Here is a 57,206-nt window from a genome sequence, read left to right on the forward strand (position 1 = left end):
GTCCGCCGGGGCATACTGGTCGGAGACATCGATCTCGGTGATCATGATCTTGAGACCGAGCGCTGCGACATCGTTGCAGAAGCGAGAGAGCACGTTCGGGTCGAAGTTCCGGATCGGCGCCTCGATATGCCCCTGCAGGCCCAGCGCATGCACCGGCACGCCCCGGGACACCAGCCGCTCCAGCATGCGCAGGGTCGCTGCGCGCTTCATGTCGCCACCGCCGGACGCATAGATCAGGCCGTAGTCATTATAGACCAGCATCGCGCCGGGATCGGCCGCAGCCGCGGCCTCGAAGGCGATCTGGATGTAATCGGGCCCGACGTTCTGCAACCAGGTCGTGTTGCGCAGGCCGCCCACGCCGGCCGGCGAGATGTCGATCGCCTCGTTCACCACGTCCCAGGAGTGGAGCTTGCCCTTGTAGCGCCCCGCGACGGCGTTGATGTGCCGCGTCAGCAGTTGCCGCCCGTTCCCTGGGTTGATCGCGTTCGGCAGCCAGTCCGGCAGGGACTGGTGCCAGACCAGGGTGTGCCCGCGGAACGCCATGCCGTTCTGCTGCGCGAACGCCAGGCGGCGGTCGACCGCCGAGAAGTCATAGACGCCCTGGGTCTTCTCGATGAAGCGCCACTTCATCTCATACTCGGGCACGACCAGCCCGGCATCCGCGACCACCACTTCCCGATAGGACTGACTGGTCGCGACCAGCGGGCCGATGGCGGTTCCGAACAGGATCCCCCGCTGCTTTGCCAGGGTCGACAAGGAGGGCACCTGCATGGCGGCGCCGCGAGCGGAGGCTGGTGCCAGCGACGTGGCCAGCAACGCGCCCCCGCCTGCCAGCCCGGCCTCGATCAGATGTCTGCGGTCGACCATGACATGCTCCAATCGGCTGGGTCGGCAGCGGGCTTGCTTCCGCCACAGCAGCGCCGCCATGCACAAGGAAATTCTTCCAGACTCTTGAAAAGTTACTCCGATAGGTGCCAGATTTTCTCCCTGGGCCATGGAGTTTTTTGTCAGATTCCGGAAAGGGCGAGAATGAAGAGGCGTAAGGTTGAGAAATATCGCGGCGCGAATGTACTTATACCGCGCCGAGCGGGATATTTTCTTTGGATCGGAATCGCCCTTCTCGCAGCTTCGTCCACCGTGTCGGCGCAGGACGCTTCCACCGTAAACGCGCCACGACCTTCAGTCCATCGGGAAAACTGGCCTCAAGTCGACCCCCCTGTTCTGGACGACCCGCATCTTACATCGCGCGTCATGGAATTGGTCAGCCGCCTGACTGTTGAAGAAAAAGTCGGACAGATTATTCAGGCCGACATCGCGAGCATCACGCCGGAGGATCTGCACCGCTATCCGCTGGGCGCGATCCTGAGCGGCGGGACGTCAGCGCCGAACCACAACGACTATTCCCCTGCCAAGGACTGGCTGGCCCTGGCCGACGCCTTCTACGACGCGAACCGGGCGCGCGGCGGCACCTATGTCCCCCTGCTGTGGGGAACGGATGCGGTCCATGGCCACAACAACATCATCGGCGCCACCATCTTCCCGCACAACATCGGGCTCGGTGCTGCCCACAATCCCGAGCTGATGCGCCGGATCGGCGAAGTCACGGCGACAGAGGTGCAGGTCACCGGCGAGGATTGGACTTTCGCACCGGCGGTCTCGGTGGCGCGCGATGACCATTGGGGGCGGACCTACGAGAGCTATTCCGAAGATCCGGAACTGGTTGCGCTCTATGGGGGCGCCATCGTCGAGGGGCTGCAGGGCCGTCCGGGCACGCCGGACTTCCTGGGCAGCGACCGCGTGCTGGCGACCGCCAAGCATTTCCTCGGCGACGGCGGCACCTTTAGCGGCAAGGACCAGGGGGACGCGCGGATCTCCGAGGAGGAACTGCGCGACCTGCATGGCCCGGGCTACGTGACCGCTCTCCAGGCCGGCGCACAGACGGTGATGGCCTCCTATTCGAGCTGGCAGGGCATCAAGATGCACGGCAACCCTGCCCTGCTCACCGACGTCCTGAAGGGACGCATGAGCTTCCAGGGCTTCGTGGTCGGCGACTGGAACGGGCACGCCCAGGTCCCGGGCTGCTCCAAGGAAAGCTGCCCGCAGGCGATCATCGCCGGGCTGGACATGTTCATGGCGCCGGACAAGTGGAAGGAACTCTACGCCAACACCCTGGCCCAGGTGCAGGCCGGCGAGATCCCGATGGCCAGGCTGGACGATGCGGTCGGCCGCATCCTCCGGGTCAAGATGCGCGCCGGCATGTTCGAGCGCCCGCGCCCTTCCGAGCGGCCGCTGGCCGGCCGGTACGAACTCCTGGGCGCCCCGGAGCACCTGGAGGTGGCCCGCCAGGCGGTGCGTGAATCGCTGGTGCTGCTGAAGAACGACCGGAAGGTCCTGCCGCTCGCGCCGAACCAGCGGGTCCTGGTGGCCGGGAACGGCGCCGACAGCATCCCGAAGCTGGCCGGCGGATGGTCGGTCACCTGGCAGGGCACCAACATCGCGAACCACAACTTCCCGAACGGACAGTCGATCTTCGCGGGCATCAGCGAAGCGGTCGGCGCCGGTGGCGGCTCAGTCGAGCTGAGCGTGGATGGAAGCTTCACGACCAGGCCGGACGTGGCCGTGGTGGTGTTCGGCGAAGAGCCCTACGCCGAGACCAAGGGTGATCGGGAGACCACCGCCTACCACGCGATGCATGGCGCCGATCTCGAACTGCTGCAGCGCCTGAAGGAGCAGGACGTGAAAATCGTCTCGATCTTCCTGTCCGGGCGCCCGCTCTACACCACGCCGGAGATCAACGTTTCGGATGCCTTCGTTGCCGCCTGGCTGCCGGGCACGCAGGGCGGCGGGGTCGCCGACCTGCTGTTCGCCCGGCCGGACGGATCGATCGCCCACGACTTCCGCGGCCGGCTGTCCTTCTCCTGGCCGAAATATCCGGACCAGATCGTCAACCGGAACGACGCGGACTACGACCCCCTGTTCCCCTATGGCTACGGCCTCACCTATGCCGAGGCCCGCGAGCTCGGCCAGTTGCCGGAGAGCTGACCTGTCCCGCCTGATGATGAAGCGTCGCGGCCTCGCCATGGGCATCGGCGGGACGGCGGCCATGGCGGCCCTGCCGGCCGAAGCCGCGCCCGGACTGGACCTGCAGGCCCACATGCCGGGTCCGCTCTCGACCGACACGCCGCCGGTGGAGACCCGCTCCGGCAAGGTCCGGGGCTATCGCCGCAACGGCATCCATGTCTTCAAGGGCATCCCCTACGCCGCGCCGACCTCGGGCCAAGCGCGCTTCGGGCCTCCTGGCCGACATCCCGGCTGGAGCGGGACGCGCAGCGCGCTGGCTTATGGTCCGGTCTGCCCGCAGGCGCCGCGCTGGCGCAACGACTACCTGGCCTTCCTGTTCGACTGGAACGAAGGCTATCCGGGCGAGGACTGCCTGTTCGTCAATGTCTGGACGCCGTCGGTCACGGAAGGGCGGCGCCCGGTGATGGTCTGGCTGCACGGCGGCGGGTTCTATGCCGGGTCGAGCTATGAGCTGCCGTCCTATGACGGGGAGCATCTCAGCCGGCGCGGCGACGTGGTGGTGGTCTCGGTCAACCACCGGGTCGGGCTGCTGGGCTATCTCAACCTCGGCGCCCTGGCAGGCGACGCCTATCCGCATGCCGCCAATGCCGGAATGCTCGATCTGGTCGCCGCGCTCGACTGGGTGAAAAGCAACATCGGGCAGTTCGGCGGCGATCCGGGCAACGTCACCCTGTTCGGGCAGTCGGCGGGAGGCTGGAAGATCAATGCGCTGACGGTGATGCCCGCCGCGGAAGGCCTGTTCCAGAAGGCGATCGTGCAGAGCGGTTCCAGGCTCCGGCTGGGCGAGCCCGAGCAGACCGCGGCGCTGGCCAGGGCGACCGTGGCGGAACTCGGACTCGAGGGGGCGGATCTCGCAAGGCTCCAGGAGCTGCCGGCCTCAGCTCTGGTCGATGCCGGCATCGCAGGCCGCAAGCGCCTTGCGGACGAGCAGGACGTCCCGCTCTCCGCGGTCCAGTGGCAGCCGACCGTGGACGGCGACGTCATCCCTACCCACCCCTACGATCCGGAGACGCCAGGCTGGGCTGGCCGCCTGCCGATGATCATCGGCACGACCAAGCACGAGCGCAGCCCGAGCCTGGCCGATCCCAGCCTCGAAGCCATCGACCTGGCCGCGGTGGCCGAGCGGCTGAGGCCGGAACTCGGCGAGCAAACCGACCAGGTCCTCCATGCCTACCGGCTGGCCCATCCGCAGGCCGCGCCCGTGGAACTCCTGGCCCTGATCAACAGCCCCAGGACCGATGCAATCACCCAGGCCGGGCGACAGGCGCAGGACGCGCCGGTCTATCTCTACTGGTTCGCCTGGGAGACGCCGGTGCTGGACGGGCGGCCGCGTGCCTTCCACGGCCTCGACCTGCCGTTCATGTTCGACAACACCGACCGCTGCGCCGGCATGACCGGCGCCACGGAGGAAGCGCGCATCCTCGCGGCCCGGATGAGCGCGGCCTGGATCGCCTTCGCGCATCGAGGCGATCCCAACCATCCGGACCTGCCGCCCTGGCCCCGCTTCGAGCCCGGCACCGGCAGCACGATGGTCCTTGCAGAACGCTGCGCGGTCGCGGAGGACCCTGATCGCGAGGAGCGCAAGGTCCTGGAGGCTGCGCTGGAATCAGACGGGTAAAGCGGTGGACACGGAGTCAGCCCGGCCCCTCGGCGCGTCGGCTCCTTAGGCGGTCGAGCACGGCCTGGCTGGGCTGCCCGGTGACCGGGAGGTCGTGGCCGCCCTCGAACGCCCGGATCGCCGCCTGGGTTCGCGGTCCCATCTGGCCGTCGATCGGCCCCGGGTCGTAGCCCGCCTCCTGCAGAAGCTCCTGCAGCGACAGCAGCAGATCCTTGCCGCTCGGCCCGGCTGGCGCGGGCTCTGGCGAAGCAGAGGCCGGTGCCGTGGACGCTGCCGGCGCCGCGCTGTTGGCCTTCTGGTAGGCGCTGACGAAGCGCTCGATATAGTAGATGAAGGTATCCAGCTCCGGCCCGTTCGCGCTGTCGCTCGGCCGCGCGACGCCACCGTCGCCCCAGGTGCCGGTCAGGAGATGGATCGAGCTGTCCCGCACCAGCGCGACCTCCTGGCGCAGGCTGATCCAGACCCGGAAGACGCATCCTTTGTTGGCATCTCCCGGAGTCAGATAGAACTCGAGCTGCGGCCGGCCGGGCGTGTCCTGGACTTCCTCCTTCGACAGCAAGCGGATGCCCGCCGCGTCGAACCGCGAGCGGATCGCTTCCAGCACGCCGCTGCGCAACTTGCCCTTCGCCGACGGAGGCTCGACCAGATAGTCCACGATCACAAAGACGCCCGGCAGGCCTCGCAGCGAGTCGATCGGCTCCTGGATATCTCCCGGCGCTATCCGGATAGGCTCGCACGCCGCGCGCGAGATGGTGTCCGCCGGAGAGGCGGCCGGCGTTGATTGCGCGGTGGCGGCGGAAGCCTTGGGGGCTGCGGCGGACTTCGGAGCGGCGGCGGACGCTTTGGGAGCGGCGGACGCTTTGGGAGCGGCGGACGCTTTGGGAGCGGCGGCAGCAGCTTTGGGAGCGCCAGCGGCAGCCTTGGGGGCGCTGCCGGAAGCCTTGGCCGGCGCCGGCTGGGCCGGAGCGGCAGCCGGCTCCTGCGGGGGCGGCCGAACCGGCGATGCTGCGGCAGCCGGCGGCGGTGGCGCGGCTGGTTCAATGGATGCCGCTCCAGCCACCTGGAGCGCGATCTGACCCGCCGGGACAGTCGGCCCGGTCTCCTGGGGCGGCACCTGCTCGGCCGCCAGCGCTGCCGTAGGTCCGCGCATGGAGCCGGTCGGGGGCACCGATGGCGTCGCGCCGTCATTGGCCTGCGCAGCAGCGGCCGCGGGGCCGGCAGTTCCTTCCTGCAAGGGTGCGGACGATGCGCTTCCTGATGCCGTGCTGGTGGACGACGTCTGGCTGGGTGCGGCAGGAGCAGGCTTTGCGCCTGCCGCGGCCTTGGGAGGATTGGCGAAGGGTCGCCGCGGGGCCGCGTCGAAGGCGAGGTCCGCTGCCTGCCCGTTTTCAACCCAGCGGATGAAGGCGGCCACCGTCGCCAGGCCGTCGATGGGCAGGATGTCTCCATCCTCCAGCGGCGTCAGGCTCGACGCCGCCAGCAGTTCAACCGTCCTATCCGGCGCGGATAGGGCTGGAAGGGTGGCGGCATCCTCCGCGTCGCCGGTGAGGCTGAAGCGCTCGGCGGAGGCGACCCCGTCGAGGCTGATGGATGGGCGGCCATCCTCGCCGACGCTCAGCCGTACCGGCCCGCGCCTTGCGGAACAGTCGACCGGCCTGGGCGTGCACTCGACCTCCCAATATTCTGCGTCGAGCCGCTCACCCTGGCCAAACCGGGCGAAGCCATCCGGGTTGAAGCGAAAGAACAGGTCGCCGGCCCTGCCCTCCTGGAACGTCGGCCAGCCTACCGGGCCACGCAGATATTGCTCGATCTCCTGTGCCCCGGCAGCGAACGGCTTGGCGGTGTCGACAATCGCCTCCTGCGCGGCGGCCGGCGTGGCAACCGCGGCGGCGACGGCTGCCGAGGCCAGCCAGAGCCGGTGCTTCATGGGTTCTTCGCACCAGCGGGTGACGCTGTGACGGTGGCAGGATCTGCCTGAGCAGGCTGAGCGGTGGGTGGCGACGCCGCGCTCGCCGCGCCTGGCATGGGTTGCTGCGAAGACTGCAACGCATCTGGCGCAGACGCCGCCTGAGCCTGGGCCGCGGCTTGGTCTCGGGCCGCAGCTTGCGCCTGGGCAGCCAGCCAGTCGGGCTGGTCCGGCAGGTTGCGCCGCTCCCGGATGTCGCCGTCCTGCATCGCGGTGAACCACACCTCGGCACCAGGCTCGCGGGGTGGCGTCAGGATCTTGCCCTGGGCCTTGTAGAGCAGGGCAGCCAGCAGGATGCCGTTGTTGTTGGCGGTGAACACCTCGATCGGACCACTGCCGTTCTCGAGCAGGCCCTCGTAGTAGCCGCGCTCCTCGTCGTAGAGATCGGAAACCGCCTCGAAGAGGATGTCGGTGTAGTGGGTATCCCAGAGCACCCACATGCCGAACGCCGCCTTGGTGGAGACGGCCGCATAGTCAGGCGAGTAGTCGCCCCGGGGACTCAGCGTGTTCCAGGCATAGCCCGACGAGAAGATCGTGTCGTAGACGAAGAACGGTCCGCCCTGGACGTTGTGCTCGCTGCGCGCGGTCATCATGCCGGTGGTCTGGTAGCGGCACTCCTGCACCCGGTAGATCCGGTCGGCGAACTCGGCGCGCCAGCCATCCGTGTGCACCGTCTCGTCCGAACTCATGTCGCTCGGCAGATCCCAGTTCAGTTCCATGCCGTCGAGGATGTAGCCCTCCGTCACGACATAGTTCTGGGTGTGGTAGAATCGCGGATCGCGCGCGTCGTAGGGGACATGCTCCTTGCAGATCTGGACCGTCGCCAGCGGCTTGGCCTGCCGGGCAGCCGCCGGCTTGAAGCCCCACAGCATGAAGCCCTTGGCGGCATACTCTTCGTAGCCGAGCCTTCCCTCCTGCACGTAGTCCGTCTCGCCATCCTTGCCGACGCGGCTGCCGTACAGAACACCCTTCTCGTCGATGACGTTGCTGTAGTTCCAGCGCAGCAGGACCCCATCGACCGAGTTGCCCAGATACGGATAGCGGTGCTTCAGGATGCGCATCCAGACCAGGAAACGGCCGATGTCCAGCGCCGAGAACCCGATCTCGTCCGGCTTGTTGGCGTAGTTCACCATGGCGCCGGTCTCGGTGTGGTACACCTTGTTCGGCAACTCGCCCCGGAACAGCTTCAGGTTCCGGAACGTCCCCAACAGCTTGTACATCCGCCGATCGAAATCGTTCTTGGTGATGATCCCGAGTTCGTAGGCCGCGACCGCGCCGCTGATATAGGAGGCCGTGTCCCACAGCGTGGTCGAAGGGAAGCGGCCCACCGCGTTGGCCAGGCCGGTCTTTTCCTGGGTGAAGGTCTCGAAATACTTCCAGGCCTGCCTGGCGATCTGCATCTCGCGCTCGGAGAGGTCACCCTGACGCGCCTTGAACGGCCGGAGAAATGGGCCGGGCCCACCTTCACCGATGGGCAGGGAATCCCCTTCACCCGTCTCGTCGCCGCCGGCCACCGGCGCGCGCTCCTGCGCAAGGGCGCGTCGCGGATCGGCCATCGCGCCACCCAGCAACACCACGCCGAAGCCTGCAGCCAACAACAGGAAGCGGTTCACGTGCACGTCGAGCAGCCTTTTCATGATCTGGCGCGCCCCGGGAAAGTCAGCAGGGGGCCGAAGGCCCTGAAGTGCAGGCTTTCCAGGATGATGGCGTTGGTGTTGGCGGTGATGGTGCCGTTGGTCGCCCCGTCGGCTTCGAACCGCCCGGTGAACCAGCCGCGTTCCGGGTCGTTCAGAGGGAAGATCTGCGACAGCAGGCCGGATGTGTACTCGTTGGGCATCAGCGCCGACCAGCCGAACACGCTCTTGGTGTCCAGGAAGCGCAGCTGGTCGAATCGCTCGCCCTGCGGCGAGAGCACCGCCCAGGGAACGCCGTTGCCGACGACGCAGCCGTAGACGAAATAGGGAGCGCCCGGCACGTGACCCTCGCTGAGCGCGGTCGGGAGGCCGGTAGCCCGGGCACGCGCCTGCTGCGCACGCAAGACCGCCCAGGCCGAGGCGCGCGAGCGTGCGTCGAAGCCCATCTCCAGCCCCTCGAGCACGTAGGGTTCGCTGGTGGTGCATACTTCGGCGTCGAACTGTTCCGCGTGGCGGTCGTCCACCGGGACCAGCACGCCCATGGCATCCACGAAGTGAACCGTGTCGGCTACCTCGAGCGCCCGGTACGCGTCGAGACCCAGGCGGACGAGTCCCTTGGCCGCATACTCTTCATAGCCCAGCCGGCCCTCCTGGACAGGCTCGGGGTTCGTCGGCAGCCGGCCCACCATCACCCCGTTCAGGAGCATCGCGTCGATCCGCCAGCCCTTCTCGATGGCCGCGATCTTCTCGGCATGCTCGGGGTAGCCGGCCTCGACGATCTCCATGGCGATCAGCAGGCGCGCGAGATCCAGGGCCGACCAGCCGATCCCGTCCTCGGTCGGCTCACCGTTATAGTCGGTCATCTTCAGGCTGCGGACGTCGTAGGACTTGTTCGGCAGGCTGCCGGCGTAGAGTGGGAGCTTTCCGATCGAATCGAGCGCCCTGACCATGTAGTCGTCGAAGGCGCCGGGGGTGATCAGGCCCAGCCTCTGGGCGGAAACCAGGGCATTCAGGTAGGAACCGATCTCCCAGGCCGTGACGCCGAAGAACCGGTCCACCGACCCCGGCAGCCCCGTTTCAGGATGGACGTTCTGCTCGAAGTAGCGCCAGGCCAATTGCGCCCAGGCCACCTGGTCCGGGGAGAGCGGCAATGGCTGCGCAACCGGCGCCTGGCCGGCCGCCTCGAGCATGGCCTGCATCTGCGTGGGCTCGGGGCGGCCCGCGGCGGATCGAGCCTGCTCCGCCTCGACTCCTTCCAGCGCCAGGATGATGGAAAAGCTCACGAGCAGGCCGAGCAGGAAGATGAGGTGGCCGCGCGCGCGGTAGATTCCACTGCGGAAGTTCATGGGCTCGGCACCCCACTCATCAGGCCGATGGCGGCAGGCTCCGGCTCGTCCTCAAGCGGCTCCTCCTGGTAGAAGGCGGCCGTCACGATCGGCAACATCGCGAGCACGTTGTTCAGTCCCCAGAACAGGTTCGCCAGGAGTGCCCCCAGCTTGTAGTCACGCAGGTCCAGCGACCAGCAAATGAACGCGAAGGCCAAGCTCCAGAGCGTCAGCAGAATGATCGCGAGCTGTGGCCATACGAGGTAAAGGAAGTTGCCTTCCTGACGCACCTTCGGAGTCACCTTGAACTTGATTTCCTTGCGCAGGAGGGTCGTCCAGATCGCCCGCAGGTTGATCGGGAAGAAGTTCAGATAGGCCGCCTTCGGCTTGTAGCCCGCGATGTTCCAGGTCCCCACCATGGTCGCCAGTTCATTGGCGATCAGGAACGGGATGAGGTGCATGAAGAACTCATCAGAATAGGCGGCGACTGGCGCAACATTGAACAAAAGATAGATGATCGGCGCCAGCAGGAAGACCGTGTTCCAGATGGCGCCCAGATAAGAATAAAAGGTCGACCCGTACATGATCTTCTGCGGCAGGGTCAGCCCTTTACGGAAGAGCGGGTTCTCGTGGAACAGGATATCCAGGCTGCCGCCGGCGTAGCGAAAGCGCTGCATCGCCCAGGTCAGCAGGTCCTGCGGCGAGAGCATCTTCGATTCCACGAACGGGTGCTGCACCGACTTCCAGCCGCGCTCGCGGTCGCTGTGCAGGACGATGGAGGTGAAGATGTCCTCGGAGGCATGGAACTTGTATGGCGTCACCTCGGTGTTGAGCGCCGCCTCCTGCCGGATCAGTTCCTCGACCACCGGATCCAGCGTCGTCTCGTTCAGCATCCGCAGCGTGCTGGAGATGGTGCCTTCCGCATCCCGGTCGCTGGCAAGAACATAGGAACGAAGGGCGGCCTCCATCACCGCCTCCCGGCGATGGATCGAAGCCGCGCCGCAGCAGAACCCCGCATTCGCCCAGTTCCGGCGGCGCAGGATGATATCGTAGAAGAGCTGCGGGTCGTTCACGAACGGATCGTGCCCGACCTCGACCGGGCCGATCACCCGCTCCACGGCCCGCCCGATGAAGCGGCCGAAACGGCCGAACCGGCGCTCCAGAACCTTGGGGAGCGGCTTGCCCGCCGGCAGGTCGTAGAACCATTGCGGGGTCTGCACCCAAGCCATCTTCGGATCGCGGAAATAGCCGAGCGTCCGCTCCAGGATGGTCGCGAACGGCCGGGTATCGGCGTCGCAGATCAGGATGAAGTCGCCGCTGGTGTGCTCGATGGCGTTGCGCAGGTTGCCGGCCTTGAAGCCGATATTGGAGGGCCGGGTGATGTAGTTGACCCCCTCCTCGGCGGCCACGGCGGCCATGGCCGGCCGCTTGCCGTCGTCCAGGACGTGGATGCGCAGGTCCAGGGGGTGCGGATAGCGGATGTTCCTGGCATCGCGCAGGCCCAGCCGGACCAGTTCCGGATCCTCGTTATAGGTCGCGAAGAACACGTCGACGGCGATCGGGCGCCCAGGTTCGTCGGCATCGATGTCGCAGTCCTGGGCGTTTTCCGGCGGCGGGAGGATCGGCGGATCGCTGGTCTTCCAGAGATTGACCGTGAACAGGATCAGGCCGAAATATGCCAGGGTCTCCGCAAGCGCCACCGGCAGCGCGAACCAGAGCGCGTCGTAGTTGAGCGAGTAGAGCCAGCGCCAGCCGATGTACCAGCCGCCCAGGACCAGCGACACCGTGGCCAGGAACTGCCAGAGCGATTCACGCTGGTCCGAGTGGGGAACGGGTGGCGGCGGCTTCCTGCCTTCGTACCTTGTAAAATAAAACGGCATGTTCCGCCACTGAGGCTATTTTTATGCGATATTCAATAGGGTAGTTTTTATGTCAAGCTTTAGCTAGACATTTCCGGATATTTCATTCTTCCTGCGCGGCGGCTCAACAACGCCATTCTGCCCACGGTGAGATCGTCATGGCTTCAAGGGCTTCCGAGGCATCGCGCTTTGCCTGGCTGGACACGCTGAGGCTCCTTGCAGGCATCTGCATCGTCGCCGTTCATTCCACGTCCAACCCTGCGGGAAACCCTTTCCCCAACTTCCCCGAGGGGGAGCGAATCGCCCCGATCCTGTTCCGCTCGATCGTCTATATCGCGCGCACCGAGCTGTTCCTGATCATCTCCGTGTTTCTCCTCATGATGGCGCTGGATCGACGGCCGCGCTCCTATGGCACCGTGATCCGCGAGCAGGCCCGTCGCCTGCTGGTGCCGTTCGCCTTCTGGGTCGTGGTCTATGCCTTCTACCGCCTGATCAAGGCCGCGCGTTTCGGCTATGCGGCGAGCATCCTGACCGATCTTGCCGATCCGTGGAGTTGGGCCGGTTACCTCCTCCTGGGCAACGTCCAGTATCACATGCATTTCCTGCCGACCTTGTTCGGCATGATCCTGCTGTTCCCTGCCTACCGTCTCGCAGTGCGCCTGCCGATCCTGGGCGTGTCCGTCCTGATCTTCCTGTCGGCCAAGCTGGTGCTCGACCAATGGGTCTACGGGACCCTGAGCGGTTCGCCGTGGCTCGAATACGTCGTGCGGCTCGTGAAGATCTTGACCTATGGAGGCTACGGCATCCTGGCAGCCAGCTTCTATGGCATTCTGAAGCGTGACTTCGACACCGAGACCGGGCGGCAGATCTTCGGTGTCGTTCTTCTGCTGGGCGCCGCCTTGTTCATGGTGAAACTCGTCCATGCCTACCAGATCATCAAGACAGGGACCTGGGTCTTCACCTTCACGCCCGGGTACTGGGCGGACTATCTCATGCCGCCACTCCTGTTCCTCGGCATCATGTCGATGCGGCACCTCAATTGGCCTCCGATCTTTTCCCGCCTGGCGCCGTTCAGCTTCGGCATCTACCTCATGCATCCGCTCCTGATGGACCTGGTCGAGATCATGATCGCGCCCTGGAACCTGGTCCCCTGGCAGATGGTGAGCCTGAAGTTTCCGCTGGTCCTGGTCAGCACCGTGATCCTGGTGATGCTGGTCGCACGCCTGCCATTCCTGTCCTGGACCATCGGCCTCAGCGCCAAGCCGGCGCGCCAGGCGCCCCCGATGCAGACACCACCCGCAGCCATGGCCCTGCCCCGTTCCTGATGGGAAGCGAGGCGGCTCAGGGCTCGGCGAACCAGTCGATCACCTCTTCCAGCGGAACCCGGTAGGTCAGGCTGACGGCGCCATCGAGAAAGCGGCTGCCCCCGTCGCGCCAGGGCCAACGGTTCCCGGAAGAATTGCTGTACTCCAGGGAGAAGGTGCCCGGCCGCCAGTTCGACCAGCCGAAGGAGTAGCTGTAGTCCGGGTCCCAGTCCTGCTGCTGGTCGGGGTCCGGATAGAGAAAGGCGGTGCCTCCGACGAACAGGCTTCGCCAGATATAGTAGCGGCATCCGAAGGAGAGCGACGTCTTGAAGCTCTTGTCGCTGTTGCTGGCCTGATCAAAGTAGCGGGGTGTCGTCGAGATCGCCGGCTGGCAGGCGAAGATCCGGCTTTCTTCGGTATAGAGCGGCGCAAAGACACGGTCCTCGATGGCCAGCTTGTAGGCAGCCCGGATCGATCCCTCCTCCAGCCTGGTGAAGGCCTCCTCCCCGTCGGGATCGAAGCGGTTGCCGCCATAGTTCCCGTAGGTCAGCGAGAAAGTGCCGGGGCGGTAGTCGTCATAGCCGAAGGCATAGGCGAAGTCCGGGTTCCAGGGCTGCTGGTGGGAGGGCTCCAGGTACTGGTAGAGCGTCAGCCGCCCGAACCAGCCGGTGTCCGGCCAGTTGAGACTGAGGGTCGTGCTGAAGGTCGGCGTCGACGGAGGTTCGCGGTCCGGCCCGATGATGTTCGGATCCTGAACGACGTCATTCTCCCCGGCGCGAAGCGGAAGGCCCACGCCCAGCGTGATGCCGAGGGCGCGGTCGAGCCACTGCCCCCAGGTCAGTTCCGGCGTGGTCCGTCTGGCGACCGCCTTCTTGCGCGGGGCGCTGCTGTTGGCGGTGCGCCAGTCGGCGATGAAGCTCTCAAGGTAGTAGGTGATGGATTCGACTTCCGCCCCCTCGTCGAACCCCAGGCGGGACGGACCGCTCTTGCTCCACGTCCCGCCATAGAGCGCGGTCCCGGTGGCGCGTCCGAGCACCACCTGCTGCCGGAGGCTGATGGATACGCGGAACGGGCAGCCGGTCTCCGGGTCCCCGGTGGAAAGGTAGAACTCCAGGCGCGGCTGGCCGGGCAGTTCCGCCAGGTCCTTGGCGCTCACCACCCGCAGGCCTGCCTCTTCCAGCCGCCTTTCCACCCGCTGGCGGACTTCCGCGCGCAGCTTGCCCTTCAGCGGCGCCGGTTCGGTGAGATAGTCGGTGAGCACGGCCACGGCTTCGAGGCCGCGCAGGCCGTCAATCGAATCGCCGAGCGGCGCCTCCGGATCCAGCGGCTCGATCGGGCAGGTCGCGCCGGGCGCCAGGCCGGCCGCAGGCGAGCCTGTCGGGCGCTCGGCCGGCACCCGCGGCGCTGGCGAGGAGATCAGCTCCATCCCGTTCCGGAGATGAAGCGGCTTCGGGTCGGGTGGTCGGGGCGCCGCGGCCGAAGAAACGGACAGAGATGAAGACGGCGTCTCGGCTGAAGGAGAGAGTTCCAGGCCGGGCTCCGGGGCTGGCGGCCCAGCGGCAGGCTGGACCGGTACCGCTTCGGGCAGCGCAGAAGCGGGGACCTGCGCGGGCGGTGCCGCTGGAGCGACAGCCGGAGGGGTGCTGGCAGGTGGATCCGGGACGGGCGCGGGCTGGGTGGCTACTGACGACGGGACTGTGGCTGGTGGCCGCAACGCGGGCGCCGAAGCGATGGCCGCACGATCGTCTGCCGGCGGCGCAATTGGGAGGAGAGCCTCGGGTGGTGCAGGAGGTTCGGGTGGAAGGTGACCGGATGGAGGCGGCCGTTCATCCTGGCCCGCAACAGCATGACCCGCTGCCGGCTCCCCGCCATTCTCGGCCCATCGCAGATAGCGGATGACCACCGCCAGCCCGTCCACCGGCAGGGCCGGCCTGCCATGCTCCGGCACGAGGGCGGTTGTTCCCTCCAGACCGCCGGCCGAAGCAATTTTGGACAACTGGCCGAGGGTTGCCGGCGCCATGTCCGGGTTATCGCCTTGTCGGAGCCGGAGTTCGGTCGGGGCGTCCTCGATGGAAAGGATGACCTGACCTTCTGCCCCCAGTTCCACGTGCAGACTCTCGCGGCTCGCCCGGCAATCGATCGACGGCCAGGAGATGCACAACACTTCCCAGACGGTCTCCGGATCCCGCTCGTCCACCGCGAACCGCGCATAGCCGTCGGGGTCGAACCGGTAGGTGATCCCGTCCGCCACACCCTGCTGGTAGGTGGGCCAGCCAATGGCACCCCGGATGTCCTGATCCCGCTCGACCGCGCCCGGTGCGAAGGCCCGGCTGGTATCAAGGAACGCCTCTTGGGCAGCGGCTGTTCCAGCGGCATGGGTCAGGACCAGCGCCAGTGCCAGCCGCCCGGCACTCCATCGCCCTGCAGGAGGATATTCGCAGCGCCTCTTCACCAGGCAGGCCATGCTCCGTAGATCAAGGGCGCGCGGCCTACATAATCCTGGCCCGTGCACCTTCCAAGAGGTGCGACAACCAGGAACGCTACAACGTCGATTTAATGATCGTTCTCAGGGCAAATCCCGTATGAGGACCGCTCCGACAATTGTATTTCCGATATGACATGCGGCGAATTTCTCACTTGTTTCCGGCGATAGTCGTAGCTCTGCTGGCGGCGGGCTGCGGCCCCAGGCTCGACAGCTGTGGCGGCCCCCCTGGCGGCTGGGGCTTCGACGGCTCGGGCCAGCTGCTTCCCGTACTGGAAACGGTTCCTCCTGCGCTGACGATCGTCGCGCTTGGTTCCTCCAGCACCGAGGGCATCGGGGCGTCCACGCCGGCATACACCTATCCCGCGCAACTGCAGCGCATCCTCGACAACCGCTATCCGGATGCTGACATCAAGGTGTTCAACAAGGGTGTCGCCCAGGAGATCGTGGCGAGCAACCTGGTCCGCCTGGACCGGGATGTGCTTTCCCTTTCGCCCGACCTCGTCATCTGGCAGGTCGGCACCAACGACGCGATCTACCTGGACGACCTGACGACGATCCTGGAGCAGGTTCAGACCGGCATCGACCGGATCAAGAAGTCCGGGACGCGACTGGCCATCCTGTCCCCCCAGTCGTTTCCCGACGAGGCGCGCGACGGGCGCATCCGACGGATGAACGACGCCCTGCGCGACATGGCGCTCGCCAACGACGTGTCGTTCCTGGACCGGCACGGGCTGATGACGTGGTGGCTGGACTCCCGCACCCTGTTCCCCGACGAACTGCTCGGCGGGGACGCCCTGCACATGAGTGACCGAAGCTACGAATGTCTTGCCATCCGTATCGCAGATCTCGTACCGGCGCTCGCCCAGACTCAGAGTGACAAACATCTGGCATCATCGCCGCAGGTGCCACTCACCGTCTTGCCAAGATAGCCGCATCCCCTTTTTGCATTGGTGCAGGGTAGGTCGATCTGGCCCAAGGTTCACGTGGGGACCTGAGGGATCCGGGGCCGCGACTTCGCCGGGGCTGCCTTTCAATATTCCAACCGACTCTCAGGAGACAGAGATGCCGGCGGCTCCCATACCCGAGGACGAGGACGAACGCCTAGCCTCCCTCCTGGCCTGCAACATTCTTGATACGCCGTCTGATCCACGCTTCGATTCCATGACCCGCCTTGCGGCGCGGCTCTACGGCGTCCCGATCGCGCTGGTGTCGCTGATCGATGACCGGCGACAGTGGTTCAAGTCGTCGGTCGGCGTGTCGCTCACCGAAACCTCCCGCGATCTCGCCTTCTGCGCGCATGCGCTTCTCCATCCGGATCAGCCGCTGGTGGTGGAAGATGCGACGTTGGATCCGCGCTTCGCCGACAACCACCTCGTGACCGGCCCGCTCGGGGTGCGCTTCTATGCCGGTGTCCCGCTGCGCGATCGGGAGGGACGAGCACTCGGCACGCTCTGCATCCTCGACCAGCGGCCGCGCCAAATGCAGCTCGTCGAGTTGCACACCCTGATCGACCTGGCTGCGGGCGTGGGCTCGGTGATCGAGCTGTACCGGAGCCTCGCGACGCTCCAGGACGGAGAAGAGGTCGCCCGAACGCGTGCCGAGGAGTTGGACGCGGCGCGGCGGAAGGCCGAGGAGGCGGACAAGGCCAAGTCGATGTTCCTGGCGGCGATGAGCCACGAGATCCGCACCCCGCTCACCGGCGTGCTCGGCATGGCCGACCTGCTCAGCCACGAGGCGCTCACCGTCAGGCAGCGCGGCTATGTCGACGTGATCCGCACCTCCGGCCGCCACTTGCTGACCGTCATCAACGACATCCTGGATTTCTCCCGGCTCGAAGCTGGCGGCCTGATCCTCGAGCAGATCGACTTCGCGATTGCCGATGTCCTGGAGCAGACCCGCTCGATCCTGTCGCCTCATGCGCATGAGCGCGGGCTGCAACTGGCGTTCGACATCGCCCAGCCGTCGCCCCCGGCCGTGAAAGGCGATCCCACCAGGCTGCGACAGGTCCTGGTCAACCTGATCGGCAACGGCCTGAAATTCACGAGCGAGGGCGGTGTCTGGGTGAGCATTCGGTGCCGGCCCCTGCCGGACGACCGGGTCAGCTGTCGTTTCGAGGTGCGTGACACCGGCATCGGGATTGCCGAGGAGCGCCAGGCGGAACTCTTCGAGGCGTTCACCCAGGCCGACCTGTCCACCAGCCGCCGCTATGGCGGCAGCGGCCTCGGCCTTGCGATCTGCCGCCAGCTCGTGACGGCCATGGGCGGCACGATCGGTGTCGAGGGCCGGCCCGGGCAGGGCAGCACCTTCTGGTTCGAGATACCGTTCGAGCGGGGCAGCCTGGTCGCCGCACAGGAGAAGGCTGCGCTCGATCCGGCCTCGATGCCGAGCCTGCGCGTCCTGGTGGTCGAGGACGTGGCCGTCAATCGCGACCTGCTGGAAGCCACCCTCGCCCGCTATGGCCACGTGGTGGCGTTCGCCGAAAACGGTGCCGAGGCGGTCGCCAAGGTCGCAGCCCAGTCCTTCGACCTGGTGCTCATGGACATGCAGATGCCGGTCATGGACGGGGTCGAAGCGACCCGGCGCATACGTGCGCTGCCTCCGCCGGCCTCCACGGTCCCGATCGTCGCGCTGACCGCCAACGTGCTGGAGACCGAGCGACAGCGCTGCTTGGCGGCCGGCATGAACCAGGTGCTCATCAAGCCGGTCGTCTGGACCGACCTGTTCGGCGTCCTGGCCTCGGTCGGCCAGCGCAGTCCCGCAGTCCATCGTCCCTCCCCCACCGCAGTCCCCCGCGATCGCCAGGAGACGCCGGATGCCGAGGGACTGGTGGACCGGCAGCGGATCGACGCTCTCCGGTCGCTTCTGGGCGCTACCAAGCTCGAGAAGATCCTGCGGGATGTCATCCTGTCGACAGAAACGTCGGCGAAGGAGATGACGGATCTGGGAGAGGACGCGGCGGCCGTGGCGAGCATTGCGCACCGCCTGTGCGGCACCACGGCGAGCCTGGGATTGGCGCGCATCGGCGCGGCAAGCCGGGAGATCGAGGACCTCGCCCGCGAGGGGAAGCCCCTGCAGGCCGCCATCGCGGAACTGCACCAACTTGCCCGAAAGACCCGGGATCTGTTGGACTTGCAGGAAAGCTGACCGCCCCGCCCTTGATCCAGAGCGAGGCGGTTAGGAAGTGGACCCGGTCCCTCTGACCAGCCTGCCGCAAACCTGCCCGAGGCTCTTCGTCGGGCGCGAAGGCAAACGGGCGCATATGGTCGCCCTTCAGGAGCTCACAGGGTTCTCGAGGACTCTTGTTCAGCCACCATTCCTGCCGTTCCCATTCGATGCCACGATCCTCCCATGGCCACGCGATCTCCGGTGGATGGATCTTCGCTGAACCTAGTTCGGACGTATCTGGTAGCGTCCGTGGACGTGGTGGAAATTTGGCGCCCGCGCGGGTGTAGGGCGAGGTGCCCATCGGACCGGCGGTTTAGGGTGGAGTTGCAAGGCACTGACCCGGACCGGCAAGGAGAGCCGATGATCGAGGACAGAATGCCACCGGCGGAACTGCTGCAGAGGACTGGAGTTGGTGACCTCCTGCTCGGCCTGGGTGGCAACGACATTCTCAAGGGTGGAAGGCACAACGACCTGATCGTCGGTGGGGCCGGCCAGGTCCGCTACGTCGAGGGGGACGGCAAGACGACCGTCGCGATCAAAAACGATGGCAGCCAGGCAGCCGAGATGCAGTTCGCCATGAGCGGCACACTCGACCCGCGCGCGCCCGACTTCATCCACTGAGCCGGATCCGGGCAGGCGCGGCACTTGTTACACCCTGTCCGGCCGCCGTGACCCAGATCCGGCGGTTCGCGGACAAGCTGACGTCAAACGTCCTGATCACCAGATCGCTCGCCCTGGACGAAGCCCTTTTTGCCCAGTTCATCGATCCCCTTGCCGGCCTGGTCATGGTCGTCGCGACTGCATGATGGGCGGTGCTGACGATCCTGCTCACGCTGCACGACCTCGCCTACACCGTCGGAACGGTTCCGCCGTCGATCACATGCTCGGTGCCCGTGATGGACGCGGCGCGGTCGGAGGCAAGGAACGCAACCAGGCTGGCGACCTCGGCCGGTTTGCTTGGCCGGCCGATCGGGATGCCGCCCAGGGTGTCCATGATCATCTTCCTGCCGCCCTCGATGTCTGTCCCCGCCTTCTCCGCAAGACGGCGCGCAAGCTCGGTCGAGGCTTCCGTCTCGATCCAGCCGGGCGAGACCCGCACCACCCGCACGCCCTTCGGCGAGACCTCCTTGGAGAGGCTCTTGCTGTAGGTCGAGAGCGCGGCCTTGGCCGCGGCATAGGCTGTCGTGGCTTCGGGAAGGGGAAGGACCCGCTGGATGGACGACACATGGATCACCACCCCGCCGCCTTGAGCGATCATGCCCGGCAGGAGCCGTCGGTCGAGGCGGACGGCAGGAAAGAGGTTGAGATCGAGCTCTTTCCGCCATTGGTCCTCCGTCAGCGCGGCAAAGCCTCCGGCCGGGGCGGACGAGCCGCCGAGCATGTGGACGATGATGTCGACCCCGCCCAGGTGGCGATGCACCGTCTCCGCCAGGGCCGCGCAACCTTCGTCAGTCATCAGATCGACCGCCACGAAGTCGTCATCCGACAGGCCCGCTGGTCGCGAACGCGCACATGTCAGGACACGCGCCCCGAGATCGCGGAACAGTTCCACCGTAGCTGCCCCCGCGCCGCGCGTGCCCGAGGTGATCAGCGCGCGCTTGCCCGCCAGGGTAACGAACCCGCTCATGCGCCGATCTCCAGGCCTGCGATCCGGCCGTCAGCAAGGTGGAACGCGAAGGTGAGCGTCGTGGGACTGCCGGGGAACCGGCCGGTCACCCGGGCGCGGACCCTGGTCACGCCGTCCTGTTCGTCCATCTCGAACGGCTCCGCGACGTGCTGGTACTTTGCCTTCGCCATCTGCCACCACGCCCGAATGGCCTCCTGGCCGACATGGCTCCGCCCCTCGTCCTTGACGATGCCGCCCGGCATGAAGGCGCTGGCCAGAGCCCCGCCTTCGTTGCTCCTGTCCGCATCGAAATAGGCCTGGATTGGAACAGGCAGGTTCATCAAACCGCTCCTTGTCTCTGCATGGCTTGGGCTGCACCACCAGATACGGCTGGACGTCCGTTCCGATAAGCCGGACAAATCCGGCTGAGGCATTGCGGAATCCAGGACAATGTATCGGGCTGGGCTGAACGATCTCGATGCGGTGATGGCCATTGCGCGACGGGCCTCGTTCCGGTCGGCGGCCCGCGATCTGGCCATGTCGACGACCGCGCTCAGCAACGCGATCGCGAAACTCGAGGCGGATCTGGGGGTCCGTTTGTTCAACCGCACCACGCGCAGCGTTTCGCTCACCGATGCTGGGCGGCGGTTCGTCGAGCAGGTCGGCCCGGCCTTGCAGGACATCCATGCCGCCATGGAAGCCGCGCGCTCGCAGCAGGCGACCCCGTCGGGCACGCTTCGCATCAACACCTTTCCGACGGCGGCGCGCGAGATCCTTTTACCCCTCGTGCTCGAGTTCCTGCGTCGCTATCCGCAGGTGCATCTCGACCTCGTCACCGAGGGAGAGCTCGTCGATATCGTGGCGGAAGGCTTTGATCTGGGCGTGCGTGGCGCCGCCCAGGTACCCAGCGACATGATCGCCGTGTCCCTGGGGCAGCCGCAGCGTTTCGCGGTCGCAGGCTCGCCAAGCTATTTCAGCAAGCGCGACCGGCCGCGCATCCCCTCCGATCTCCTGGATCACCCGTGCGTTCGCGTCCGCCTGCCGAACGGCGCCCTTTACCGGTGGCAGTTCGAGAAAGGCGGACAGACGGCCCAGATCGAGGTCCACGGACCGCTCACACTCGACGAGGCCAGTCTTGCACGAGCCGCCGTGCTGGAAGGCACCGGGATCGGCTTCTTCATGGAGCCGGACGTGCGCGCCGATCTCCAGGCGGGGCGCCTTGTCCGGGTGCTGGAGGACTGGACGCCGCCGTTCGGGGGCCTCTGCCTGTACTACCCGGGACGACGCAACCCCTCGGCGGCCCTCAAGGCGTTCATCGGCCTGGCACGGGAGCTTGCCCGGCCATCCGCCCGATGACCGGCCGTGACAGCTTATCTGACCAGGGAGAGATCAGCCCGAAGCGGCCAGCGCAACGGCGTCCGCGCCAGCCGGCAGGCGCATCGGGGATGTGGGGTCGGTCGCGGCACGCCAGATGGCCTCCGCCACGTCACGGGAGTGGGTGACGTCCGAGGAGGACTGGGCCCAGTTGGCGAAGACGTCCTGCACCAAGCCGGCATAGGCTTCCGGAAAGCCGTCCCGCATCCGAGCCCGCGCGTTGTCGCCGAACCGGGTCTCCGGGGCCCGTCCCGGCAGCACCAGGCTTACCCGGATGCCGAACTGCCGGAGTTCCAGGGCCAGCACCTCGGTGAACGCGTTCACCGCCGCCTTGCTGGCCGTATAGGTCGAAAGCAGAGGGAGCGGCTTCATGGTCACGCTCGAGGTGACGTTCACGATAATCCCGGCCCGCCGTGCCCGGAACTGAGGCAGCACCGCCTGGGTCACCGCCATCGTGCCGAACGTGTTGGTCTCGAAGATCTCCCGCGCCATCTCCATGGGCGTGCCTTCGAGAGCATTGAGCCAGCCGATCCCGGCATTGTTGACCAGGACATCGACCGGCCCGGCTATTTCCACGGCCTGGCGGATGCTGTCCCGGTCAGTGACGTCGAGGCCCAGGATGCGCAGGCGGTCGGAGGCTGGAAGCACGTCCTCCCTTGGCGCGCGCATCGTGGCGACAACCGTCCAGCCACGATCGAGAAAGAGACGGGCGGTATCGAGGCCGAATCCGGACGAACATCCGGTGATCAGAACGGTCTGCATGGCGAGGTTCCCGAACCTGGTCTGTACTGACGCGACGATAGACCAGGACGAACGGACGCCCTATCATAGGAAGTCCGGGGTTTCTTCGCCAAAGTCCGAAAATGGTTGATCCTCTCGCTGAGTTCGTCACGCTGCTCCAGCCGGGCGCCCCGTTCTCCAAGATGGTCAGCGCGGCCGGATCCTGGCGGGTCCGCCGGGCGGAGGCCGGCCGGCCCTTCTATGCGTTGATCCTTGATGGTTCCTGCCGGCTCGACGTGACTGGCCACGCGCCGATCACCCTGGAGAAGGACGACTTCGTCCTGATCCCTGCAGCCTATGACTTCACGATGACGAGCCGCGAGCCTCCGGCGCCGGACGTCGCCGACACTGTCCCTGTTCCCTTATCCGATGGGGTGTTCCGCGTCGGCGATCCGGGCGAGGAAGCGGACTTGCGCGTGCTGGTCGGCTACTGCGTCTTCGCTTCTCCGGACGCGGCCCTGCTGGTTTCGCTCCTCCCCAGGCTCGTGTTCGTCCGCGGCGAGAAAAGGCTCAGCAACCTCGTGCAGATGGTTGGAGAGGAAACCCGGGAGCGGCGGCCGGCACGGGAGGTCGTGCTGGCGCGCCTGCTCGAGGTGCTGCTGATCGAGGCGCTGCGTTCCGCCGCCGGCACCGCCGCCTCGCCCGGTCTCGTGCGCGGCCTCGCGGACATCAGGCTCGCGATCGCGCTGCGGCGGATGCATGAAGACCCGGCCCGGCCCTGGACGGTCGCAGAGCTGGCGAACGAGGCTGCCCTCTCCCGCTCCATGTTCTTCGAGCGGTTCACCCGCACCGTGGGCATCACCCCGATGGCGTACCTGCTCGCCTGGCGCATGGCTCTGGCCAAGGATCTGCTTCGGCAGAACGGGCTGGCCGTTTCCGAGGTCGCGGAACGGGTCGGCTATGGCTCCGCCAGCGCGTTCAGCGTGGCGTTCACCCGTCATGTCGGGCTCGCGCCGATGCGCTACGGACGGGAGCGGCCGGAAGGAGAGGTGCTTGCGACCGCAGCGCCCAGGGCTGCTCCCGCCAGCGCTCCGGCCGGCTGACCCGATCCAGGTGCGTCAGGAAATGGGCGGGTCCAGGTGCACCCGGCGGCCGCCGGCGGCTTCCATGTCGGCCGGATCGTGGGTCACCAGCAGGGTCGGCAGGCGCAGTTCCCGGGCATGATCGAACACGAAGGCCCGGAACTCCGCGCGCAGCGCGCTGTCCAGCTTGCTGAACGGCTCGTCGAGCAGCAGGGCATGCGGGGCAGCCAGCAGCGTGCGCAGGAGGGCGACCCGGGCGCGCTGGCCGCCGGAGAGGGTTGCCGGATCGCGATGCTCGAAGCCGGCAAGTCCCGCCTCGGCCAGCGCCTGCGCCACGGCGGCACACCGTTCGTCGCGCGACCGATGCAGCGTGCGCGGCAGGCCGAACATCAGGTTGCCGCCGACCGAAAGATGCGGAAACAGGACAGCATCCTGGAACAGGAGGCCCAGCCGGCGCTGCTCGGGTGGGAGCGTGTCGATGCGACGACCAGCGAGCACGACCCGGCCGGTGGCCTCGAAGGCGCGGCGGTCGATGAAGCCCGCGACATAGGCCAGCAAGGTCGACTTGCCGACGCCGCTGGCGCCCATGACGCTCACCACCTCGCCCGGCTGGATCGCGAGCGAGAAGTCGGCCAGGAGCGGCTCTGCCTCGTCGCGGGCGCGGATGGTGATCCCGTGCAGGGAAAGCCCGGCGGCTGGTTCCACGGGGTCGCTCATCGGGCCAGGTCACGGCGGTTGCGGTAGAGGAGGGCCGGTGCCGCCAGCGCCAGACCGTAGCCGGCGAGCGGCAGGCTCGCCTGCAGGACCGCCAGCATGCCGACCAAACGGCGGTCGGCGCCGCCGGCCAGGGTGACGGCCTCGGTGGTAAGGGTGACGATGCGGCCGGCCCCGGCGAACAGAGTCGGCAGATACTGGCCCACGCTCACCGCAAAGCCCACCGCCGCCGCAATCAGGATCGGGCGAAGCAGGATCGGCAGCTTGACCGCCAGGAAGATCCGGCAGGGTCCGGCACCCAGTGCGGCAGCGGCCGCGATCTGCCGGCGGTCGAGTGCGCGGAACGGGTCGGCCAGCGAGAGAAACACATAAGGGACCACGAAGATCGCGTGCACCCAGACCACCGCGACCAGGGTGCCGTCCAGGTCCAGCCGGATCAGGGCGACCTGGACGCCGAACAGGAAGCCGATCTGCGGCACCAGGAGCGGCAGGTAGAGCAGCCACAGCGAGCGCGTCGCCGGACGGCCGCCGCCCCTGGCCTCGTTCTCCAGGCAGGCCAGCGCCAGGACCAGAGCCAGGGCAGCCGAGGCGATGCCGATGATCGCGGTGGTGCCGGCGGTGGCCAGGACCGGGCCGCCCTCCCTCAGCCACAGCCCGAACCGCCACTCTGCCGGCAGGAGGTCGGGGAACCGCCAGATGCCGGCGATCGACCAGACTCCCATCGCCGCCAGCGCCAGGAGGCCCAGGCCGACCAGGAGTGCGGCAAGGTCGGCGGCACGCCGGACGACGAATGCCGCCACCGGCGAGGTCCCGCCCCGCTCGATCCAGCGGCGGCCGAGCCAGCCCAACGGGATCTCCGCCAGCCGCCAGACGAGGATCGCGCCCAGCACGATCACGAGTTGCAGCACGGCGGCGGCCGCCGCAGGAAAATAGCGCTGCAGGTCGGCATCGGCGAACCAGCGGGTGGCGATCACGGCCAGCGGCGGCGGCTGGCCCGGGGCAAGGATCATCGCCACGTCCACCGCCGAGAGGGAGAAGGCCATCACCGCGAATACCGGCAGGCGGATCTGCGGGTAGATCTGCGGGAAGACCGTCTTGACCCAAGCCAGGGCTGGCGGCTGCCCGAGGGCGCAGGCGGCGGCCATGGTACGCGCGACCGGCACCTGCGCGGAGGCTGCCATCGTCATCAGGACGAGGTAGGGCACCTCCTTGAGCAGCAGCCCGGCCACGAAGCTCAGGCCCAGCGGATCCTGCACGGTTGCCAGCCCCACCGGCGGCCGGTCCCAGCCGGTCAGCCAGGGCGAGACCAGGCGGACCAGCCAGCCGCTCGGCATCACCAGGAAGGCGAAGCCCAGCGCCATCGTGCTGGGCGGGCTGGCCAGCAGCAGCGCCAGCGCCGAACGCAGCCGAGGAAAGGCCGGCCGCTCCGCCATGGCTGCGCAGAACCCGGCCGCCAGCAACAGGGAGAGCAGCGTGGCGAGCAGGCCGGAGGCGAGCGTCAGCCAGACGGCGCGCTCGATCCCGGGTGCTGCGAACAGCACCCGCCAGCCATCCAGGCCCAACGCGGTCCCGCCGATCGCCTCCAGATAGCCGAAGGCGGGCAGGATCGTCCCGATCAGGCCCGCGAGAAGCGGGATGAGGAGGAGCGACAGGGTGATCGCGGGCGCGAGGCGCAGCATCGGCCCGGGCTCAAGGCAGGTAGCGCTGCTCCCAGGCCTCGACGATCCGGGTCATCCAGCTCGGGTGCGGCTCCAGCAGCATGCTGCCCATCTCCTGGTTGGTGGGCACGGCCACGGCATCGGCCGGGCGTTCGAACAGCGCCTGCTGCGCCGGGTCGAGTTTCGCCAGGTCCAGCACGGTGAAGTTGCCGAGCTGCTCCGGGTCCTGGGCGCGGGCCTGGACCTCGGGCGAGAGCAGGAAGTCGGCGACCACCATCGCCGCTTCCTTGTGGGCGGCGTTGTAGGGGATCGCCACGAAGCTGGTATTGCCGATGGTGCCGCCGTCCGGGACATAGACCCGCGCAGTCCTGGGCAGCGTGCCCAGCCGAATCGCAACTGCGGCCTCGGCTGGGTTGAACGCGGCGTACAGTTCGATCTCGCCGTCGCTCATCAGCTGCCGCTGGGCGGGCCCATTCGCCGGAAACTCGCGCCCGCCTCGCCAAAGATGGGGGCGCAGCGCGTCGTACCAGGCCCAGAGCGGTTCGACGGTGGCGGCGAAGGTCGCGTCGGTCGCCGGCTCCTGCAGGACGGCCGGATCGGGGGCCAACTCGTAGAGGGCCTGCTTGAGGAAGGTGGCGCCCAGGAAGTCGCGCACGGTCGGATGGGTCAGCCGGCCGGGGTTCTCCTTCACCCATTCCAGCATGGCCGGCATTGAGCGCGGCAGATCATAGGCCGCGATGCGCGCGCTGTCGTAGACATAGACGATCTGTGCCATGTGCCAGGGCGATTCATATCCCTCGGTCGGCACGGTGAAGTCGATCACGTTGGAGGGCTTGTTGGTGGTGTCGACATAGCGCCAGTTCGGCAGATCCTGGGCGAACGGGCCGAACAGCAGGTCCTGCTGCCGCATCGCCAGGAAGTTGGCGCCGTTGATCCAGACCAGGTCCACCGAGCCGCCCTGGTCGCGGCCGGCCGACTTCTCGGCCAGCACCCGCGCCACCGCCTCGGCGGTGTCGGTCAGCTTGACGTGCTCCACCTCGACCCCGAAGCGCTCTTCCGCCTCCTCGCCGACCCAGGCGATGAACGCATTGGTCTGGGGATCGCCCGCCCAGGCGTTGAAGTAGACGGTCTGGCCGCGTGCCTCGGCCAGGACCTCGTTCCACTCCCGCGCCTGGCTGCCGGACGGGCTGCCGATCAGGGCGGCAAGCGCGACGGCCAGACCCAGGGCGTGGCGGACGATCGGGCTTCGGCGAGATGTCATGCGGTCCTTCCAAACTGGCTTGCGGCGAGCACCCGAGCATCGACCAACCCCGGGCTTACGGCGAGGCGGGCCTGCCAGAACGCCGGAGCATGGAAGTGGTTCGCTCCCAGCTGGAGAAAAGTTTCATGATTGCCAGCCTTTTCCATGGGCATGGTCGCCGTCGGTGGCTGCTGACCTAGTTCAGCTTCTCCTTCTCACCAGGCCGGGCCAGGGTTGCCAGGGCGGAGCGGGCGATACCTTCAAGCAGGTCGCGATCGGCGGTCGCCCGGGCCAGGACCCGGATCGACACCACGGCCGACAGCAGGAGCCGGGCGGCTTCTGCGGCCGGCAGTGCCCCATCCACCCTGTTCGCCGCCTGCGCCCGCTCGACCGTCTGCCGAAATCCGCCTTCAATCTCGGCAAGCCCGGCACAGATCCGCTCGCGCAGCTCCGAATCGAACGGCGCCACCTCCATGGCGCTGTTGACCAGCATGCAGCCGCGCCGGTCGGCCAGCGAGACGGCGACCAGATCGACAAAGAAGGCTTTCAGCCCGGCCATGGGATCGGCGGCTTGGTCGAGCGCGCCGATCCGGCGGCGCATCGACTGGTCGAGATAGCGCTCCAGCGCGCGGACGAACAAAACGCGCTTGTCGCCGAAGGCGTTGTACAGGCTTGCGCTGGTCATCCCCATGGCTGCCGCGAGATCACGGATAGACGTCCCCGTGTATCCGCTCACCCAGAACTGGCCAATTGCCGCATCGAGAACCACGTTTTCATCGAACAAGCGTGGCCTTCCCACCTGAACATTCTCCTTTATCGCCATGCCACATGGTTCGGCCGCGATACGCATTCCCGATATCCAACTTGACCGTTTTAGAACAAACGATCTAAAAAGGCAACCAAGCCGGCCGGTCTCCTACCGCGCCGGGACGATCCCACCATCTCATCGAGGACCACATGACCGATCTCACCCCGCTGTTCCCCCGTCAGAAGGTCCCCGGCCTGTCCGTGCCGCTGGCCGGTGGCGGGACCTTCGACCTCGCTGACGAGAAGCCGGGCAACTTCACGCTGGTCGTGTTCTACCGCGGCCTGCACTGCCCGATCTGCAAGGCGCAGTTGCTCGACCTCCAGTCCAAGATCGAAGCGTTCGAGAGCAGGGGCGTCTCGGTCATCGCCATCTCCTCGGACGATGCCGAACGGGCCGAGCGAACCCAGGAAGCCTGGCACCTCGACAAGCTGCGGGTCGGCTATGGGCTGGACCTGAAGAAAGCCCGGGAATGGGGCCTGTTCATCTCGTCGGGCCGCGGCAAGACATCCGCGGGCATCGAGGAGCCGGCGCGCTTCAGCGAGCCCGGCCTGTTCCTGGTCCGCCCCGACGGCACGCTCTACTTCAGCAGCGTGCAGACCATGCCGTTCGCGCGGCCGGCGCTGGCCGACATCCTGGGGGCGGTGGATTTCGTGCTGAAGGCCGACTACCCGGCCCGCGGCGAGATCGAAAGCCTCTGAGCAGGCGCGGACGGGGTGGGGCCGGATCCCACCCCGGTGCCTCCGGTAACCTTTTCCCCGTCCGCGGCGCAGTAGAAGGTGAAGAACGGAAGCGCAGCCACCCCGGCAGCGGGTTTGCCATCCAGGGAAACGACATGAATTCCGGCACCGTCAGCTCGCGCTTCCTCTGGGCCTCCCTGCTCGTCCTGGTCGTCGGCGCAGCGATCTTCGTCTTCGCCGATGGCGCCCGGTTGTTCGACATCGGCAGCATCGCCCAGCATCGCGACCGCTATGTCGACTGGATCAGCGCCAACCCGCTCCTTGGCGCGGGCGCCTTCTTCCTGGCCTATGTGGCGGTCACCGCAGTGTCGATCCCCGGTGCCGCCGCCATGACCGTCTTGGCCGGCAGCCTGTTCGGCCTGGTCACCGGGACGATCCTGGTGTCGTTCGCCAGCGTGGCGGGCGCAACGCTGGCGATGCTGGCGGCGCGCTACCTGCTGCGCGGCTTCGTCGAGCGCCGGTTCGGCAACGCCATGGCCAAGCTCAACCGAGGCGTAGAGCGCGACGGCGCCAGCTACCTGTTCGGCCTGCGCCTGGTCCCGGTGATCCCGTTCGTGGCGATCAACCTGGGCATGGGCCTCACCCGGATGAACCCCCTCACCTTCGCCTGGGTCAGCCAGCTCGGCATGCTGCCGGCGACCCTCGTCTACGTGAACGCCGGCAGCCAGCTCATGTCGGTCGAGCGGGCCAGCGACCTGTTGAGCGCGCGGCTCCTGCTGGCCTTCCTGGCGCTGGCGATCTTTCCGTTCGCGGCCAAGCGAGGGGTCGCGTGGTGGCAGCGGCGCGGCGCCGAGGCGACATGGCAGCGCCCCGCGCGGTTCGACTATAATCTGGTGGTGATCGGCGCCGGGTCGGCAGGCCTGGTCAGCGCCTATGTCGCCGCCGCCGCCAAGGCCAGGGTGGCGCTGATCGAACAGAACCAGATGGGCGGCGACTGCCTGAACACCGGCTGCGTGCCGTCCAAGGCGCTGATCCGTTCGGCCAAGCTTGCCAAGGAGGCGCGGCAGCCCGAGCGCCTGGGCCTGGATGGTGACCTGAGCGTGAACTTTCCCGCGGTCATGGCACGCATCCGCCGGGTGATCGCCAGGATCGAGCCCCACGATTCAGCGGAGCGCTACCGGGGTCTTGGGGTCGAGGTGATCTCTGGTCGCGCCACGATCGTCGATCCCTGGACGGTACGGGTCGACGGACGCAGCCTGTCGACCCGCAAGATCGTGGTCGCCACCGGCGCCGAGCCGAGCCTGCCCCCGATCCCCGGGCTGGAGGCGGTCGAGCCGCTGACCTCGGAAAGCCTGTGGTCGCTGACCGAGCAGCCTGTCCACCTGCTGGTGGTGGGCGGCGGCGCCATTGGCTGTGAGTTGGCCCAAAGCTTCGCCAGGCTTGGCAGCAAGGTCGTGATGGTCGAGGCCGCGCCCCGGATCCTGGGGCAGGAGGACGACGACGTCGCCGCCGCCATGGTCGCGACGTTGGAGCAGGACGGCGTGGAGATCCTGGCTGGCGCCGGGATCGCCCGCTTCGAGCAGACCGGCCTTGGCGGCAGAGCTCACATGGAGGATGGCCGGGCGATCGAGTTCACCCGCGTGCTGGTGGCGACCGGCCGCCGCCCCCGCGTCACCGGCTTCGGCCTGGAGGAACTCGGCCTGCTGGACGATGGCAAGCTGGTCGTCGACGAGCGCCTGCAAACCCGCCTGCCCAGCATCCACGCCGCCGGTGACGTGATCGGGCAGCTCCAGTTCACCCATGCCGCCAGCCACCATGCATGGCACGCGGCGGTGAACTCCCTGTTCGGCCGCATCTGGAGCTTCAACGTGGACGTCAGCGTGTTCCCGATCGTGATCTATACCGACCCCGAGATGGCCCGGGTCGGGATCACCGAGGCCGAGGCCAGGGCCAGGAACATCCCGGTTGAGGTCACCCGGTTCGACCTGGCGGATCTCGACCGCGCCATCACCGATGGGGCCGATGACGGCTTCATCAAGGTGCTGACCGTGCCGGGCAAGGACCGGATCCTGGGCGCGACGGTGGTCGGCGCCCGTGCCGGCGACCTCTTGGCCGAGTTCACCCTCGCAATGCGGCATGGGCTGGGCCTGAAAGCGATCCTGAAGACTATTCATCCCTACCCGGGCTGGATGGAGGCCAACAAAGCGGTGGCCGGCGCCTGGCAGCGCGACCATGTTCCCGACTGGGCGATGTCCCTGTCCGAGCGCTGGATGCGGTGGCAGCGCGGATGACCCACGGCAGCCGAGGCTGAACCGGCCATGCTCGACCGACACATCGTCGACGTGCAAAGCCGCTTCCTGCGCCGGCCGGCTGGATGGCTGGCTGCCCGCGGCGTCGGCGCCGATGTCCTATCGCTGGCGGGTTTCCTTGCAGGTCTGGCCGCTGCCCTGCTGATCGTCCTGGAGGCGTTCGGGCCGGCGCTGGTCCTGATCATGGCCAATCGCCTGCTGGATGGGCTGGACGGCGCGGTGGCCCGGCAGGCCGGGCCCACCGATCGCGGCGCCTTCCTGGACATCGCGTTCGACTTCTTCTTCTACGCCACCATCCCGGCAGCGTTCGCCCTGGCCGATCCCGCTGCCAACGCGCTGGCTGCCGTCGTGCTCCTGGTGTCGTTCGTCGGGACCGGCAGCAGCTTCCTGGCCTTCTCGGCGCTTGCCGCCAAGCGCGGCATCAGCTCAGCCGCCTTCCCAGCCAAGGGCATCTACTACCTGGGCGGGCTCACCGAGGGGACCGAGACAATTCTCGCCTTCGCCGCCATGTGCCTGTGGCCGGCCGCCTTTCCCTTCATCGCCGGTTTGTTCGCCGCGGCCGCCTTCATGACCACCATCCTACGCTGGTGGTGGGGCTGGCGGCTGCTTTCGGGGAGTCCCTCATGACCCGGATCCTGGCAGCACTGCTGCTGCCCTGCCTCGCCAGCCCGATTTCCGCCGATGCCAGGCAGGTCGTCCCGGTGGGACGCTTCTCCGAAGGAAGCCTGGATGACTGGAGCACGCGCAGCTTCTCCGGCGAGACCCGCTATCGCCTTGTCCAGGATCCGGAGCGGAATATCGAGGTGCTGGAAGCCAGTGCCAGCGGCGGCGCATCGGGACGCTTCACCGAGGTCGAGATCGACCTGGAGGAGACGCCCTTTTTGAACTGGTCGTGGAAGGTGACGCGGATCTTCCCTGGCCTGGACGAGCTTCAGAAGAATGGCGACGACTTTCCGGCGAGGATCTACGTGGTGGTCAAGCGCGGTTTTCTCGACCTGACCTCGATCTCGCTGAACTATGTCTGGGCCAGCAGCCATGCGGCCGCCAGCGTCTGGACGAGTCCCTACACGGATCAGGTGCGCCTGATGGCAGTCGATTCCGGAACCGAGGAACTCGGCGAGTGGGTCGTCCACAAGCGCGACCTACGCGCCGACCTGCGCCGGGTCTTCGGCGAGGACATCGACAGGATCGACACGGTCGCGCTGATGACCGACGCGGACGACCATGGCGGCGAGGCACGAAGCTTCTACGGCGACATCTGGTTCAGCGCGAACTGACCTCTCAACCCAGGACGTAGAGATCCTGGGGGTCGTCGATTCCGGCCACGTGGCGTCCGCGCAGGACATGGCCTGCCCGGGCCGGCCGGTAGCCCTGCTGCAGCGCCTGCTCGTAAGTGGCGAGCGTCGTCAGGCCGTGGACCTGTTCCTGCCGGGTGTGCTTCTCGAGCTTGGAGGCAAGATTCACCGGCTCGCCCATCACCGTGTATTCCAGGCGCGAACGATGGCCGAGCGGCCCGGACAGCACCGGCCCGCAGGCTGCCGCGAGCATGATGTCGAGCGAATCCTGGCCCGCCTCGTTGCGGCGCGCGCACCAATCCTGGCCGGTGGCGCAGATCTCTTCGGCCGCCCGCATTGCGTCGGCGGCAAAGGATTCGGCCGGCACCACCGCGCCGAAGCTCGCCAGGATCCCGTCGCCCAAATACTTGTCGATGCTGCCGCCATGGCGCTGGATGACCGGAACGATCGCGTCGTGATAGTCGGCGATCAGCGAAATCGTGTCGTTCGGGCTGAGCCTGGCCGTGGTCGCGGTGAAGCCGCGCAGGTCGATCATCAGCACGACCGCGTCCCGCACCATGCCGCCGCCGCCCATGCCGGTCCGCCCATGCGCCCGGATCCGCCGCGCGATCTCCGGCGCAAAATAGCGCGACAGCTCGCTGGCTTCCTGCTCCTCGACCACCGCGGCGATCAGCAGGCGGCGCGCCCGGGCCAGCCCGATCGCGAGGATCCCGGCGACCACCAGGATCGACACGATCTTGTCGAACTCCGCCCCCAGCAGCAAAGCGTCGGTGTTGGCGTACTCGACGAAGTTGTGGGTGATCTGCCCGGCCCCCATCCAGTAGGCATAGGCCAGCAGGACGAGCCAGGCGAATGCTCCCGCCACGCCGGTGAACAGCACCAGCTCCGCCTCCAGCCGGAGCGCCCGCAGGGCGATCAGGATGAAGACATACATGAGGGTCGGCGCCTTCAGATAGGTCGCCGGCGAGACCTGGTACTGCAGGTGGAAGCTCCAGATGGTCGACATCAGGACCAGCAGGTCGATCACCACCGACAGGTAGAGGAACCCCCGGGAAAGCCGGTCCTGCAGGGCCAGCCGCAGGCGGATGCCGGTGAAGATCGCGTAGAGCAGCAGCGCCCAGGGCACCGGCTCGAACGGCACCATTTCCGGGAAGGCCTTGGGCGTCAGGGTGTAGAGGAAGGCGAACACGGCGATCGCGGCGAACTGGACATAGCAGACCAGCACCTCGCTGCGCGCGTCCTGGGCGCGGATCGCCTGGAGGATGCGGTCGGGCGGCGCCTGGGGTGGTCGCGGGCCGATGAAGCGGTCGATCACCTCCTTCACCATCGCGCCCAGCCGCCCGGCCTGCCGCCTCGCATGGATTCGCAGGTTGGTCGCAGGCATCGGCACCCTCGGCCTCTTGGATGATCGGGCCCAGCAGCCCGGCGGCGGATAAGGTGATGCCAGTATGGCAGATCAGGCCGGCCGGGTCCCTTGGGGATGGTCGAACCGGGCGGCGATCAGGTGGTCGAGCGAGAGCCAGCCTGGCCCGCGCGCGATCAGGTAGACCAGCACGGTCGCCCAGACGCCGTGAAGCGGATAGGCGCTGGGATCGACGAACAGCTGGATCACCAGGGTCATGCCCAGGAGCGCCAGAGCCGAGAACCGGGTGGCGAGACCCAGCAGGAGCAGCACCGGCAGCACATGCTCGGCCAGGGCGGTCACCGGTGCCGCAATTTCAGGCGGGATGAGCGGCAGGCCGTACTCGTCGCGGAACAGGTCGATGGTGAAGTCACCCAGCCGCGGCATGCCGAACACGAAGGTCCCGTCGACGATATCGAGCCGGAAGCTCTCGATCTTGGTGGAGTGCACCCTGTTTGACCGGACAGGTTCTGGGTTGGATCAGGCACTGAGTTTGCGGAACTCAGCAGGTGATTGGAAGCGCAACGCCGAGTGTGGGTGGATGGTGTTGTAGTCGTCCATCCAAGCCGGCAGCAGACGGAGGATGGTGTTGGGGTCTGGCAGGATCGAGAGCCGCAGATAGTCGCGGCGGAAGGTCTTCACGAAGGCCTCGGCGATGCCGTTGCTTTGTAGGGAGCGGACGGGCGTGAAGCACAAGCGCAGGCCGAGGGCAGTGGCCGTGTTACGGGTCTCCCTGGCGATGTAGGCGCTGCCGTTGTCCGACAGCCATTCCACCGGATGCGATGCCTTCGGACTGCCAAAGCGCTTTTCCACGCAGGCGACCATGAGATCCTGAACCATCTCTCCCGAGATGCCGGCTGTCGTGGCCGACCAGGCGATGATCTCCCGATCGCAGGCGTCGATCGCGAACAGGATGCGGACGATCTCGCCATTGCGGCAGGTGAGTTCAAAGTGGTCGGAGCACCAGCGGATGTTGGAGGTCACGGCGATGACCATCCCGTCGTGGGTCCGACCGAGCTGCTGGCCGGTGTGACGCTGCAGGGTGAGGCTGTGGTTCTGCAGGATACGCAGCACCCGCTTGGTATTCACCCTTGGCAGATCCTGACCGTGCAGGCGGCGGTTCAAGAGCGCGGTGATGCGGCGATAGCCGTACGATGGCCGCTCGTCGACCAATTGGCGGATCAAGGGCAGGAGGCAGCTGTCCTCGGCCTTGTGGTAGCGCCCGCGGGGCCTGGACGAGCCCGCCCGGCGCTCGGCCAGGTTGGAGCGGGCTACACCGAGGGTGGTGGCGATGGCCGTCATCGCGAACCGTCCCTGCGACTGCTCCACGACGGCAGCAGCGACATCGGTTTTTTTGCCCGTACCGCATCCAAGGCTTCCTTGAGGATCTCCACCTCGAGAGTCTTCCGTCCCAGCAGGCGCTCCAGTTCACGGACCCGCTTCTCCAGGTCACGCACCTGGGTCTGGCCGACCACCGGCTCATCGGCCTGAACGGCTTCGAAGCCACCCTCCAGCATGCGCCGCCGCCAGTTGAACAGCATGCTGGGCGCAATGCCGGCTTGGCGGGCGACCAGGGAGACACTCATGCCGGGCTGCATGCTTTCCTCGACCAGCCTTACCTTCTCGGCGGTCGAGAACCGGCGCCGGCGCTGCACCGAAGAGATCACCTCGACGCGCGGCGGAGGGCCGTTCGGATCAGAAGCCATCGTCTTATCCATAGGCGTATGCCTATGCCTTATCGGCTGACGACCCTGTCCGGTTCAAACGGGGTGCAGTTCACTTGGTTTGGCCGGGCTTCCAGACCACCGCGGCGATCGAGAAGCGCCCGAGAAGGGCGATCAGGCCGTGCGGGATCCCGGCAAACAGCCGGATGCTGCTCCGCACCAGGCGTTCCACCGTGCCCCTGCCGGCGACACCCCGTCGTTCTTGGACAGGCTGGCACTCATGGCAGGTCTCCGTCGACGTCGATCCGGGACACGATCCGCAAGGTCATCAGGGCGACGAACCCGGCGGCCGGGTCGAAGTCCGGCATTGCCTGGAGGGTCCGCAAGCGCCGCGCCGAGCGCGGCGCCACCGGCCAGGGCCTCCGCGAGTACCGCCATCCCCGCTGGAACCAGTTGCAGTTCGCGACCCGCAGGTCCGGGCGGATCACCAGCACCGATCCGCCGGCATTCAGCTCGATCGTGCGCCGGCCGGCCGGGAACCGGCGGCGCCGGTCCGAATCCTTCGACGAAGCCGGACCGGGTTTCGCCATACTCGTGCAGCAGCCGCGAAGTCGGCGGTTCGGCCAGCACGTAGAGCCGCGCCATCGCCCGGAAGAAGTCGCGGCACAGGAGGGCCTGGCCCACCGGGAACCGGCAGGCCAGCGCATTCACCGGGGAAGCGACGACGTTGATGCGGTAGATCGCGAAGCGCTGGCCAGGATCGCTGCCGTTCCAGCTGCGCAAGCCCGGCGGGGGCCGGCCCTCCGGTTCCAGGAGCGCCCGGAGGAAGCCGCCATGGACGAGGCCGGCCATTATCCAACGTGCGCCGGTGCACCGGCCAGGACATGGTCGGCCTCTGCCGCCGCGCGGAGCAGCACCGGAAGTTCGGGAATGTCCGCGTCCCATTCGATCAGGGCAGGCGGGGTACCGGTCCGGCCGACGAGCCGGCGGCACAGCGCCCAGACCTCGCCGGCGACCGGCCGGTCGTGGCTGTCGACCAGGAGCGCCGCTCCCAGCGAAGCGGTTTCGGCGGCCGCGCCGGCCAGATGGACCTCGCCCACCGCCTCCACCGGAAACGCGTCGAGATAGGCGGCCGGGTCCCAGCCGTGATTGGTCGCCGAGACATGGACATTATTCACGTCCAGCAGCAGGCCGCAGCCGGTCCGCCGCACGATCTCCTTCAGGAACTGGAACTCGGTCATCGTGCTCGTCGACCAGGCGACATAGGTGGAGGGGTTCTCCAGCAGCATCCGCCGGTTCAGGACGGCCTGCACCTGGTCGACATGCCGGCAGACCGTGCACAGGGGTCGGCAGTCATAGGCAACCGGCAGGAGGTCGTTCAGATAGAGCCCGTCAAGGGTCGACCAGGCCAGGTGCTCCGAGAAGGAACTGGATTCGTAGCGGCCGCAAAGGTCGCGCAGACGCCTGAGACGGTCTTGGTTCAAGGAACCAAGTGTCCTGATCGAAAGCCCTACCCGTGCAGCGAGAGCGGGTAGATCGCGCGGATCTGGGCCAGCAGCCGGTGGCCGGGCCCGCCCGCACCCATGAAGTTCTCCGCATGGACCTCCAGGAAACCCAGGTCCGGCCGGCTGGGGAGACACCTGGGTCGTGCTTTCGCCGCGGTGTCGGCCATATCATCTCAGGGAGCGGATCAGCCGGTTCGGGAACAGGCATGGAGCGCATTCAACGACATCCTAGCAACGAGATCGGCCGGGATCTCGCGGTGGGCGACATACACGGCCATTTCGACCGCCTCCAGGCGGCGCTGGACGCGGCCGGGTTCGATCCCGCCCGGGACCGGCTGTTCTCGGTGGGCGACCTGGTCGACCGCGGGCCGCAGAGCGAGCAGGTCCTCCACTGGCTGGACCGGCCATGGTTCCATGCGGTGTGCGGCAACCATGACGACTACGCGGTCCGGATCGCCCGGGGCAACCCGGTCGACCGGGACAACTACCGGCGCAATGGCGGCGGCTGGTTCCTGGCCCTTCCCGCCCCCAGGCAGCAGGAGATCGGCGCCGCCCTGGCAAGGCTGCCGATTGCCATGGAGGTCGAGACCGACAACGGCGTGGTCGGCATCGTCCACGCCGACTGCCCGTTCCCCGATTGGCAAAGCCTGCGCAAGGTCCTGCAGGACCCGCCCAGCCGGCGCGTCCTGGCCCAGGCGGAGGACGAGTGCATGTGGTCCCGGGCCCGGCTCGAGCGCGACGATCTGGAAGACGTCGCCGGCGTGCGCGCGGTCGTGGTAGGCCACACCCCGCTGGCGCACCCGGTCGCCCTCGGCAACGTCTACCACATCGACACGGCCGGCTGGCTCCCGCAGGGCCGCTTCACCCTGCTGGACCTCGCCACGCTGCACGATGCGCACGGCCAAGCCATCCCGGCACTGACCGCGCCGGCCCCATGAAACCGCCCGCTTCCCTTGGTCGGGGTGGTCAGATTTGAACTGACGACCCTCTGCTCCCAAAGCAGAAGCTGATCATGCCCGACAGTTCGTGTCCGCTTCCTGTCGATATCTTACCCATTGAATTTGCGTAGCACTCTCTTGTACTCTCTGCTTCTTGATTGATGCCGCTTCACGGACACGGCACGTCCGTGTCCGCTGATTCCGGACACGAGACGGACACGGCTAGCGACAGAGGGTCAAGGCGTGGCCATCGGATCAGCCACACCAGACATGCTTACGGCTGTGATTGCAGAAGCATTTCGCCCGTCCAGGGCAGAAGCAGACGACGTGTCCGCCGCTGCCTGAGGGCGGGACATCAACGCAGCGCTCCTACAGCTTGGCGCTGTGTTCACTCCGCCGTCCAATCAGCATCTGGCAGCGGGGTGGTTCAGCAAGCTGGCCAGCGCATCAGCCTAACGCGACAGGGACGGTACATGCCTACGAAGCTCACCCCAGCTTTCATCAAGGCGATTGAAGCGCCTGCCAGTGGCAATCGCATTGAGTGGGACACGGTCGAGCGCGGGCTTGGCCTGCGCATCACTGCGTCCGGCCATCGCTCCTTCGTGCTGCGCTACGTGGTGGACGGCCGAGAGAGGCGCATGACCCTGGGCGAGTATCCCGCGCTGTCGCTCTCCGTTGCCCGCCAGATGGCCAGCGAGCGGAAGGGTGAGGTCATCAAGGGTGCCGATCCCCTTGATGCCAGGAAGGCCGCCAGGGACGCGCTGACAGTGGCGGAGCTGATCGCGCGCTATCTCGACGCACCGAAGAACCGCGGCCTGTCACCCCGAACCCTAGTCGAGCGCAAGCGCTATCTGAACATCACTGCCAAGCCTTTGCATCGGCTCGCGGCCGAGCGGGTGGGCCGTGCGGACGTGGCTGCACTGTTCATGGACATTGCCAAGGAAAACGGCCCGATCGCTGCCAACCGCGCGCGAGCAACGCTCTCTGCCATGTTCGCCTGGGCCATCGCCCAGGGCCTCGTCCAGGCGAACCCGATCCAGGGTACGGCCAAACCCGGTGAAGAGAAGAGCCGGGACCGCATCCTTTCTCCGGACGAGCTCCGTACGATCTGGCAGGCTTGCGGTGACGACGATCATGGCCGCATCGTCCAGCTCCTGCTCCTGACCGGCCAGCGCCGCGAGGAGATCGGCGGCATGCGCTGGTCCGAGCTCGATCTGGACGCTGGCCTCTGGTCCTTGCCTGCTGCACGGACGAAGAACGGCCGCTCGCACGACGTGCCGCTCTGCGATGCGGCGATCAAGATCCTGGAGCGCGTCGAGCACCGCCCCAAGCGCGATCTCGTCTTCGGCACAGGTAGCGGCCCGTTCTCCGGCTGGTCGCGCTGCAAGGAACGCCTGGACCGCCGCATCGCACTGTCACGCGCCAAGGCTGCCGGGCGTGACACGTCGACCAATGAAGACCGGCTGACTCCCTGGGTTCTGCACGACCTGCGCCGTACGCTCGTCACCGGCATGGCCGAACTCGGCATCGTCCCGCACGTGATCGAAGCCGTCGTGAACCATATCTCGGGTCATAAGAGCGGCGTCGCAGGGGTCTACAATCGTGCGACCTATGCTTCCGAGAAGCGCGCGGCGCTGGCGCGCTGGGGAACTCATGTTGAAGTGATGCTCTTAAGCGGTCTGCGGAAGATCGTTCCCTTACGTCGTGCCGCCGGCTGAACGGGCAGCCCTCGTTCCTGTTAAAGTTCAATCCCATCGCACTAGCTCATCTCAGGGTCACCCCCAGATCGAGAAGTGCCGGCCGCCGCACAGGACTCGGCACCGAGTCCGGCGCCGGGCCAACAAAGCGATCATCTGGCGTTACCAGAACAGGACGAACTGGCGCAGCCTGCCGTGTCGGTTCGAGGCATGGTAGATGGCGGCCCAGATCTTCATCCGTCAGGGCGAGCTTGGCATCTGGCTGCGGCTGCTGACGATGGCACAGGAGCAGCGCGTGCAATTGGACATGACCCGCCAGAAAAGGGGGCGGTAGAGTCCGATGCCCTGCGGGTGAGGCATTTAGCCGATCTCGCGGTGGCTAAGGCACCAAAGCCTGTGTGGTCGCCGACAGCGTTAGCCGTGCCATCGCCATCAACCTGGCACTCAGGCGAGCGTATAAACTGTCTCAAGCGGTCGGCCTGCTGGATCGTCCGCGGGATGTGCTGCACGGAGAGCTACACCCGCCACACCTTCCGCAAGCAGATCTGGAACCTGAGCAGCTGACCGGCGATTCCTCTGCAGCGGCACGAGGCGCCAGTCGCCTGTCCTGCTTGGATCTATACCAACCGCAAGCGCATCGAGCAATTCTTGGGCTGGCTCGCGGAATGGTAAGGCATCGCTATAAACGGAGGGCCGCCCCTCTTCATGGACGTGCTCCGCCTCGGTGTGGCTCTCGATTGGCTCAGGAGCTGCATCGATCTAGCATCGGCCGGCTCCGCCCGGAGAGCATGAAGACTCGAAATGCTTCCGGCTTGTGAGCCGGCACTGACGCCCACCAGACACTCCCGGTCAAATATGGCTGTACCCTGATCGCCAGCACGCAGGGTGCAGCGGCATTAGTGGTGCAAATTGCACCATAGTGGCGTAAGGTCGATGCAGGCTTCATACGGATCATGTCATGCCCTCTGTAGGCAAGAAAACAGTGCGCACCTCAGTTATCCTGCCCGCGGACGCCCATGCCCAGATCCAGGCCCTAGCTGATGCCAGCAATGTCTCGGCCGCGTGGGTGATCCGCGCTGCCATTTTACGTTTTCTGGAAGAACATGGCGGTGAGCAGAGCGAGTTGCCCCTGCGGCTGCCCAAGGTGAAGAAGGCAGCCCGCATATGAACCCGATCACAATCAAGGAGAAGCTTGCCCGCCTGCGGGCGGGCGGTAAGCCGAGGGTGCTGGATCTGTTCGCAGGCTGCGGCGGCCTCTCGCTGGGTTTTCAGGCTGCTGGATTTGCTCCATGTGCCGCCGTCGAGTTCGATACGGATGCAGCGCGCTCGCATGGTCTCAACTTCCATGGCGGCGACCCGAAGCACAGCAAGGCGCGAGACATTATCACGACCCACCCGGAGGATCTGGCTGCAGAGTTGGAGCTCGGTCCGGTCGCCACGGCCGTTGATGTCATCGTGGGTGGCCCGCCTTGCCAGGCATTCGCGCGCGTCGGTCGGCCAAAGCTCCGCGAGATCGACGCCCATCCCTTAGCCTTCGTTCATGATTCTCGCGCGCAGCTTTATCTGGAGTATCTGCGTTATGTGGATGCCTTCCAGCCGCTGGCTGTACTGGTCGAGAACGTCCCGGACGTCCTCAACCATGGCGGCCAGAACATTGCAGAGGAAATCTGTGAGGTACTGGAAGAGAAGGGATACATCAGCAGCTACACGTTGCTAAATGCTGCCTTCTATGGCGTGCCGCAGATGCGCGAGCGCATGTTCCTCATCGCTTACCGGCGTGAGGTTGCCGACCGTATCATCTTCCCGGCCCCGACCCACTGGCTGGTGCTGCCGCAAGGATATCAAGGATCACGGGCAGTTGCGCTGAAGATGCTCAACGCTTCGCCACTCCTGAAAGCACATAATTATCATGAGCCTCCGGTTGCTGATCCGAGGCTCGCCCCAGCCGTGACGGCTGAACAGGCGATCGGCGACTTGCCGCCGATTTTTGCCCGGGATGAGCTGCGAGCCGGTAGGCTTCGCCGAGGTGCTCGGCGATTCGATCTACCGGTTCCCTACGATCCGCGGCGCATTCCTTCTGCCTATGCGCAGCTGACGCGCTCCTGGACCAGCTTCGAGGCGCCAGAAGACGGGCTGCGGGATCATGTCATTCGCTATCTGCCACGCGACTATGAACTGTTTGCTCGGCTCAACCCGGGCGACCAGTATCCGCAGGCTTGGCGGCAGGCGATGAACATGCTTGCGGAGAAAGTGGCCGAACTGCGCCGGCAGGGCCGGATAGTGCGGAAGGGGTCGGAGGAGTACGTGCGGCTGCGTGATGCGATTGTACCGCCATACGACGCCGGCAAGTTCCCGAATAAATGGCGGAAGATGTGCTGCGACCAACCGGCGCGCACGCTGATGGCCCATCTCGGAAAGGACAGTTACAGCCATATTCACTACGACAGCGAGCAAGCCCGCACGATCTCGGTGCGGGAGGCGGCCCGGCTGCAATCCTTTCCAGATGGCTTCGTCTTCTGTGGAACAATGAATCCAGCCTTCCGCCAGATCGGCAATGCTGTGCCGCCCCTCATGGCAAAGGCGCTCGCTACAACCATTGCCCGCACTCTATCTCAACAAATTGATTTCGGAACCCAACCCAGACGCCGTCACGAAGCGGCCGAGCATCCCTCAACACCCCGTCGGACGCACAGCATTAGTGCTGTTGCTCGTTTGGTACAGTCAGCGTCCAAACACCGTTAAGGCCGGCGATTGCTGTGATGGCTCATCGGCTTAGAAGCCAATTGTCACGCACCTAACGACCGATGTGCCGCCACCAGACTGCAGCTTGCGCCTCCATTCCAGAGAGGCGGTGGCAGCTTGTCAAAGGGCCGTTCTAGCCATTACGTTAACGGATGTTTATAACATTTAATGTTATGTGAATGGTGCCTCCCCCCACACAAAGACCGTGGCCGCTTCGGCGTCTGGATTGACAGTTCTCGCGCCAAGTGTGTGCCGCCCCAAAAAGCATCGACCCAAACTGGGGGCACGAGTTGTTGAGAGGTCGTGAAGCGGCAGTAACTACCCACTAAACACCAACATGATCGCTTGGCGTAAGGCAGTTCTTACGGACGTAGTGAGTTTAGAAATAAAAGCTTGAAATCGGGGACAGGCGATGTTGGTACGCGCCAACCGTAGAAGATATTTGAAACGTAGGAGCAATGAATTTAAATCAATAGATCTGTACCCAAATACATATAATAATGAATGTTTTATGCCGGGCTTATTTTTAAATAGTCTTTGCATTGGGGATGGTTCATGGCGCGCTTCGGACGGCCCCGCTCGTCGTAGATGTCGGAATGTCGTTTCGCTCCAACTTGACGGGTTTTCGCTCCAGACGCTGCTGATCCACTCGACCTCGCCAGGGGGGGGCGGTGATGGCTGACACGCTCACCAGCGAGCGACGGAGCTGGAACATGTCGCGCATCAAGGGCAGGAACACCGGCCCGGAGCTGCGATTGCGCTCGCTTCTGCACAGGGCGGGGTTTCGTTTTCGGCTTCATGCGAAGGAGCTGCCGGGTCGACCTGATCTCGTTCTGCCGAAATATCGGACCGCGATCTTCGTCCATGGCTGTTTCTGGCATAGGCACTCCGGTTGCAGGAACACCACCATGCCTTCAACGCGTCGGGAGTTCTGGCAGAAGAAGTTCGACAGTAATGTCAGTCGCGATGCACACAATCGGACCGAGCTGGAGGCTACCGGCTGGACGGTCCTGACGGTCTGGGAATGCGAGCTGAAGGCGGATGCTGAGGGCGTTGTTCGCCGCCTTTCGCGCGAACTGCGGAAGGATGGCTGATGGCGAGATCCCATCATCTTCCGCCGAGCGCCGCCAGTCTGACCGCTTCTCTTCGCGATCTGGGCTATTCGCTGGAAACAGCGATTGCAGACCTGATCGACAACAGCATCTCGGCCCACGCTACCGACATTCAAGTTTTCTGCGACATGAGCCGCAGTTCGCCGGTTCTCGTCATCGCCGACAACGGGCGGGGCATGGCGGAAGCCGAAGTGATCGCAGCCATGCGCCATGGCGCAACCGGCCCGCGCAAGAAGCGTGGGCCGAACGACCTCGGCCGCTTCGGATTGGGACTCAAGACCGCATCGTTCTCACAATGCCGCCGGCTGACTGTAGTGAGCGCCACGAACGGCAAATGTGCTGGTGCGGAATGGAACTTGGCTCAGGTCGAGGAGGATGATGATTGGTTCATCGCCATTCTCGACCCTGAGGAGATCAAGGAACAGCCTTTCTCTGAAACGCTGAGCGACAACGGCACGCTGGTCATCTGGCGCGAACTCGACCGGCTCTTCGAGGACGAGGTCGGGCAGAAGCGAGATGAAATCGTCAACGAAAAGCTCACGGTTGTGGAAAGGCATCTGTCGTTGGTGTTCCACCGCTTTTTAGCCGGTGAGATAAAAGGCCGAAAGAAACTGACAATTCGTATCAATGGCCATCCGATAACGCCGTTCGATCCCTTCTGCCGGAAGAATATGGCGACGCAGATGCTCCCCGAGGACATCGTCTGGGTGGATGACGCGGCCATTTCAATGCAGCCCTACATCCTGCCACACCACAGCCGGCTCTCCGCCTCCGAGTACGACTACTACCAGGACCGCAGCGACTTCATCTCCAACCAAGGGGCTTACGTCTATCGGAACGGCCGACTGATGGCTTGGGGCGACTGGTTCCGGCTTATACCAAAAGGCGAAGCAACGAAACTCGCCCGGGTGCAGATCGATTTTCCCAACAGCCTGGACGAAGCCTGGACCATTGACATCAAGAAGTCCCGCGCACGCCCACCGCATGCTGTGCGGGAGCGGCTACGCCAGATCATCGCCAAGATCACTGCCCGCAGTGTGACAGTGCACCGGGGGAGAGGGCAGAAGCTGTTTCAAGAGAGCCAGGCTCCGCTCTGGGAGCGTTACGCGGATCACGGCGGAATCCGTTTTGCAATCAACTCGCAGCATCCGCTCATCACATCACTGAGCACCAGACTGTCATCCGAAGACGCCTCCTCCCTTCGTGTGCTTCTTGACTCGATCGCGGCGTCCCTGCCGATCGAGATGATATACTCGGACTACTCGACACACCCGCGCCAAGTGAACTCAGCTGTAGCGGATGAAGATCAGGCGCTCGACCGCCTGAGACGCCTCAAGTATGCACTATATGGAGACGGGCCGTGTGACCCTAAGACGTTTCTTCAGATCGTGCGCTCAACGCACCTCGTCGAAGACCAGATTAAGATAGCAGAAAAATTCGTCAGTGAGGCCTTTGCATGAGCGCGATCACCATTACCGAAGAACGGAATATTGCCAACGCGCTCATTTCAGGCCTTGCCAATCTGGCGGAGACACCCACACGCGAGCAGGTTGAGGAAAAAGCCAAGCAAATCGCCGCGATCTTCGGCTACACCGGCGATCTTCGAAACATCACCACCGAAGCGATGATTTCGGTCGACACGCGCATGGGCGCCGGCGTCTCGCTGGTTGATGTCACCGCGAAGCATGACGATCAATGGGTCCACAAGCGGGAGGATGTCACGTGGACCTATGCGGACGCCTACGAGAACTTCCTGCTTAAGGAGGGCTGGCCGCCCCGGATGGTGCAGTCACTGAGCGACGTGACCACCCGCATCCTTGGACATCTGCAGGACCCCTTGAGCGAGGGCACGACTTGGAGCCGCCGCGGCCTTGTCATCGGCCACGTGCAGTCCGGCAAGACGGCCAACTACACGGGCCTGATCGCGAAGGTGGCCGACGCCGGCTACAAGTTCATTATCGTGATTGCCGGTATCCATAACAACCTGCGCAAGCAGACACAGGAGCGCATCGACGAGGCCTTCATCGGCCGGTCAAGCGATCCTGATGACCGCAGGAAAATCGGCGTTGGTCTTGCCGCCGGCTATCCGAATCCGGCAACCCTCACCAATATCAACGAGGACTTCAACAAGAACACCGCAGCTAAGAGCGGTTGGACGATCAATGATTTCAGCAAGCCGATCATTCTGGTCATCAAGAAGAACGTCACGACCCTGACCGCGCTTCATAAATGGCTTAAGGCGCTTAACACTGAAGGTGACGGTCGGATCTCCGATGTGCCAATGTTGCTGATTGACGACGAGGCAGACAATGCATCGATTAACACCAACAAGGAGGATATCGACCCGACTCGCACGAACGCCATGATCCGCAACATTCTCGGGCTCTTCGCGAAATCCTGCTATGTCGGTTATACGGCAACCCCATTCGCCAACATCTTCATCAATCCCGACGGCTATGATGAGAAAGTGCGGGAGGAACTATTTCCCAGGGATTTCATCTACTGCCTGGACGCACCGACGACATATTTCGGTGCCGAAAAGGTGTTTCTCAATGAAGAAACCAGCCAGTCGATCGTCAAGTCGATCGACGACTGTGAAGATTTCATCCCCTATGCACACAAGCGCGACGGGTCAATCCCAGAATTGCCACCCAGCCTCTACCATGCACTCGACAAGTTCATCGTCGCTCGCGCTATCCGCAACCTGCGCGGGCAGACAAACAAGCACTGTTCTATGATGATCAACGTGTCGCGCTTTGTTCCGGTACAGAAGGCCGTTCGCGACTTCATCAGCCTGCGCGAGAAGAAGATCAGGGAAGCGGTCCGCGCCAATTACATGATGCCGGAATCTATTTCCTCGGCGAACACATACATGCAGGGCCTGAAGCGGGCCTTCGAAACTGAGTATGCCAATGCCGGCTTCACTTGGTCTGAATTGAAACTCGCGCTAAACGACGTGTTCGTCCACCTCCGCCTGTTTGTCATCAACAGCAAGAGCGACGAAGCTCTCGACTACACGAAATACGAAAAGGAGGGGACAGGGCTAACCGCGATTGCGGTCGGCGGCCTTAGCCTGTCGCGCGGTCTGACCATTGAGGGTCTAACCGTCAGCTACATGTACCGCAACACCAAGATGTACGACACGCTAATGCAGATGGGCCGCTGGTTCGGCTACCGGCCAGGCTTTGACGATCTCTGCCGCGTCCACCTCTCGCGCGACTCAATTAACTGGTATTCTCACATCGCCGAGGCTGCCGAAGAACTTGTCCAACAGGTAAAGCGGATGAGACGGGACGGTCTGAGTCCGAAGGATTTCGGCCTCTACGTTCGCTCACATCCCGATAGCCTTCTGATCACCGCCTCGAACAAGATGAGATCAGCTCAAGAAGTCACAGTCGAACAGAGCTTCAGCGGACGTTTAAGGGAGAGCTACATCCTCTCAACCGACCCAGAGGTCAATGCCAGGAACATCAGTCTGATAACCCAGTATTGGAAGGCCGGTTTTGGCGGGCGTCTGGAGGAGGATACGGGGAAAGGCTTCATCTTCAGGGACGTGTCAATCAGGATCATTGAGGATTTTCTAGCGAAGTTTGAGTGCCATTCAACTTTCGCAGGCCAGAAATCAGATGTGGTGAACTATCTGGAAAGGATCGCGGCGAAGCATCCTTTAGCTGATGTTCTCCTTATCTCCCCTGAGGGAGGCTCCGGCGATGGCAAATCGTTAACACTGCGAAACCAGATGCGCGTCGTCGGCAAGGACCAGCCGAGCGGAACGTCATGGCGCCTAAACAAGGATAGGGTGGCTTCCCGCGGGGATGAGAAACTCGGGCTGAGTGAACCGCAGAAAAAGGAGGCTGAGAAACTGGCCAGCGGAGAAGACGGAACAGGGGCAGTTTCAGATACGCACTACAGAATGGTTCGCAACAAGCCACTCCTCATGGTCCACAGCATTGAACCTAAGGGAGAGGCCTTGACAGGGCCGATACCCGCCTTTGGTGTCAGCTTTCCCTACGGGGACTACGCCACGACTATCACTGTTGTTGTGAACAAGGTCTGGCTCCAGCAGATGCAGGGTTACACGGACGATCCCGACGAGGAGGAGGATTACGATGCCTGACTCCTCACCATGGGATCGCATTGTAATTCCTGGAGCGAACTTCAACGTTCGTCAGGTCGCGAGCGACACGGCTGTGCCTTGCTTCTGGGGAAGGGATATAAGTGGCGCTTGCCTCTTCATCGTAGAGCTTCAGGGCGACCACGCGGCGCAGTATCGGAAGAACGCCGTCACTGTGAACGGTGTCAAAGTTGACCTTCGTGTCGGCGATCCGGGGCAGCAGCGACTCGTTCTCGCCCTTGAGAGACAGGTTGACCGCGACCTCTTTGAGGGCCTCTGCCGGACGCTCGCCTCAGCCTTGGAACATGCGACCGATTCTGCAAGTTCACTGGCCATCGCGCTGGTTCATATCCGCCGGTGGAAGACCTTCCTTTCCGGCCGCGGCGGGCAGCGCCTTTCAGCCGAAGAGGTACGTGGTCTGTTCGCTGAACTCAGTTTCCTGCTGGAGCTGATGGATCAGCTGTGTTCATCTGTGATGGCAGTCGAGGCGTGGCTTGGCCCCGAGAAGTTTCATCAGGACTTCATCTTCGGCGATACGGCTGTAGAGATTAAGTCACTGTCAGGCACCGAGCGCAGCACGGTTCGCATTTCTTCTGAAGACCAGCTTGAGTCTCTGAAAGACGCTCTGTTCCTGCGCATGTACCGACTGAGCAATCTGCCCGATGCAACAGGCGCACGATCACTCAATGAGATCGTAGCGACCGTCCAGACAAGGCTGGAGAGAGCTGAGGCAGTTGAGTTGTTCGACCGCAAGCTGGTCGCTCATGGCTATGCGCCACTTCCCGAGTATGACGAGGCGCGATTCGTAGTCAGCGACGTGCTCAATTATCGCGTCCTGGACGATTTCCCACGTCTGATCAGGTCGCAGCTGCCGACCGGCATCACCAGAGCAGCCTACGACATCAGGCTGGAAGCGATCGTACCATATATATGCGACGGCGCGGCCGTCTTCAGGGGGATCTGATGGAACAGAAGATTGAGGAGTTCTTTCACGATTTCCGCCAGGAAATGCTGGCCGAGGCGGAGTCCAGCAGCACCTATCAGCTTGAGGCCTTCATGGAGGCCGTCTCTGACGAACTGATCGAGACTGGCTTCATCGAGGGTTTCGAGCATTGCCATTACCGGGCGCTGCGGGGCATGCGGGTGGACGGCTACTGGTTCAACGACGAAGGTGCGCTCGACATCTTCGTGGCGGACTTTGATTGCCGCCGCGTACTGGAAACGCTGACGCGCAAAGATGTGGATACCGCCTTCAAGCGTGTGGTCAGCTTCTTCACAGCGAGCCTTCAGGGTACGCTGGAACCTGACGTGACTACGCCCGAGTACGGTCTGGTCCGGCAGATCGCCGACCGCCGGGCGATGTTGCGCCAGGTCAACTTCTATCTGGCATCCGAGCGCGTGCTCAGCGACCGCGTTCAGGCCTTTCCAGAGGGCGAGATCGGCGGCATCCGTTCGACCTATCATATCTGGGATATCGCAAGGTTCCAGCGTCAGCGCAGTTCGCGCGGGCACAAGGAACCGCTCAACATCGATTTCTTGGAGATGTTCGGGCATGGCATCAACTGTCTGCCGGCTGATCTCGGATCGGGCTCGTACCAGTCCTATCTGATTGTCATGCCCGGGACGATCCTCGCCACGCTCTACGACAAATACAGCGCGCGCTTGCTGGAGCAGAATGTGCGCACCTTCCTTCAGGCTCGGGCGCAGGTGAACAAGGGCATTCGGGCGACCATACTGAACGAGCCTAATATGTTCTTCGCCTATAACAACGGCATCACGGCCACGGCTCAAGAGGTTGAGACGCTTGCAACTGATGGCGGGCTGCAGATCGTCCGTATGAGCGATCTTCAGATCGTGAACGGGGGGCAGACAACCGCTTCGCTCTTCCATACCCAGCGCCGCGACAAGGCCGACCTCTCACCTATTTTCGTGCAAATGAAGCTGTCGGTCATCGACAATGAACAGAGCGAGATGGTTGTTCCTCGTATCTCGGAGTATGCCAATACGCAGAACCGGGTGAACGCGGCGGACTTCTTTTCCAATCACCCTTTCCATGTCCGTATGGCCGAGTTCTCCCGGCGCATCTGGGCTCCAGCCCAGCAAGGTGAGCAGCGCGAGACGAAGTGGTTCTACGAACGGGCTCGGGGCCAGTACGTGGACGGGCAGTCGAAGCTCACACCCGCCGAACAGAAGCGATTTAAGGTGGAGTACCCACAGAAGCAGATGTTTACGAAGACTGATCTTGCCAAATTCGAGAATGTCTTCGACGATCACCCCAAGTCGGTTAATCTTGGTAGCCAGAAAAATTTTGCCCGCTATGCTGCTCGAATAGGCAAGGAATGGGACAAGTCGTCGGATCACTTTAACGAATTGTATTTCCGGCAAGCGATTGCTCGCGGCATCCTGTTCCGTAGTACCGAGAAGCTGGTCTCGGCGCAGCCATGGTACAATGGCGGCTATCGTGCGAACATAGTGAGCTACACGCTCTCCGTGCTGGGAGAGATTGCAAAGCGCCGGAAGGCCGTGGTGGACTACCAGCGTATCTGGATGATGCAGGCCATCGACGATGTGCTTTTGCATGCACTTTCCGTCATTGCTAAAGAAGTCAACGACGTTATCATCCGTCCTCCTCATGGCATCTCCAATATTTCCGAATGGTGCAAGAAGGACAGTTGCTGGGCGCAACTGGTGGAACAAGTCGATAATATTGCCGAGCTGTTGTCCGAGGAGTTCTGGTTGAACCTTGCCTCTGTTGAGGGCAACCGGCACGAAGCAAAGACAGCACGGCAGGTTCAGAAGATAGACAACGGAATTGAAGCTCAGCGCCAAGTGATCGACATTCCATCGACCACTTGGCGGGCTCTACGCGAGCAAATGAACGCGAAGCGGCTGCTAACACCGAAGGAGATAGGAATAATGAATGTGGCCGCTCAGATGCCGAGCAAAATTCCTACCGAAAGTCAGTCACGCGTACTTATAAGTATTTTAGAGAAAGTCCAGGCGGAAGGCTTGACAATTCCGAAATAGTTTAACCTGGATGGCCGTCGGATTAAGAAGTCATATTGCTTCAGACTGGCTACGACTGTAGCACCGGCACCGCACGGTCTGCAGCATCATGCTCGGCTTCATTGATCAGAGCTCGCAATTCATCGATGCTCATCTCCTTCAACGATTTAGGCTGATCATCCGTGAGTTGCACAGGCATGGCGGCTATCCCTGCCCGATCGAGTATGGTCTTAGCAGCATCCAGCCGCACCTTCTTCGGTGCGGTCTCATCGTCCACGAGCGCTTCGAGGTACCGCACTGCCTTTCCCGCGAGACTCAGTGATATCTGGTCGCGAATCGCCTGCCGTACAGCAGCGATAATATGAGGCTTTTCAAGTAGCTGCCGACCAATTTCCCCCGCACTATTTACGGAGTATCCAGCAATCCGGGCAGCAGCGCTCGCATTACCGATAGCGTCGGGTGTGCTGGTATATGCGACGACGAAGCTTGCTTGCTTCTCGGTAAGCTCAGCCATCTTAAGGTCTCCACTGGATGTTGGCAGCCGGCGCTGCCTGCCTCTCGGCCAGGTCAGGAGGTCGAGGCAGCCGCGCAAATAGGCGATCTGGCGGCTGTAGGAGCGCATCTAGCCTTGTGGGCTGGTGAGGCACCGAAGCCATGCGTCCCACTATGCGCCCTCTCTGACTGCCGGATAGACCGAGCAATGATCGGGACAAAGAGGAGCCGCCCTAGTCGGATGCAAGGGCGTGACTTGGTGGCCTCGCCTTCGCCGGCGCAACTCGACAGGGAGGCGCCAGGACTGGTCTCGATCCGGATGCCTCTCCAAGTCGATCAAGCCGCTTGCTTGTACGCGTACCGCTTCTCAGGCCGCCTATTGCTAAGGGCCAGCGGCATCTCCGAACACACGCGAACTCGACCAGAGCCGGGCGGGAAGCGCCGCTCGTGCTTTACCAAGGCATCGACGACATCGTCTCCGGGAGCCGTCGGCCAAATCGTGAAGACGGCTCGACCAGAAGCGGTGGCTTCGGCTAGCATTCCATAGTCCATTCGCATGTCTCCTTATGTGGGATTGAGGAGTATTCCAGCATGCATCATCAAGATTGGATATATACTTACTGTATTCTAAACCGATTTTCAATATTATTCGGATATGTTTCCGTCTTTACTTATCACACCGCGCTCCTATTCTACTGACTCATACAGATGGTCGTGCCCTAGACGGAGGGGGTACTCCTACCACAACCTGCGCGTTAGCTGGCGCGCGGAGTGGAGGGAGGATACCTCCTCTCCCGTAGGGAGGGCTTTTCGGCACCGTCTGGTCGATTTGCCTAACATATTGATTTCACTGGCTAAAACCGGTGCCGCCCGAGCTCAAATCAGACGGCACCGTGGCACCCATTGAAATCATTGAGGAATTTGGTTTGAGGCCAATTCTGGCTGGATGGGCGGCACCGGTGCGGATGGATGGCACCGCCCCGATAGTTCACGAAAGAGCAGTGATGATTTCTTGGAGTATTCGATCGGTGCGTGCCGTTGGACGGCACCGGCCTGGCACGGCCATGACACCAGCATTTTGGTGGATGCCGCCTGACCGCGGCTTAAGCGGCGAGAGGCACCTCGGGACTAGGCAGCGCGAGCGCTCCGTCGTCCTGGACGAGCAGCCGGCCAGTGTCGCTCAGGGTGTCGACCAGCGCGCGAACCCGCTTTCGGCTCATTCCCCTCAGTTCCAGGGGTTTCTGCTCCCAAAGACCATGCTTGTTGGTCCGCGTGACCCGCCCGCCTTCAGACAGGAGGCGTCCAACAGCTGCGAGCACGCGTGATGCGTCGTCCTCCACTGCGCTGGTCGAGCCGTTGTCTGCGGCAGCTCGCGCCTTCCTCCGCCCAGAAGAAATCGCGTCTTCAGGTGCCGGAAAGTGACGAAGACTCAGGGCGTCAAACACCAGCGGGTGGCCCTTGGTCTCATCCGGGCAGTCCAGGATGTTCGCCTTGACACGCCCGAACCAGTTCAGGCCTTTCGCCCTGTAGAGGCCCAGGACCATGCGAGGCTCGGCCAGAAAGGCCGTCGATCCCCGAGCACCGTCCTTCAGGTCCGGAAGGCTGCTGAGCGGCCGCCCCGTCTTCTGCGTGTGGTGGATGCCCACCACGGCGCAGCCGGTCTTCTCGGCGAACTGGATGAGGTCGCGTAGTTGCTCGCTGACCGTCGACGAGTCGTTCTCGTTCCCGTCGATGTAGCGCCGCATCGAATCGATGATCAGCAGATGGGGCGCTGGCGGCGTATTGCGCTCGACCATGAACCGAGCCATCCAGCGCTTCAGCGCGGCACGGTCGCCGCCCATGAAGGTCAGATAGTCGGCGGAGCGCCCCAGGCCTCTGGTCAATCGCTCCTCACGCCCACTGAAATCCGCCAGTGCATCCTCTCCCGACCAGTACATCACGCTCCCTTGTTCAGGCCGCGGCGTCACGAGATTGCCCAGCCAAGTCCGCTGTGCTGCCTCGATATCATTTGCAGCAGTTATGGCTGCCAGTTCGTGAAGCACCGTGCTTTTCCCGGTACCGGGCGCTCCGATCAATAGAGTGAGCACCCCGAACGGCACGTATCCGTCGACCAGCCAGCTCCGCCTTTCCACCTCTTGGCGGCCACGGTAGCGCGCCATATTGAGCATCGCGGCAGGATCTTCGCCGATCAGATAGAAGTCTTCCGCCAGCCTATCGAGCTGCGCCTTGGGCACCGCTAGGGACTTCCAGCGTCCCATAGGATCGGGCAGAAAATCCGCTCCGCACAGTTCCCACAGCCGGGTTGTAGTGAAAGGAGCAGAGGCAACGCGCTTCGCATAACGCTCAAGGGGATTTTCCAGGAGGTAGTGGATATTTTGTCCACATCCGTCCCAATCAACATTCGGTTCCTCCGTGTGCGGATCTTCGATCGGCGCAAAGGCGTATATCCCGACATAGCTCTCCCCCTTGCGCTCATCCGACCAGTAGTGAAAGGATGCTTGGATGCCGAGCCTCTGCAGGAATTTGACATGTGCAGCGGCTCCATCAGTCACCCGTCCCAACTTACCCGCCCGTTCTTGCGCCGACCCTTCAAGCTCCGCCATCAGTGCAGAATAAACGAACAGGTTGAGAGGCTTGAGCCGGCCAGGAGGATACCGGTCCAAGCCGTAGTCAAGCCCGTTTTCCGGGTCCGCCTCGTCTTCGGCCCCGTCTTCCTCACCATCATCCTGCCCGTCCTCGCCCCCCTCTTGGTCGAGTTCGTCCGCGTCTCCCTCGTCCTCACGCTCGCCCTGCGCGTTGGGGTCTATCTCGATGAACAGCCCTCCCACTTCGGCCTCCGACAGCGGCCGCGGCAGGACCTCGAGCCACGCCAGCGCATCGTCGAGCGGATAGCATCTCCTGCAGTCGCGCTGCCAGAAGGCCGGGGCTTGCGGGTCGCGCACCGCTGCCCAATAGAGTTCAATCCAGGGCGCTGGATGATAGACGCGAGCCACCGCCGCCAGGGCGTGGAACCAGGCACGATCAGTATTCATCGCCCACCCCTTCCCTGGGCGAGTGCTGCCGCCGGATCGCGCTCTTGAGCGGCGATCCATGTCTCCAGGCTGGTACGTCGATAGAAGACGCTCTTGCCGATCTTCACGCGCGGCGGGCCCTTTCTCCAGACGGCCCACTTTCGCAGCGTCTGCTTCTGAAGGCGGAGGATACGAGCGGTGTCATCCTCGCTCAGCAGATCGGCCATCGACGACATCTGCTCCAATCGAACCCAAGCCTTCGGCGCAAGGGCGCCTTCGGCCTGTGCATCCACAGGCACTGCAATTGCTGACTGCATTGTCAATTTCCCGCAATTGGCAAATCATTGCTAAGAATGATCTACCATAAATTGCCGCTACGGGCAATTTGCGGCCTTGGTATCTCAATGTCTAAAAAATTCTACAAATAACCAGAGACCACTACGTACGTGACGTAGAGGTTTCTGGTAGTTTTACTGAGCTTAGGAGGAAAAAGTGCTCGCAAGTTGCTTACGTTGGGCGCAAACGGTCAGGATTCGCCACCCCTTCTCAACTGATTGATACCGGCGGCATGCGGCAGCCTGTCGCGGGACGACAAGCTCATGTGCGAAGTTTGTCACGTTCGGTAACGAGCATGTAGCCGCTGCCGTGCCGCCACCTCTGTGTGGTCCTCCTCCAAGAGGCGCAGGGTCGTTTCTGGAGGGGTCGGGCGCCGAACGGGCTTTTGCCGTCCAGCGCCTGGTCGTACTCTGGCGGGCAGAATATCCCCTCTATCGAGCGGCTTGAGTTGATGCTGGCGCGGGAACTTTTCAGGCACAAAATAATTTTGTCGGGGCACCAATGAAAATAATCGGACGTGCGCGTTCGCCTCCTCCCCTAGGGGGGTGCGGGCTTCGCCCTCGAAGCGCCTGACTGCCGTCTACCGGGTCGCTGAGCTGGCGCTGCCCTATCCAACTCATCATCATCGCAATGGAGACGCTGCTCAATGCCGTAGCGAGGGGCGGTCGGCTGGTAGGCTGAGTATCGGCCGCAAGAAGAAGTTGCTGCCCATGTCTGGCGCCCCCCTCGCGACTGGATTGGTCGGGCAGGCTAGCACCAATCGACCACACCGGACGGAACTGTACGACTTGGTGGGGTGGCTGCATCGCGAGCAACCGCATGGCAGGCGGCCGATCGAGGCGCACGAAAGTGAGTGCGGCTGGCACTGCACGATCACTGGCCGAGCCAGCAATTCCACGCCACCTTCCATGGGCATGAATGCAGTGACCACAGGTACTGAGCCTATCCAGCACGCTTAAGCGACCCATCACCACCTCAAGCTGGACAGGCCATCCGCGCAGGGGTCCAGTCCGAGCCCCGATACCGCCTCAATCGATAGGAGGGAGGGTTGTGGCTTAGCGACGAACATACCCTTACGACGGGCGTGGGGTCACTTGCGGAGCCAAGCTGCCCTCGTCGGAACGGACACCAAGCGGACATTCACGAATCTTGCGGCGGCCTGAATTCAGCTAACCACTTGATTTCATTGGTCGGGGTGGTCAGATTTGAACTGACGACCCTCTGCTCCCAAAGCAGATGCGCTACCAGGCTGCGCCACACCCCGAGCCCCGGTTCCTGTACGGGAAGACGCGGGCGGCGGCAATGGCGTCGGCAGGAGTGGCGGCAGATGGGGGAGCGGTGGGGCTCGACGGCCACGGGACGGGCGGCTAGGGCTGCTTCTTGATGAGCGATGATCCCCTTCCGTTTCTCGACGGGCCCTGGCGGTTGTCCATGGGGCTGCGGCGGCTGGAGCCGGACGACTGGCTGCGGGTCGACGACGCGCACGACGCGCAGATGCGGCTGCGCGACCGGCTGCTGGCCGAACGGCGGGCCGAAGTGGCCGCGGCGCTGCCCGGCAGCGAGGCGGGGTGCGCGGAGACGCTGGCGCTGCTGCTGGAGTTCCTGCCGGAGCGCTTTCCTGAGCGCTGGACGCGGGACGGCCAGGTGATGGTCGACCGGCGGAACGGGCGGCGGGTGGCGCTGGACGGCGAGCCGCCCCTGGTGATCGCCGGCCGGCTGGTGCAGGAGGACCTGTGCCTGATGCGCAAGGGGCCGGACGGCTACGAACTGTCGGCGGCGGTGTTGTGCTTTCCCTCGCACTGGAGGCTGGCCGAGAAGCTCGGCCGGCCGATGGCCGGGATCCACGCCCCGGTGCCGGCGTTCGGCGAGCGGCTGGGCCCCACGGTCGACCGGTTCATGGCCGGCCTCGACGCCGACCGGCCGGTCTGGCGGGTGAACTGGTCGATCACCGAGACCGACGAGCTGTTCCTACCCGGCGACCGCGCGCAGCGGGCGTTCGACCCGGCGGAGCCGGTCGGCTCCGGCCTGTTCCTGCGCCTCGAACGGCAGACCCTGCGGCGCCTGCCGCAAAGTGGCGACATCCTGTTCACCATCCACACCTCGGTGCGGCCGCTCGGCGATGCGATCGTCCGGCCGGACCACGCCGCCGCCCTGGCCGCCCGGATCCGCGAGATGCCCGAGCGGATGAGCCGCTACAAGGGCTTCCACCTGATGGGAATGCCCCTCCTGGCCTGGCTCGACCGGCTGGCCGCCGCCCAGGTCCGGGTGGCCGCTCCAGGGTAGCAGCACCCCTTCGCCCGGCAGCGGCACGCCGCTCAGGCTGCGGCCCATCAGCCGGGCCGGGTTCTCGCCGGGCATCACCAGGGTCGGCGCCACGATCTCGAATCCGAACTGCCGGTAGTAGTCGGGATCGCCGACCAGGAACACCCAGGGCCAGCCCTGCCGGGCCGCCCGCTCCATGCTGATGGCCATCAGCAGCCGGCCGATGCCCTGGCCGCGGCGGCCGGGATCGATCGCCAGGGGCCCCAGCAGCAGGGCCTTCTCCGCCCCCACCCAGAGCGGCCAGTAGCGGATCGCGCCGACCATGCCGGCCTGCGCGTCCTCGGCGACCAGGCAGAGGCCGTCCACCGGAGCCACGCCGAACCGGTAGCGGTAGGAGACCTTGCGCCGGCGGTCGACTCCGAACGAGAGGTCGAGGAGATGTTCGATGGATGCTGCGTCCAGCGGCCCCTCGGGCCGCACCGACAAGACGGTCATGGGATGTCCCCTCGGGGGCGATGGCGACGCTCGAACCACGGGGGCGCCTGATGCCGGCGCGCACGCGGTAGCGCGGCGAGGCCCGGGGGGCTCACCGCGTCAGGGTCGTCGTCGGGCCTGCGACGAGAGGGGCAGCATCATGCACATGCCGCGCGTATCGGGCCTGTCCCGGCCGCTGTCAACCGGCGTGCTGCAACTCGTCCAGGAGATCGGGCAGGCGGTGCATGTCCCGGAGCACCGTCTCGGCCCCGGCATCCACCAGCCGCTGCGCCCAGCGATCGCTGTTGGCATGGCGTCCGCCGCAAAAGCCGATCGGCGCCATCCCGGCCGCGACCGCCGCCTGGACGCCAGCGGGACTGTCCTCGATCACCACGCAGCGCCCCGGCGCATGGCCCAGGGTCGAGGCGGCCAGCTCGAACAGGTCGGGGAACGGCTTGCCGCGCGCCACCATGGTCGAGCTGAACAGATGCGGGTCGAGCCTTTGCAGGAGCCCGGTGATCTCCAGCGACC

General features: G+C 64.9%; 44 protein-coding genes, 1 tRNA gene and 3 pseudogenes (2 of these 48 running past the window's edge). 23 read left to right on the plus strand and 25 right to left on the minus strand.

The window, feature by feature from the left end; translation table 11 throughout:
• Positions 1-867, minus strand: the 5' portion of a protein-coding gene (locus GEMRO_RS0126160) for an endo-1,4-beta-xylanase (RefSeq protein WP_035488152.1). Its footprint begins 231 nt before the window's first position; the window shows 867 of its 1,098 coding nt (coding positions 1-867); it begins with the start codon at positions 865-867; its stop codon lies off the left edge, out of view.
• A gap of 384 nt (positions 868-1,251) precedes the next feature.
• On the opposite strand from GEMRO_RS0126160, the gene GEMRO_RS32065 reads away from it, so the two are divergent.
• Together GEMRO_RS32065 and GEMRO_RS0126170 are read left to right on the plus strand one after the other, a co-directional pair.
• Positions 1,252-3,042, plus strand: coding sequence for a glycoside hydrolase family 3 protein (locus GEMRO_RS32065; RefSeq protein WP_051329507.1), 1,791 nt, complete (start codon positions 1,252-1,254; stop codon positions 3,040-3,042).
• Between the two features lie 13 nt (positions 3,043-3,055).
• Positions 3,056-4,699, plus strand: coding sequence for a carboxylesterase/lipase family protein (locus tag GEMRO_RS0126170; RefSeq protein WP_169728451.1), 1,644 nt, complete (start codon positions 3,056-3,058; stop codon positions 4,697-4,699).
• A 16-nt stretch (positions 4,700-4,715) separates the two neighbouring features.
• Here the strand turns inward: GEMRO_RS0126170 and GEMRO_RS32070 are convergent, their stop codons facing one another.
• Genes GEMRO_RS32070 through GEMRO_RS0126190 form a run of 4 tightly spaced genes read right to left on the minus strand, consistent with a single transcriptional unit; the run spans position 4,716 to position 11,504 of the window.
• The gene (locus tag GEMRO_RS32070) at positions 4,716-6,626 is read right to left on the minus strand and encodes a peptidoglycan-binding domain-containing protein (protein ID WP_035486063.1); all 1,911 of its coding nucleotides are present in this window, start codon (positions 6,624-6,626) and stop codon (positions 4,716-4,718) included.
• Positions 6,623-8,302, minus strand: a complete 1,680-nt coding sequence (locus tag GEMRO_RS32075) for a DUF3131 domain-containing protein (protein WP_051329509.1) — start codon at positions 8,300-8,302, stop codon at positions 6,623-6,625. Before GEMRO_RS32075 ends, GEMRO_RS32070 begins: the two co-directional genes overlap by 4 nt.
• Positions 8,299-9,645 (minus strand): DUF3131 domain-containing protein, encoded by a 1,347-nt coding sequence (locus tag GEMRO_RS0126185; protein WP_027136363.1) that lies wholly within the window; start codon positions 9,643-9,645, stop codon positions 8,299-8,301. Before GEMRO_RS0126185 ends, GEMRO_RS32075 begins: the two co-directional genes overlap by 4 nt.
• Complete coding sequence (locus GEMRO_RS0126190; RefSeq protein ID WP_027136364.1) at positions 9,642-11,504, minus strand: glycosyltransferase; 1,863 nt, start codon at positions 11,502-11,504, stop codon at positions 9,642-9,644. Before GEMRO_RS0126190 ends, GEMRO_RS0126185 begins: the two co-directional genes overlap by 4 nt.
• A 137-nt stretch (positions 11,505-11,641) precedes the next feature.
• Between GEMRO_RS0126190 and GEMRO_RS0126195 the strand changes: the two genes are divergently transcribed.
• The gene (locus tag GEMRO_RS0126195) at positions 11,642-12,808 is read left to right on the plus strand and encodes an acyltransferase (RefSeq protein ID WP_027136365.1); all 1,167 of its coding nucleotides are present in this window, start codon (positions 11,642-11,644) and stop codon (positions 12,806-12,808) included.
• Positions 12,809-12,824: 16 nt separating this feature from the next.
• Here the strand turns inward: GEMRO_RS0126195 and GEMRO_RS34520 are convergent, their stop codons facing one another.
• Positions 12,825-15,251 carry a hypothetical protein gene (locus tag GEMRO_RS34520; RefSeq protein ID WP_157505754.1) on the minus strand — a complete coding sequence of 809 codons (2,427 nt, stop codon included), beginning with the start codon at positions 15,249-15,251 and terminating at the stop codon, positions 12,825-12,827.
• A gap of 137 nt (positions 15,252-15,388) precedes the next feature.
• Here GEMRO_RS34520 and GEMRO_RS33120 point away from each other — a divergent pair, with 137 nt between their 5' ends.
• The 4 genes from GEMRO_RS33120 to GEMRO_RS34525 all read left to right on the plus strand — a co-directional run bounded on the left by GEMRO_RS33120 (position 15,389) and on the right by GEMRO_RS34525 (position 19,243).
• Positions 15,389-16,201, plus strand: a complete 813-nt coding sequence (locus GEMRO_RS33120) for an SGNH/GDSL hydrolase family protein (RefSeq protein WP_157505755.1) — start codon at positions 15,389-15,391, stop codon at positions 16,199-16,201.
• A gap of 133 nt (positions 16,202-16,334) precedes the next feature.
• Positions 16,335-18,416, plus strand: coding sequence for a GAF domain-containing hybrid sensor histidine kinase/response regulator (locus GEMRO_RS32090; protein WP_084507665.1), 2,082 nt, complete (start codon positions 16,335-16,337; stop codon positions 18,414-18,416).
• 381 nt (positions 18,417-18,797) lie between these two features.
• Positions 18,798-19,058 (plus strand): hypothetical protein, encoded by a 261-nt coding sequence (locus GEMRO_RS0126215; protein ID WP_027136367.1) that lies wholly within the window; start codon positions 18,798-18,800, stop codon positions 19,056-19,058.
• A gap of 47 nt (positions 19,059-19,105) precedes the next feature.
• A complete protein-coding gene (locus tag GEMRO_RS34525; RefSeq protein WP_157505756.1) occupies positions 19,106-19,243 on the plus strand; it encodes a hypothetical protein in 138 nt (45 codons plus the stop codon).
• Between the two features lie 41 nt (positions 19,244-19,284).
• Here the strand turns inward: GEMRO_RS34525 and GEMRO_RS0126225 are convergent, their stop codons facing one another.
• Together GEMRO_RS0126225 and GEMRO_RS0126230 are read right to left on the minus strand one after the other, a co-directional pair.
• On the minus strand, positions 19,285-20,064 hold the full coding sequence (locus GEMRO_RS0126225; protein WP_027136368.1) for an SDR family oxidoreductase: 780 nt from the start codon (positions 20,062-20,064) through the stop codon (positions 19,285-19,287).
• Positions 20,061-20,384: a nuclear transport factor 2 family protein gene (locus tag GEMRO_RS0126230; RefSeq protein WP_027136369.1), complete on the minus strand. Its 324-nt coding sequence runs from the start codon at positions 20,382-20,384 to the stop codon at positions 20,061-20,063. The genes GEMRO_RS0126225 and GEMRO_RS0126230 overlap by 4 nt, the downstream gene beginning before the upstream one ends.
• Before the next feature lie 109 nt (positions 20,385-20,493).
• Here GEMRO_RS0126230 and GEMRO_RS0126235 point away from each other — a divergent pair, with 109 nt between their 5' ends.
• Complete coding sequence (locus tag GEMRO_RS0126235) at positions 20,494-21,399, plus strand: LysR family transcriptional regulator (RefSeq protein ID WP_027136370.1); 906 nt, start codon at positions 20,494-20,496, stop codon at positions 21,397-21,399.
• 33 nt (positions 21,400-21,432) lie between these two features.
• On the opposite strand, the gene GEMRO_RS0126240 is transcribed toward GEMRO_RS0126235, so the two are convergent.
• The gene (locus GEMRO_RS0126240) at positions 21,433-22,179 is read right to left on the minus strand and encodes an SDR family oxidoreductase (RefSeq protein ID WP_027136371.1); all 747 of its coding nucleotides are present in this window, start codon (positions 22,177-22,179) and stop codon (positions 21,433-21,435) included.
• Between the two features lie 101 nt (positions 22,180-22,280).
• On the opposite strand from GEMRO_RS0126240, the gene GEMRO_RS32095 reads away from it, so the two are divergent.
• A complete protein-coding gene (locus GEMRO_RS32095) occupies positions 22,281-23,240 on the plus strand; it encodes an AraC family transcriptional regulator (protein ID WP_051329512.1) in 960 nt (319 codons plus the stop codon).
• Positions 23,241-23,255: 15 nt separating this feature from the next.
• On the opposite strand, the gene GEMRO_RS0126250 is transcribed toward GEMRO_RS32095, so the two are convergent.
• The 4 genes from GEMRO_RS0126250 to GEMRO_RS0126265 form a co-directional block, all read right to left on the minus strand.
• On the minus strand, positions 23,256-23,936 hold the full coding sequence (locus GEMRO_RS0126250; RefSeq protein WP_027136372.1) for an ATP-binding cassette domain-containing protein: 681 nt from the start codon (positions 23,934-23,936) through the stop codon (positions 23,256-23,258).
• A complete protein-coding gene (locus GEMRO_RS0126255) occupies positions 23,933-25,612 on the minus strand; it encodes an ABC transporter permease (protein WP_027136373.1) in 1,680 nt (559 codons plus the stop codon). Before GEMRO_RS0126255 ends, GEMRO_RS0126250 begins: the two co-directional genes overlap by 4 nt.
• Positions 25,613-25,622: 10 nt before the next feature.
• On the minus strand, positions 25,623-26,852 hold the full coding sequence (locus GEMRO_RS0126260) for an ABC transporter substrate-binding protein (protein WP_051329513.1): 1,230 nt from the start codon (positions 26,850-26,852) through the stop codon (positions 25,623-25,625).
• Between the two features lie 175 nt (positions 26,853-27,027).
• A complete protein-coding gene (locus GEMRO_RS0126265; protein ID WP_205625097.1) occupies positions 27,028-27,681 on the minus strand; it encodes a TetR/AcrR family transcriptional regulator in 654 nt (217 codons plus the stop codon).
• A gap of 107 nt (positions 27,682-27,788) precedes the next feature.
• Between GEMRO_RS0126265 and GEMRO_RS0126270 the strand changes: the two genes are divergently transcribed.
• From GEMRO_RS0126270 to GEMRO_RS0126285, 4 genes are all read left to right on the plus strand, one after another.
• Positions 27,789-28,337 (plus strand): peroxiredoxin-like family protein, encoded by a 549-nt coding sequence (locus GEMRO_RS0126270; RefSeq protein WP_027136376.1) that lies wholly within the window; start codon positions 27,789-27,791, stop codon positions 28,335-28,337.
• A gap of 134 nt (positions 28,338-28,471) precedes the next feature.
• Positions 28,472-30,607, plus strand: a complete 2,136-nt coding sequence (locus GEMRO_RS0126275; RefSeq protein ID WP_051329514.1) for an FAD-dependent oxidoreductase — start codon at positions 28,472-28,474, stop codon at positions 30,605-30,607.
• 27 nt (positions 30,608-30,634) lie between these two features.
• Positions 30,635-31,252, plus strand: a complete 618-nt coding sequence (locus tag GEMRO_RS0126280) for a CDP-alcohol phosphatidyltransferase family protein (protein WP_027136378.1) — start codon at positions 30,635-30,637, stop codon at positions 31,250-31,252.
• Positions 31,249-31,902: a DUF3047 domain-containing protein gene (locus GEMRO_RS0126285; protein ID WP_027136379.1), complete on the plus strand. Its 654-nt coding sequence runs from the start codon at positions 31,249-31,251 to the stop codon at positions 31,900-31,902. The genes GEMRO_RS0126280 and GEMRO_RS0126285 overlap by 4 nt, the downstream gene beginning before the upstream one ends.
• A 4-nt stretch (positions 31,903-31,906) precedes the next feature.
• On the opposite strand, the gene GEMRO_RS0126290 is transcribed toward GEMRO_RS0126285, so the two are convergent.
• From GEMRO_RS0126290 to bufB, 6 genes and pseudogenes are all read right to left on the minus strand, one after another.
• Positions 31,907-33,304, minus strand: coding sequence for an adenylate/guanylate cyclase domain-containing protein (locus tag GEMRO_RS0126290; RefSeq protein WP_051329515.1), 1,398 nt, complete (start codon positions 33,302-33,304; stop codon positions 31,907-31,909).
• 72 nt (positions 33,305-33,376) lie between these two features.
• Complete coding sequence (locus GEMRO_RS32100; protein ID WP_051329516.1) at positions 33,377-33,772, minus strand: DoxX family protein; 396 nt, start codon at positions 33,770-33,772, stop codon at positions 33,377-33,379.
• 30 nt (positions 33,773-33,802) lie between these two features.
• A protein-coding gene (locus GEMRO_RS0126300; protein WP_157505757.1) for an IS3 family transposase occupies positions 33,803-35,040 on the minus strand; the annotation gives its coding sequence in 2 pieces (ribosomal slippage) (positions 33,803-34,680 and positions 34,680-35,040; 1,239 coding nt in all).
• A 224-nt stretch (positions 35,041-35,264) separates the two neighbouring features.
• Positions 35,265-35,576, minus strand: a complete 312-nt coding sequence (locus GEMRO_RS35555) for a hypothetical protein (protein WP_027136383.1) — start codon at positions 35,574-35,576, stop codon at positions 35,265-35,267.
• A 49-nt stretch (positions 35,577-35,625) separates the two neighbouring features.
• Positions 35,626-35,931: pseudogene (locus tag GEMRO_RS36045) on the minus strand (HvfC/BufC family peptide modification chaperone); the annotation flags it as partial.
• Positions 35,838-36,658: pseudogene (gene bufB / locus GEMRO_RS32105) on the minus strand (MNIO family bufferin maturase). The pseudogenes bufB and GEMRO_RS36045, both read right to left, overlap by 94 nt.
• Before the next feature lie 39 nt (positions 36,659-36,697).
• On the opposite strand from bufB, the gene GEMRO_RS32110 reads away from it, so the two are divergent.
• The 9 genes from GEMRO_RS32110 (at position 36,698) to GEMRO_RS0126370 (ending at position 50,121) form a co-directional block, all read left to right on the plus strand.
• Complete coding sequence (locus tag GEMRO_RS32110) at positions 36,698-37,429, plus strand: metallophosphoesterase (protein WP_035486066.1); 732 nt, start codon at positions 36,698-36,700, stop codon at positions 37,427-37,429.
• 473 nt (positions 37,430-37,902) lie between these two features.
• Positions 37,903-39,147 carry a tyrosine-type recombinase/integrase gene (locus tag GEMRO_RS32115; RefSeq protein WP_035486068.1) on the plus strand — a complete coding sequence of 415 codons (1,245 nt, stop codon included), beginning with the start codon at positions 37,903-37,905 and terminating at the stop codon, positions 39,145-39,147.
• 937 nt (positions 39,148-40,084) lie between these two features.
• A complete protein-coding gene (locus tag GEMRO_RS32120) occupies positions 40,085-40,294 on the plus strand; it encodes a ribbon-helix-helix domain-containing protein (RefSeq protein WP_035486070.1) in 210 nt (69 codons plus the stop codon).
• A complete protein-coding gene (locus tag GEMRO_RS33785; RefSeq protein ID WP_084507673.1) occupies positions 40,291-41,868 on the plus strand; it encodes a DNA cytosine methyltransferase in 1,578 nt (525 codons plus the stop codon). Before GEMRO_RS32120 ends, GEMRO_RS33785 begins: the two co-directional genes overlap by 4 nt.
• Before the next feature lie 674 nt (positions 41,869-42,542).
• The gene (locus GEMRO_RS0126350; protein ID WP_035486072.1) at positions 42,543-42,962 is read left to right on the plus strand and encodes a very short patch repair endonuclease; all 420 of its coding nucleotides are present in this window, start codon (positions 42,543-42,545) and stop codon (positions 42,960-42,962) included.
• Positions 42,962-44,440, plus strand: coding sequence for an ATP-binding protein (locus tag GEMRO_RS0126355; RefSeq protein WP_027136385.1), 1,479 nt, complete (start codon positions 42,962-42,964; stop codon positions 44,438-44,440). Before GEMRO_RS0126350 ends, GEMRO_RS0126355 begins: the two co-directional genes overlap by 1 nt.
• On the plus strand, positions 44,437-47,097 hold the full coding sequence (locus GEMRO_RS0126360) for a Z1 domain-containing protein (protein ID WP_027136386.1): 2,661 nt from the start codon (positions 44,437-44,439) through the stop codon (positions 47,095-47,097). Before GEMRO_RS0126355 ends, GEMRO_RS0126360 begins: the two co-directional genes overlap by 4 nt.
• On the plus strand, positions 47,090-48,058 hold the full coding sequence (locus tag GEMRO_RS0126365; protein ID WP_027136387.1) for a PD-(D/E)XK motif protein: 969 nt from the start codon (positions 47,090-47,092) through the stop codon (positions 48,056-48,058). The genes GEMRO_RS0126360 and GEMRO_RS0126365 overlap by 8 nt, the downstream gene beginning before the upstream one ends.
• A complete protein-coding gene (locus GEMRO_RS0126370; protein ID WP_027136388.1) occupies positions 48,058-50,121 on the plus strand; it encodes an AIPR family protein in 2,064 nt (687 codons plus the stop codon). Before GEMRO_RS0126365 ends, GEMRO_RS0126370 begins: the two co-directional genes overlap by 1 nt.
• A 49-nt stretch (positions 50,122-50,170) precedes the next feature.
• Here the strand turns inward: GEMRO_RS0126370 and GEMRO_RS33790 are convergent, their stop codons facing one another.
• The 4 genes from GEMRO_RS33790 to GEMRO_RS0126390 all read right to left on the minus strand — a co-directional run bounded on the left by GEMRO_RS33790 (position 50,171) and on the right by GEMRO_RS0126390 (position 55,203).
• Complete coding sequence (locus GEMRO_RS33790) at positions 50,171-50,614, minus strand: terminase small subunit (RefSeq protein WP_169728453.1); 444 nt, start codon at positions 50,612-50,614, stop codon at positions 50,171-50,173.
• 1,081 nt (positions 50,615-51,695) lie between these two features.
• A complete protein-coding gene (locus tag GEMRO_RS0126380) occupies positions 51,696-53,624 on the minus strand; it encodes an AAA family ATPase (protein WP_027136389.1) in 1,929 nt (642 codons plus the stop codon).
• On the minus strand, positions 53,621-53,920 hold the full coding sequence (locus GEMRO_RS0126385) for a helix-turn-helix domain-containing protein (RefSeq protein WP_084507676.1): 300 nt from the start codon (positions 53,918-53,920) through the stop codon (positions 53,621-53,623). Before GEMRO_RS0126385 ends, GEMRO_RS0126380 begins: the two co-directional genes overlap by 4 nt.
• A gap of 1,206 nt (positions 53,921-55,126) precedes the next feature.
• Positions 55,127-55,203 (minus strand) — tRNA-Pro (locus GEMRO_RS0126390).
• Positions 55,204-55,322: 119 nt separating this feature from the next.
• Here GEMRO_RS0126390 and GEMRO_RS0126400 point away from each other — a divergent pair.
• Positions 55,323-56,222 (plus strand): heme-dependent oxidative N-demethylase family protein, encoded by a 900-nt coding sequence (locus GEMRO_RS0126400; RefSeq protein ID WP_027136391.1) that lies wholly within the window; start codon positions 55,323-55,325, stop codon positions 56,220-56,222.
• Positions 56,223-56,330: 108 nt separating this feature from the next.
• Here GEMRO_RS0126400 and GEMRO_RS36050 read toward each other — a convergent pair.
• Positions 56,331-56,696 (minus strand): annotated as a pseudogene (locus GEMRO_RS36050) (GNAT family N-acetyltransferase); the annotation flags it as partial.
• Between the two features lie 178 nt (positions 56,697-56,874).
• Positions 56,875-57,206 carry the final stretch of an HAD-IA family hydrolase gene (locus GEMRO_RS0126410; protein ID WP_027136392.1) on the minus strand. 346 nt of this gene lie beyond the right edge of the window, so 332 of the gene's 678 nt are visible here — the last part of the coding sequence; its start codon lies off the right edge, out of view; the stop codon is at positions 56,875-56,877.

The organism is Geminicoccus roseus DSM 18922 (genome assembly GCF_000427665.1).
GTDB classification, from domain to species: Bacteria; Pseudomonadota; Alphaproteobacteria; order Geminicoccales; family Geminicoccaceae; genus Geminicoccus; species Geminicoccus roseus.

What these genes read in the sequence shown, in the direction of transcription:
- GEMRO_RS0126195 (WP_027136365.1), top strand. Translation starts at nt 11,642, where the DNA reads ATGGCTTCAAGGGCTTCCGAGGCATCGCGCTTTGCCTGGCTGGACACG.
- GEMRO_RS0126385 (WP_084507676.1), bottom strand. Translation starts at nt 53,920, where the DNA reads ATGCAGTCAGCAATTGCAGTGCCTGTGGATGCACAGGCCGAAGGCGCC.
- GEMRO_RS32110 (WP_035486066.1), top strand. Translation starts at nt 36,698, where the DNA reads ATGGAGCGCATTCAACGACATCCTAGCAACGAGATCGGCCGGGATCTC.
- GEMRO_RS0126360 (WP_027136386.1), top strand. Translation starts at nt 44,437, where the DNA reads ATGAGCGCGATCACCATTACCGAAGAACGGAATATTGCCAACGCGCTC.
- GEMRO_RS0126240 (WP_027136371.1), bottom strand. Translation starts at nt 22,179, where the DNA reads ATGCAGACCGTTCTGATCACCGGATGTTCGTCCGGATTCGGCCTCGAT.
- GEMRO_RS32095 (WP_051329512.1), top strand. Translation starts at nt 22,281, where the DNA reads ATGGTTGATCCTCTCGCTGAGTTCGTCACGCTGCTCCAGCCGGGCGCC.
- GEMRO_RS32115 (WP_035486068.1), top strand. Translation starts at nt 37,903, where the DNA reads ATGCCTACGAAGCTCACCCCAGCTTTCATCAAGGCGATTGAAGCGCCT.
- GEMRO_RS0126265 (WP_205625097.1), bottom strand. Translation starts at nt 27,681, where the DNA reads ATGCGTATCGCGGCCGAACCATGTGGCATGGCGATAAAGGAGAATGTT.
- GEMRO_RS0126350 (WP_035486072.1), top strand. Translation starts at nt 42,543, where the DNA reads ATGGCTGACACGCTCACCAGCGAGCGACGGAGCTGGAACATGTCGCGC.
- GEMRO_RS0126380 (WP_027136389.1), bottom strand. Translation starts at nt 53,624, where the DNA reads ATGAATACTGATCGTGCCTGGTTCCACGCCCTGGCGGCGGTGGCTCGC.
- GEMRO_RS0126170 (WP_169728451.1), top strand. Translation starts at nt 3,056, where the DNA reads ATGATGAAGCGTCGCGGCCTCGCCATGGGCATCGGCGGGACGGCGGCC.
- GEMRO_RS33790 (WP_169728453.1), bottom strand. Translation starts at nt 50,614, where the DNA reads ATGGCTGAGCTTACCGAGAAGCAAGCAAGCTTCGTCGTCGCATATACC.
- GEMRO_RS0126290 (WP_051329515.1), bottom strand. Translation starts at nt 33,304, where the DNA reads ATGCCTGCGACCAACCTGCGAATCCATGCGAGGCGGCAGGCCGGGCGG.
- GEMRO_RS0126400 (WP_027136391.1), top strand. Translation starts at nt 55,323, where the DNA reads ATGAGCGATGATCCCCTTCCGTTTCTCGACGGGCCCTGGCGGTTGTCC.
- GEMRO_RS35555 (WP_027136383.1), bottom strand. Translation starts at nt 35,576, where the DNA reads ATGGCGAAACCCGGTCCGGCTTCGTCGAAGGATTCGGACCGGCGCCGC.
- GEMRO_RS32065 (WP_051329507.1), top strand. Translation starts at nt 1,252, where the DNA reads ATGGAATTGGTCAGCCGCCTGACTGTTGAAGAAAAAGTCGGACAGATT.
- GEMRO_RS34520 (WP_157505754.1), bottom strand. Translation starts at nt 15,251, where the DNA reads ATGGCCTGCCTGGTGAAGAGGCGCTGCGAATATCCTCCTGCAGGGCGA.
- GEMRO_RS0126355 (WP_027136385.1), top strand. Translation starts at nt 42,962, where the DNA reads ATGGCGAGATCCCATCATCTTCCGCCGAGCGCCGCCAGTCTGACCGCT.
- GEMRO_RS0126285 (WP_027136379.1), top strand. Translation starts at nt 31,249, where the DNA reads ATGACCCGGATCCTGGCAGCACTGCTGCTGCCCTGCCTCGCCAGCCCG.
- GEMRO_RS0126235 (WP_027136370.1), top strand. Translation starts at nt 20,494, where the DNA reads ATGTATCGGGCTGGGCTGAACGATCTCGATGCGGTGATGGCCATTGCG.
- GEMRO_RS0126250 (WP_027136372.1), bottom strand. Translation starts at nt 23,936, where the DNA reads ATGAGCGACCCCGTGGAACCAGCCGCCGGGCTTTCCCTGCACGGGATC.
- GEMRO_RS0126280 (WP_027136378.1), top strand. Translation starts at nt 30,635, where the DNA reads ATGCTCGACCGACACATCGTCGACGTGCAAAGCCGCTTCCTGCGCCGG.
- GEMRO_RS32070 (WP_035486063.1), bottom strand. Translation starts at nt 6,626, where the DNA reads ATGAAGCACCGGCTCTGGCTGGCCTCGGCAGCCGTCGCCGCCGCGGTT.
- GEMRO_RS0126275 (WP_051329514.1), top strand. Translation starts at nt 28,472, where the DNA reads ATGAATTCCGGCACCGTCAGCTCGCGCTTCCTCTGGGCCTCCCTGCTC.
- GEMRO_RS0126365 (WP_027136387.1), top strand. Translation starts at nt 47,090, where the DNA reads ATGCCTGACTCCTCACCATGGGATCGCATTGTAATTCCTGGAGCGAAC.
- GEMRO_RS0126370 (WP_027136388.1), top strand. Translation starts at nt 48,058, where the DNA reads ATGGAACAGAAGATTGAGGAGTTCTTTCACGATTTCCGCCAGGAAATG.
- GEMRO_RS33785 (WP_084507673.1), top strand. Translation starts at nt 40,291, where the DNA reads ATGAACCCGATCACAATCAAGGAGAAGCTTGCCCGCCTGCGGGCGGGC.
- GEMRO_RS0126270 (WP_027136376.1), top strand. Translation starts at nt 27,789, where the DNA reads ATGACCGATCTCACCCCGCTGTTCCCCCGTCAGAAGGTCCCCGGCCTG.
- GEMRO_RS32090 (WP_084507665.1), top strand. Translation starts at nt 16,335, where the DNA reads ATGCCGGCGGCTCCCATACCCGAGGACGAGGACGAACGCCTAGCCTCC.
- GEMRO_RS32120 (WP_035486070.1), top strand. Translation starts at nt 40,085, where the DNA reads ATGCCCTCTGTAGGCAAGAAAACAGTGCGCACCTCAGTTATCCTGCCC.
- GEMRO_RS0126185 (WP_027136363.1), bottom strand. Translation starts at nt 9,645, where the DNA reads ATGAACTTCCGCAGTGGAATCTACCGCGCGCGCGGCCACCTCATCTTC.
- GEMRO_RS0126215 (WP_027136367.1), top strand. Translation starts at nt 18,798, where the DNA reads ATGATCGAGGACAGAATGCCACCGGCGGAACTGCTGCAGAGGACTGGA.
- GEMRO_RS32075 (WP_051329509.1), bottom strand. Translation starts at nt 8,302, where the DNA reads ATGAAAAGGCTGCTCGACGTGCACGTGAACCGCTTCCTGTTGTTGGCT.
- GEMRO_RS0126260 (WP_051329513.1), bottom strand. Translation starts at nt 26,852, where the DNA reads ATGACATCTCGCCGAAGCCCGATCGTCCGCCACGCCCTGGGTCTGGCC.
- GEMRO_RS0126255 (WP_027136373.1), bottom strand. Translation starts at nt 25,612, where the DNA reads ATGCTGCGCCTCGCGCCCGCGATCACCCTGTCGCTCCTCCTCATCCCG.
- GEMRO_RS0126190 (WP_027136364.1), bottom strand. Translation starts at nt 11,504, where the DNA reads ATGCCGTTTTATTTTACAAGGTACGAAGGCAGGAAGCCGCCGCCACCC.
- GEMRO_RS0126230 (WP_027136369.1), bottom strand. Translation starts at nt 20,384, where the DNA reads ATGAACCTGCCTGTTCCAATCCAGGCCTATTTCGATGCGGACAGGAGC.
- GEMRO_RS0126225 (WP_027136368.1), bottom strand. Translation starts at nt 20,064, where the DNA reads ATGAGCGGGTTCGTTACCCTGGCGGGCAAGCGCGCGCTGATCACCTCG.